Origin of the sequence: Streptomyces sp. NBC_00090 (assembly GCF_045160815.1) — a bacterium.
Classification (GTDB): domain Bacteria; phylum Actinomycetota; class Actinomycetes; order Streptomycetales; family Streptomycetaceae; genus Streptomyces.
Map to the genome: position 1 here is coordinate 7819637 of NZ_CP108224.1, position 57671 is coordinate 7877307.

A 57671-nucleotide genomic window follows, 5' to 3' on the forward strand; every position below is an offset into this window, starting at 1 on the left:
GACCTTCTCGATGCCGACGACCGAGATGAGGGTCTCAGGGAGGGTGAGGCACATGCGGCCGTTGCCCTCGGACTCGACGACGACGAGGGTGCCGGTCTCGGCGACCATGAAGTTCGCGCCGGAGATCCCGACCTTGGCGCGGAGGAACTTCTCCCGGAGATGCAGGCGGGCCGCCTCCGCCAGTTCGGCGGGGCTGTCGGTGAGGCCCTCGGGTGCCTCGCGGCCCCACTTGCCCATCTCCTCGCGGAAGATGTCGCGGATCTCGCCGCGGTTGCGGTGGATGGCGGGAACCAGGATGTGCGAGGGGCGGTCCTCGCCGAGCTGCACGATCAGCTCCGCCAGGTCTGTCTCGTAGGCGGCGATGCCTTCGGCCTCCAGGTGCTCGTTCAGGCCGATCTCCTGGGTGGCCATGGACTTGACCTTGACCACCTCGGTCTCCCCGGTGGTCTTGACGAGGTCGGCGACGATCCGGTTGGCCTCGGCCGCGTCCGCCGCCCAGTGCACGGTGCCGCCGGCGGCCGTGACTGACTCCTCCAGCTGGAGCAGGTAGTGGTCCAACCGTCTGAGGGTCTGGTCTTTGATGCGCTTTCCGGCCTCACGGAGCTCGGCCCAGTCCGCAAGCTCGGCCACGGCCCCCGCCCGCCTGTCGCGGATGGTGTGGGTGGCGTGACGCAGGTTCGCGCGCAGGGTGTCGTTGCGTACAGCTTCGTGCGCGGCCTTCGGGAAGGCCGGCATGCCGACGAATGTTCCGCTCATACCAGCGGCTCCTCTTCCGTGCTTGCGAGGATCTCGGCGATGTGCAGCGAGCGCTGCGGGGCGTCCTGGCGGCGCAGCATCCCGCCGAGATGCATCAGGCAGGAGTTGTCGGCGCCGCACAGGACCCCGGCCCCGGTGGACAGGGAGTTGCGGATCTTGTCGGCGCCCATGGCGGCCGACACGTCAGAGTTCTTCACGGCGAAGGTGCCGCCGAAGCCGCAGCACTCCTCTGCCCCGGGCAGCTCCACCAGCTTCAGGCCCTTCACTCCTTCCAGGAGGCGGCGGGGGCGGTCGCCCAAACCGAGCATGCGCAGGCCGTGGCAGGAGGGGTGGTAGGTGACCTCGTGGGGGAAGTACGCGCCGACGTCCGTCACGCCCAGGACGTCGACGAGGAACTCCGTCAGTTCGTACGTCCTCGGCACGAGGGAGTCGGCGACCTCGGCGAGCGTGTCGCCGCGTCCTTCGGCCTGGGCCTTGCGGCCGATCCGCGGGTAGTTGTCGCGGACCATGGCAACGCAGGACCCGGACGGGGTGACGACGTAGTCGTAGCCTTCGAAGGCGCGAGCCATGCGGTGGACCAGAGGTTCGGTCTCACGGCGGTAGCCGGTGTTGTACTGAGGCTGGCCGCAGCAGGTCTGAGCGGAGGGGAAGTCCACTGTGACGCCGAGGCGTTCGAGCACCCTCACGGTGGCGACGGCCGTGGAGGGGTAGACGGCGTCATTGACGCAGGTGGCGAAGAGACCGACGCGCATCAGGAGCTCCTCGGGACGGAGTCGAGTCGGGCGGCGGCCGTGTCCCAGGCGGAGCTGTCACCCTGGGGGGTGTAGTGCCGCAGGTGCTGGGTGGAGGCGATGAGGCGGCGCATGTCGGAGAGGTCGCCGACGAGGCCGGCGGCGCGGGCCTGGACGAGGATGTTGCCCAGCGCGGTGGCCTCGGTGGGGCCAGCGACGACTGGCAGGCCTGTGGCGTCGGCGGTGAGTTGACAGAGCAGGTCATTGCGCGAACCGCCCCCGACGAGGTGGACGCGGGTGATGTCGCGGCCGGCGAGTTCGGCGGCCTGACGCAGGGTGCGATGGTGGGCGAGCGCCAAACTCTCCAGAATGCAGCGGACGACGGCGCCCTGGCTGCCGGGGACGCGCTGGCCGGTGCGGCGGCAGAAGTCGCGGATGCGGGAAGGCATGTCCCCAGGCGCGAGGAACTCCGGGGCGTCCGGATCGACGATCGAGGCGAATGGCTCGGCTCGCGCGGCGTCGGCGAGCAGCGTGGGGATATGGGTGGTGAGGTTCTCCTTGTCCCAGGTGCGCCGGCACTCTTCCAGCAGCCACATGCCCATGATGTTGCGGAGGTAGCGGACGGTGCCGTCGATGCCGCGTTCGTTGGTGAAGTTCGCTGCCCGCGAGGCTTCACTGAGCACTGGTGCGTCGAGTTCGAGGCCGGCCAGCGACCAGGTACCGCACGAGATGTAGGCGAAGTCCGGCTCCATTGCGGGCACGGCGGCGATCGCGGAAGCGGTGTCGTGCGAGGCGACCGTCGTGACCGGGGTGCGGGGATCGAGGCCGGTGTAGGCGGCGACATGGGCCAGCAGGGTGCCCGCCGGGTCGCCGGGAGCACGCAGCGGCGGGAGCAGCGTGGGGTCGAGGGAGAGGCGCGTCAGGATGGTCTTGGACCAGGAGGCGGTGCGTGCGTCGAAGAGGCCGGTGGTGGAGGCGTTGGTCTCCTCGGCTCCGAGGCTCCCAGTCAGCCAGTGAATCAGCAGGTCGGGCATGAGGAGCAGAGTGCGGGCGGCATGGCGCTGGACGGTGCCCTCGCAGGCAGCCAGCTGGAAGACCGTGTTGAAGGGCAGGTGCTGCAGTCCCGTGATGCCGTAGAGCTCTTCGGGGCCGACCTTGGCCCACACACGGGCGGAAGCACCGTCGGTACGCGAGTCGCGGTAGTGGAACGGGTGCCCGAGGAGGGCGCCGTCGGAGTCGAGCAGGCCGTAGTCCACGGCCCACGTGTCGACGCCGATGGAGGCGACCCCGCCGGAGCGACTGGCCTCGCGCAGCCCGTCGAGGATGCCCTGGAACAGCGCCAGGACGTCCCAGCGCAGACCGTCGGGCAGCCGCACGGGAGTGTTGGGAAAGCGGTGGACCTCGGTGAGGTCAAGGTTCTCCGGGCCCACACGGCCGACGATCACCCGTCCGCTGGTGGCGCCGAGATCGACCGCGGCGAACGCGGATGCGAAGGCGGAGGACGGTGGAGTGGTGGTCACGGGGATACCTCTGAGGTGCGGGCGGCTCATGGGGAGGGCGGAGGAAGACGGACCGGCGGCGCTCCGCCGGGGCCCGGTGTCAGGGCCGGGCTGCTGGACGGCTCGTGCCGCCGGCCCGCGGTGTCCCCGGGACGGGTGCGTCAGTCACCTGCCCGGGGCGATCAAGGGGGAATCAGCGGAGAAAGGCCGCTGCGACGCCTGCGTCGACGGGGACGTGCAGGCCGGTCGTGTGGGTCAGGTCGCCGCCGGTGAGTGCGAAGACCGCGTTCGCGACGTGTTCGGGCAGGACCTCACGCTTCAAGAGGGTGCGCTGGGCGTAGAACTCGCCAAGGTTCTCCTCCTCGATGCCGTAGGTCGCGGCACGCTGCGCTCCCCACCCTGCGGCGAAGATGCCCGAGCCGCGGACCACGCCGTCGGGGTTCACCCCGTTGACTCGGATGCCGTGCTCGCCGAGCTCGGCGGCGAGGAGACGGACCTGGTGGGCCTGATCGGCCTTGGTGGCGGAGTAGGCGATGTTGTTCGGCCCGGCGAAGACGGCGTTCTTGGAGGCGATGTAGACGATGTCGCCGCCCAGACCCTGCTCGATCATGATTCCCGCGGCCTCGCGGGAGACGAGGAAGGACCCGCGGGCCATGATGTCGTGCTGAAGGTCCCAGTCCCGGGAGGTCGTCTCCAGTAGTGGCTTCGAGATGGAGATGCCGGCGTTGTTGACCACGAGGTCGACCCCGCCGAACGCGAGGACGGCCTCGCGGAACGCGGCGCTGATCTGCTCCTCGGAGGTGACGTCCACGGTGACCGCGACCGCCTTGTCGGGGCCGCCGAGTTCCTCGGCGACCGCCTCGGCGTTCTGCCCGTTCAGGTCGGCGACGACGACGCAGGCTCCCTCGGCAGCCAGCCGGTGGGCGATGGCCTTGCCGATACCGGAGCCCGCGCCCGTCACCAGCGCCACCCGCGTGGCGAGCGGCTTCGGCTTCGGCAGGCGTCGCAGCTTGGCCTCCTCCAGCTCCCAGTACTCGATGCGGAACTTCTCCGCCTCTTCGATGGGGGCGTACGTCGACACCGCCTCGGCGCCATGCATCACGTTGATCGCGTTGACGTAGAACTCGCCCGCCACCCGCGCGGTCTGCTTGTCCTTACCGAAGGAGAACATCCCGACGCCCGGGACCAGGACGATCGCGGGGTCCGCGCCGCGCATGGCCGGCGAGTCGACGGTGGCGTGCCGCGCGTAGTAGGCGGCGTACTCCTCCCGGTACTCCTCGTGCAGCTCCTTCAGTCGGGCGACGGCCTCGTCCAGCGGGGCCGTGGGCGGCAGGTCCAGGACGAGCGGGCGGACCTTGGTACGCAGGAAATGGTCCGGACACGACGTGCCCAGGGCGGCAAGGCGCGGGTGCTGGTCGTGGGCGAGGAAGTCGAGGACAACGCCGGCGTCCGTGAAATGACCGACCTGCGGGCGGTCCTGCGAGGCCAGCGAACGGATGACGGGGGCGAGCGCGGCGGCCCGGTCCCGGCGCTCCGTGCCGTCCAGCGCCGCGTAGCCGTCCAGCGGCGAGCCGAACGGCTGCGCCTCGCCGCGGTCCGCGAGGAAGGTCTCCGCGGTGCGGATCATCCACAGCGCGTTGGTCTCGCAGTCCTCCGCGCTCGCGCCCCACGCGGTGATGCCGTGGCCGCCGAGGACCACACCGACGGCCCTCGGGTTGGCCTCCTTGATCGCCGCGATGTCCAGGCCCAGCTGGAATCCCGGCCGCCGCCACGGCACCCAGGCCACCTTGCCGCCGTAGCACTCCTTCGTCAGGGCCTCGCCGTCCGCCGCGCAGGCGAGCGCGATACCGGAGTCCGGGTGGAGGTGGTCCACGTGCGCGGCGTCCACCAGGCCGTGCATGGCGGTGTCGATCGACGGAGCGGCGCCACCCTTACCGTGCAGGCAGTAGTCGAAGGCGCCGACCATCTCGTCCTCGCGGTCCATGCCCGGGTACACGCTCTTCAAGGCCCGCAGCCGGTCGAGCCGGAGGACGGCGAGGCCGTCCTCGGTGAGGGTGCCCAGGTCGCCGCCGGATCCCTTCACCCACATCAGCTCGGTGTCTGCCCCGGTGACGGGGTCGGTGACGGTGCCCTTGGCGGAGGCGTTGCCGCCGGCGTAGTTGGTGTTGCGGGGGTCGGAGCCCAGCCTGCGCGCCCGGTCGAGGAGGGCGGCGACTTCGGGGTGGGTGGACATGTGCGATCGGTCCTTCGGGTTCGAAGCTGTGGGTGAGGAGGAGTGGGGAGGAGGGATGTCGCCGGGCTCAGGCGCCCCAGCCGGCCTGCTCGCCACCGACGCGCTCGGCGGCGATCTGCTCCTGCCACCCGGAGGCGGCGTAGGCCGCGACGGGATCAGGGTTCAGGCCCTGCTCCTCGCGCACCTCCCGCAGCAGGGGGCGGACATCGGTGCTGTACGCGTCCATCAGGGCGGCGTTGGCGGCGAGGACGTCACCTGCGCGCTGGGCGGCGGTGAGCGCGTCGAGGTCGACGAGGAGGGCCTTGGCGGTGGCCTCCTGGACGTTCATCACGGAGCGGATCACGGCGGGGATCTTGGCCTCGATGTTGTGGCACTGGTCGAGCATGAAGGCCACGTTCGCGGAGGCGTCCAGCCCGCCGTTCTTGGCGACCTCGTGCATGATCCGGAAGAGCTGGAAGGGGTCTGCGGAGCCGACCATCAGGTCGTCGTCGGCGTAGAAGCGGGAGTTGAAGTCGAAGCCGCCGAGCTTCCCTTCGCGTAGGAGGAAGGCAACGATGAACTCGATGTTGGTGCCGGGGGCGTGGTGACCGGTGTCCACCACGACCTGCGCCTTCGGGCCGAGCTTGAGGCAGTGGGCGTACGAGGTGCCCCAGTCCGGGACGTCGGTGGTGTAGAAGGCCGGCTCGAAGAACTTGTACTCCAGCAGGATCCGCTGGTGCTCGCCGAGCCGCTCGTAGACCTCCGCGAGGGACTCGGCGAGACGGTCCTGTCGGCCGACGATGTCGTCCTGGCCGGGGTAGTTGGTGCCGTCGGCGAACCACAGCTTCAGGTCGGTCGACCCGGCGGCGTCCATGACGTCGACGCACTCCAGCAGGTGGTCGACGGCCTTGCGGCGGGTCTTCGGGTCAGGGTGGCAGACGCTGCCGAGACGGTAGTCGTCGTCCTGGAACGTGTTGGAGTTGATCGCGCCCAGTTCCAGGCCGCGGTCCTTGGCGTAGGAGGCGAGGACGGCGTAGTCGTCGGTCCGGTCCCACGGGATGTGCAGGGAGACCTTCGGCGCGGCGCCGGTCAACTCGTGGACCTTGGCGGCGTCGTCGAGCTTCTCCCACGGGGTCCTGGGGACGCCGGGCTGGGCGAACACCTTGAAGCGCGTGCCGGAGTTCCCGTAGCCCCAGGAGGGCGTTTCGATGCGCTGGGCCTTGAGCGCGGCCTTCACGGCGTCCCGTACGACAGTCATTGGGCAACCTCAGAACCTCAGCCGCGCTGATCGCGACGGCGCTTTAAATCGTTTCAACGACAAGGAATCATGTGTTTTAAGTGTTGGTCAAGAGGGTGGTGGCAAGTGAGTGGAACGATTCATTTACAGGCAAGGCAATGCGCCCTACGATGGCGACCACGCGGATCCAGGCGAACGGACGGTCGGCAGTGGTGGGCATCAAGGAGGTAGCGCGCCAGGCGGGCGTCTCCGTCGGCACGGTCTCCAACGTGCTGAACAGGCCAGATCGCGTCTCCGACGATGTCCGCGCGCGCGTGCACGCCGCCATCGACCGGCTGGGCTACGTCCGCAGCGAGTCGGCGCGCCAGCTGCGCGCCGGCCGGAGCCGCATGCTCGGGCTGCTGGTGTTGGACACCGGGAACCCGTTCTTCGCCGCCCTGGCCCGCGGTACCGAGACGGCGGCCGCCGAGGCGGGACTGGGCGTGATGGTGTGCAACAGCGCCGAGAGCGTCGAGGCCGAGCAGGCGTACCTGGCCCTCTTCGCCGAGCAGCGGCTGCGAGGAGTCCTGCTGGCGCCGGTCGCCTCGCGGGGCAGACCGTGGGACGCGCTGCTACGGTCGAGGATCCCCTTCGTCATCGTCGACCGCGCGGTGGCCCCGGAGGAAGCCTGCTCCGTAGCCGCTGACGACGTCCTGGGCGGCACGCTCGCCGGCCGCCACCTGCTTGCCGCCGGGCACCGCCGGATCGCCTACGTCCAAGGGCCGGACCATCTGCAGCAGGTCCGAGATCGGCGTGAAGGGCTCCTGCGTGCGGTGGAGGAAGCAGGACTGGGTGCCGACGCGATCACCGACATCCCGGCCGAGAGGCTCGACGTCCGGGCCGGGAGAGACGCGGGCGCGCGGCTCCTCGGTCTTCCGACGGGGCCGACGGCCGCCTTCTGCGCGAACGACCTGCTGGCCCTGGGAGTGATGCAGACGGCCTTCGACGCGGGCGTTCGCGTGCCCGAGGACCTCGCCGTCGTCGGTCACGACGACATCGAATTCGCGGAGGCGAGCCTCATTCCGCTGACCTCGGTCCGGCACCCGGCCGGCGAGATCGGCCGCCTTGCAGCCGAGCTGCTCCTGGAGGAGATCGATCCCGCGCAGCCGGACCAGCCCCACGTGCACACCGGCATCGCGCTGCAGCCGGAGCTCGTCGTTCGCCGCTCCAGCCTGCCCCGCCGCTGAGCCCGGACAGGCGCGGCTGCGCACCTGCCCCGGGCCCGACGGCCTATCGCTGGGAAATCTGTGCGAGGACCCGCAGCACGTCGTCCCTCTGCGCGCCGGGAAAGACGGCGAGCAACTGGTCGTTGATCCTCTCGGCAGCGGGTGCGAGCAAGGTGTGTAGCTCTCTGCCCTCCGCCGTCAGCGCCAGCAGGGTCCGCCGCCGGTCCGCGAGGTCGCGCGCGCGGCTGACGTAGTGCTGCGTGGTCAGCCGCCGCACGATGTGGTGCGCGGTTGACCTGTCCAGCGAGGTCAACCGCGCGACCGTCCTCTGGTCGATCCCCGGGCTCTTCCTCAAGGCGTTGAGCACGGCGAACTGCTGAGAGGTCACGGTCTCGGAGACGAACTTGCTCCAGAGCGACGTGTGGACCTGCTCGGCACGCCGGATCAGGTGACCGGCGTAGCGGTCCAGGTCGAGGGCTCCGGTCACGGTGACCTCCTGCTCGTGAAGTCTCGCGGGCCGGCCCCGGTCGCACCGGTTCCGGCCCGCGCGGAGGGGATCAGCCTCGGCGGTGACCGGGCCGTGACTCGTACGGGGTGGCCCGGGAGCCGTCCACCCCGACTTCGAGCCGGCCGATCTTCTCGATCTCGACGACGACGCGGTCCCCGTCGCTGAGCGGCCCGACTCCAGCCGGGGTGCCCGTCGCGATCACGTCACCGGGGTACAGGGTCATCACCGAGGAGGCGTATGCGACCAGCTCCCGCACGCCGAAGATGAGGTACTCGGTGTTGGTGCTCTGCCGGGTCTCGCCGGCCACGTCGCAGCGCAGGTCGAGCTGATCGGGGTCCTCGATCTCGTCGGCGGTGACGATCCAGGGGCCGATGGGGGTGAAGGTGTCGAAGGACTTGCGGGTGGACCGGTCCTCGCCGGAGCGGACGGTGATGTCCAGCAGGCAGGTGTAGCCGAAGACGTAGTCGAGGGCTTCGTCGGCGCTGACCTGCGACGCGGTCCGGCCGATGACGACGGCCAGTTCGCCTTCCTGGTCGGTTCGGACATCGGAGTAGGGCAGGACGATGTCCTGGTCCGGGCCGATCACGGACGAGTTGGCCTTCAGGAAGACGCCCAGGTCGGCGATGGAGGTGGGGTAGTCCATCTCGGCCTTGTGGTCGAGGTAGTTGACCGGAGCGCCGATGATCTTGCCGGGGCGGGGCAGTGGGGCCTCCAGCGACACGTCGGCGAGCGACACGCGGCGCCCGCTGGCCGGGTCGAGCACCGGGCCGGCGGTGTCGGACACCGTCTCGATGTATCGCTGGAGCGCGCCGGCCGGCCCGGCGGAAGAGCGGGCGACCTGATCGGTCACGTCGGTGATGGTGTCGCCGTCGACGACGCCGAGGCGTCCCTTGTCGAATAGAGCCAGGCGCATCATGGCCTCCTTGGTGGTGTGGAAGAAGCGGGGGAGCAATCAGGCGCCGGGGTCGGCGCTCTCGCTGCGGTAGAGGCCCAGGGACCGCATCACGGGCTCGTCGCTGTACGAGAACAGGACCGCGTCGGCGGACTTCGAGGTGTTCAGGTGCCGGTAAGAGGCCCAGCCCGGTATGGCGAAGGTGTCGTTCTCGGCCCAGTCGAGGCGCGTGCCATCCACGATGGTGGCGCCTTCGCCGCGGACGACGCTGAAGATGGTGGAGGCGGTGTGGCGGCGACCCGCCCCCTCGAAGCCCGGTCGCAGCCGCTGGATCCGGCAGCCGATGGTGGGCATGACGGGGCCACCCGTCCAGGGGTTGGTGTACTCCAGGACGATGCCGTCGACGTCGCTGCCCTCGGCGGTGTCGGCGATGGCCTCCAGTGCCCGGCTGGTCTCCTGCCAGGTGTAGCGGGTGACGGGCGAGTTCGGCCCGTCGGGCGTGATCCAGGCGGGGGTCAGGCGGCCGTGGAGGAACTGGCGGCTGCCGACGTCGTCGGGGCGGGTCACGGGCTGGAGCCGCTGGGGGTACCTCTCGTAGAAGCCCGCTTCCAGTGCGTTGACGAGGGGGTAGTCCAGTGCGTCGAGCCAGATCATCGGCGCGTCGCCCTCGTGGGTGTGGTCGTGCCAGTGCCAGCCGGGTGTGAGCAGCAGATCGCCAGGGGCCATGAAGACGCGCTCGCCGTTGACGGTCGTCCAGGCACCGTCGCCTTCCAGGATGAAGCGGAAGGCGTTGGAGGTGTGCCGGTGGGCCTGGGCGGTCTCGCCGGGCAGGATGATCTGCAGGCCGGCGTACAGGGTGTTGACCGTGGCGGGCGGGTCGGTGAGCCCGGGGTTGACGAGCATGAGGACCCGGCGTTCGGCCTCGTCCAGGGACAGGGTCTGGGAGAAGTGCAGCAGGTGCGGCCGCAGCTCCTTCCAGCTCCACCGGTAGGGGACGGCCCTGCTGCGGGGCTGGGCGGGGAACAGGTTGCCGTAGAACCGCCACAGCGGCGCTGCGCCGAGCTCGTCGAGGGCTTTGTAGGCGGGGTCGTCGGTCATGGTGTCTCCTCGCGGTGGTTGCTCACAGGGCGGTCGCGGGCTGGAGGTCGCCTGCCGGGGTCCAGACCCAGGCGACGTCGTCGAAGTCCTCGGGGGTGCGGTCGGACAGGAGCTGGTTGCGCAGGAAGGCACCCACGCCGTCCATGTGGCAGATCTCGCCGAACCGTCGCGCGTTGGTCTGGATCGATGCGGCCCGCTCGGTACGCAGGGCGGCATAGGACGCGAACGCGTCCTCCGGGCGGTTGTGATCGCGCAGAGCGTGGCCGAGGGCTACAGCGTCCTCCAGCGCCTGGCAGGCGCCCTGGGCCAGGTACTGCAGCATCGGGTGCGCGGCATCGCCCAGCAGCACGATGCGGCCGTGGACCCAGTCAGTGATCGGAAGACGGTCGAACAGCGGCCAGCGCCGGTCCCGGGCGACCAGAGGCAAGGCGTCGCGCACGGCGTCGCAGGCATCGACGAACCGTTCCTCCAGCTCGGCCTCGGTGCCCCAGTCGTCGGAGTCGGGGTCGTAGTGGTCGCTCTCGAAGACGGCGACCTGGTTGTAGAGCTCGCCGCGTCGCACGGGGTACTGCACGAGGTGCATGCGCGGTCCGGCCCAGACGATGACCGACTCCGTCGTGGCGTGCTGCGCCATCGACCCCGTCATGCTGGTGACGGGCAGGGCGCCGCGGTACGCGACGTACTTGGAGCAGACGGGGGCGCCGTCGTTCACGAGGATCTGTCGGAGTCGTGAGTGCAGGCCGTCGGCGGCCACCACAGCGTCCGCCGAGAGCCGTTCGGGCGCCTCGGCGAAGTGAAGGCGCACCTCGGCCTGCGTCTGGACCGCGTCGGTGACGGTCCGCCCGGTGCGCAGGGTGATCGACGGATGCTCCTCGCAGGCAGCCAGGAGAGCGCCGTGGAGATCGGTGCGGTGGGTGACCAGGTAGGGGTGCTTGAAACGGCTGCGGTAGGCGTCGCTGCGCAGGTCGAGAGCGGTGACCTGCTTGCCGGTGAGCGCGTCCATCATGACGAGCTGGGGCGGGGCGACGGCGGAGCGCTGCACGGCGTCGAGGACCCCCAGTTCTTCCAGCGCCAGCGAGGCGTTCGGAGCCAGCTGGAGGCCGGCTCCGATCTCGCCGAACCGGGCGGCGCGCTCCACCACGGTCACGCGGTGGCCGGAGCGGGCTATGGCGAGGGCGGCGGCCAGGCCGCCGATGCCGCCGCCGACGACGGCGATGTGCAGGGGCGAGGTCGTCACGGGCAGGTGCCTCCTTGAAGGACGGGGGTCGATCCGCCTCCCGACCTGGATCTTCTGCGTCGGGATCGTTGGTGTACGGACCATCGGGGCAGGAGTAGGAACTCTCGGTGCGGGTCCACGCCGGGCCCCGCAGGGGTGGGAGAGCGGTCAGCAGGCGGCGGCGGTGCTGTCGACGTGCACGAAGGCGCCCGTGCGGGCGCGGATGCCCTCGACGGTGACGCCGGGCGCGGTCTCCACCAGGGCGAGGCCGCGGGCTGTGACGTCGAGGACGCCGAGGTCGGTGATGATGCGGTCGACGCAAGTGCGGCCGGTGAGGGGGAGGGAACAGCCCTCGACGATCTTCGGGCTGCCGTCCTTGGCGGTGTGTTCCATCAGCACGATGACCCGGCGCGCTCCATGGACGAGGTCCATGGCCCCGCCCATGCCCTTGACCATCTTGCCGGGGATCATCCAGTTCGCCAGGTCGCCGGCCGCCGAGACCTGCATGGCGCCGAGGACAGCGGTGTCGATGTGGCCGCCGCGGATCATCCCGAACGACAGGGCGGAGTCGAAGAACGACGCCCCGGGCAGGACGGTGACGGTTTCCTTGCCGGCGTTGATGAGGTCGGGGTCGACCCTGTCCTCGGACGGGTAGGGGCCGGTGCCGAGGATGCCGTTCTCGGAGTGCAGCACCACATGCACGCCGGCCGGCACGTAGGCGGGGATGAGGGTAGGCAGGCCGATGCCGAGGTTCACGTACGAGCCATCGGCGAGTTCGGCGGCGGCCCGGGCTGCCATCTGGTTGCGGTTCCAGGCCATCAGGCGCGCACCGTCCTCTTCTCGATCTGCTTGTCGGCCGCCTGGGCGGGGGTGAGGGGCAGGAGGCGCTGGACGAACACGCCGGGCAGGTGGACCTGGTCGGGGTCGAGGGTGCCGGGTTCGACGAGTTCCTCGACCTCTGCGATGGTCATCCGGCCGGCCATGGCGGCGAGCGGGTTGAAGTTGGCGGAGGCGCGGCGGAAAACGAGGTTGCCGTGCCGGTCGCCCCGCCAGGCCCGGACGAGAGCGAAGTCGGTGGTGATGCCGCGCTCCAGAACGTGGGGGCGGCCGTCGTAGAGCCGGGTCTCCTTGGCGGGGGAGGGGAGAGCGACGGTGCCGTCGGGGGCATAGCGCCAGGGCAGACCGCCGTCGGCGACCTGGGTGCCGACTCCGGCCGGGGTGTAGAAGGCGGGGATGCCGCAGCCGCCGGCCCGCAGCCGCTCGGCGAGGGTGCCCTGCGGGACGAGCTCGACCTCCAGCTCTCCACTGAGGTACTGGCGGGCGAACTCCTTGTTCTCGCCGACATAGGAGCCGGTGACCCGGCTGATGCGACCGGCCGCCAGCAGGATCCCCAGGCCCCGGTCGTCGACGCCGCAGTTGTTGGAGACGACCTGGAGGGAGGAGGCGCCCTGGGCGTGCAAGGCACGGATCAGGGTCTCAGGGATGCCGTTGAGACCGAACCCGCCGACGGCGAGCGAGGCGCCGTCGGGGATGTCGGCGACGGCATCGGCAGGTTTCCGGATGACCTTGTCCACGGTTCCGGGTGTCCTTTCAGGTGAGGGGGCCCGGCAGCACGGCGGACCAGCCGCCGTCGACGACGAGATGAGCGCCGGAGACGTAGGAGGCATCCTCAGAGGCGAGGAAGGCCGCGACCCGGGCGACGTCCTGAGGGGTTCCGAGACGGCCGAGGGGGATGTGCCGGGCGGCGTCGCGCAGGGGATGGGCATCTGCAAGGAGGTTGTCGCGTGAGCCCTCTGTGTCGACCAGGCCCGGGCTGATGCAGTTGGCGCGGATACCGTGCGCGGAGCCCTCGGCGGCGAGCTGGCGCGTCAGTGCGATCACTCCTCCCTTCGCAGCGGAGTGAGCGGTGCGATGGTTGGACAGCGAGGCCCTGATCCCGGCCGTCGAACCGATGGTGACGATGCATCCGCGGCTGCGGGTCAGGTGAGGCCACGCGGCGCGGGCGGTGAGCCACACCGAATCCAGCTCGGAGCGCACGGTCATGTAGTCGGCATAGGGTTGCTCGGTCAGGGATCCGAACCGCACCGACCCGGCGTTGGTGAGGACGATGTCGACGCCGCCGAATGCCTCGGCCGCTTCCGCCACCCAGGCCTCGACGGATTCGGGCCGGGTGACGTCCAGGGGGCCCGGCGTAAGGGCGGTGCCGCCCTCGCGGCCGATCTGCCGCTGCGTCTCAACGGCTTCGTCGTGCAGGAGGTCGCCGCCGATGACCAGGGCGCCCTCGGCAGCGAAGTGGAGCGCCGCGGCCTTCCCCAGTCCGCGGGCGGTGCCCGAGATCAGGGCGACCTTGCCCTCGAGCCCCTTCATCGCGTCGTCCCGTCGAGCAGTGCGTCGGACACCGACTTCACCCCGCCGTGCGAGGTGAGGCCGCCGTCGACCGGTATCTCCGCGCCGGTGATGAACGACGAGTCGTCGCTAAGGAGGAAGACCACCAGCGGGGTCACCTCCTCGACTGTGCCCACCCGGCCCAGGGGCGTCTCGCGGATGTTCGACTGTCGGAAGGCGGGCGCGGCGGAGGCCGTCATCTCGGTCTCGATGAACCCGGGGTGGATGGTGTTCACCCGGATCCCCCGTGGGCCGAGTTCCAGGGCGGCTGTCTTCGACAGCCCGCGCAGGGCCCACTTGCTCGTCGTGTACGCCACCGGGTAGTGGGCGGTCAGCGCAGCAGACGAGCCGACGTTCACGACGGACGAGCCCGGCGGCATCAGCGGGGCGAGGTGCTGAATGCCCAGAAGCGGGCCGTTCACGTTGACGGCATGGACGCAGTTCATGTCCTTGGCGGTGACCTCGTCCAGCCGGGCCCGCCAGGTGATGCCGGCGTTGTTGACGAGGCCGTGGACGGCCCCGTAGGTGTCCCGGAGACAGTCGGCCAGGTCCGCCCAGTCGTCGGCCAGGGTGACATCGAGCCGGCGGACACCCTCCCTGCCGTTCACGTCCGTGGCGATGACCGTGGCACCTTCGCGTTCCAGGGCCGCGACCTCGGCGGCGCCCTGGCCGCGGGCGGCGCCCGTGACGACGACGACCTTCCCCGCCAGGCGGCCGCCGTTCACGGCCGTTCCCGGTTGCGGCGCCGGCCCTTGGGCAGCGCGACGGGCTCGGTGCCCGGGATCACGCGGGTGACGAGGGACCCGATGGCCTCCACGGTCAGGGTGACGGTGTCGCCGGGCTTGAGCGGCGGCGGGATCTGCTCGCCGGAGCGGCCCCACAGCTCGGCCAGGCAACCGCCGTTGCCGCAGGTCCCGGAGCCCAGGACGTCGCCGGAGACGACCCGGGTGCCACGCGAGGCGTAGGCGGTCATCTCCTCGAAGGTCCAGCTCATGTTGGACAGCAGGTCGCTGCCGACCTTCTCGCCGTTGACCTCGGCCGTCAGGGCCAGTCGCAGGAAGCCGTCGGCGTCGCGGTAGGGCTCCAGTTCATCGGCGGTCACCAGGTAGGGGCCGAGGGTGGTGGCGGTGTCCTTGCCCTTGCAGGGACCGAGCCCGACGCGCATCTCGGCGGACTGCAGGTCCCGTGCGGACCAGTCGTTGAACACGGTGTAGCCCACGATGTGGTCCCGCGCCTGTTCCGGGGTGAGGTCTCGGCCCTCACGACCGATGACCGCGGCCACTTCCAGCTCGAAGTCGAGCACGGACGAGCCCGGGGGCATGGGCACGTCGTCGTGGGGGCCGAAGACGGCGTGGGGGTTGGTGAAGTAGTAGGTGGGTGCCTCATACCACTGCTCGGGGACCCCGGATTCACCGCTCACGGATCGGCGTACGCCCTCGACGTGCTCCTCGAAGGTGACGAAGTCCCTGACGGAGGATGGCTGGAGGGGAGAGACGAGCCGGACCTGGGAGACGTGCGGTCCGGGCGGCACGTCCAGGGCCGCGGCTCCGGCTGCGAGAAGGCCCGGCAGGCCGTCTGTGTCGCGGATCAGATCCGTGAGCGAGGTGACTCCTGGCAGGGGGAACAGGGTGCCGTCCTCCTCGACGACGGCGACACGGTTCCGGTGCCGGTATTCGAAAGCGGCGAAGCGCATGATGCGGCTCCCAGGTGGAGAAACGGGGGACACGGGACCGGGGCGTCCGGGACGGAGAGATGGCCCGTTGCCGGCCTTCTTCGGACGGCCCGGTCCCGTGGACCAGGGCCGGGGACGCGGCGGTGGCAGTCAGGGCGGGACATGGTCCGCCGCGTCCCCGGGGATCGGGTGGCCGGAGGCTAGACCGGCGGGGCGAGGAAGCAGCCGCGGTCGGGGTCGTTGAACGACTCCTTGGCGACGAGCTCGTTCATCGCGTTGGCGGTGCCCCACTGGTCGGTGACCTCGGGCTGGGAGAAGTCGTAGACGTGAGGGTGCCAGGTGTCCTCGTCGAGGTTCTCCAGCTCGGTGGTGTACTCGACGGTGTTCCCGTGTGGGTCGAGGAAGTAGGTGAAGGTGTTGTCCCCGGCCATGTGCCGGCCCGGCCCCCAGATCTTCGTATGACCGGCCCGCAGGACCCGGCCCGAGCCGCGCATGTACTCGTCGATGCCGCGCATCTCGAAGGAGATGTGGTGCAGCGAGGTGTGCGGACCCTTCGCCAGCGCCATGGAGTGGTGCTGGGAGCTGATCCGCATGAAATGCATGACCTCGCCCATGTGCGGCGAGCTGAGTGTGTCGGACAGCTTGAAACCGAGGTGCTGCTCGTACCAGGCGCGGGTGCGCTCCAGGTCGGGGGAGTTGAGCACGACGTGCGACAGCTTGACCGGGATCGCCTCCTTCTCCTCGATCTTGCGGTGCCGGCGGACTGCGACGTCGGCGGAGACCTCGATGGTGCGGCCGTCGATGTCGAAGAACCGGAAGCCGTAGCCGCCGCCGGGGGTGCCGACGCCGCCGGGCTGCGAGATCAGCTGCACGCCGCCGGCAAGGAGACGCTCGGCGAGGGTGTCCACGTCCGCGGAGGTCGAGGCGCCGTAGGACACGAGGTCGAGGCGCTTCTCGGCGGCCTTGCGGAGCCGGACCACGTACTGCTCGGGGCTGCCCTCGGCGGCCAGGAAGGAGATCCCGGAGTCCTCGGCGACCTTGGTCAGGCCCCACACGCCGGAGTAGAAGTCGAGCTGCTTGTCGTAGTCGGGCACGGCGAGGTCGACATGCCGCAGATGGGTGAGCAGGCGGTTGTTCGTCACGGGGGTGCCTCCTCAGGCGGGGGAGAGGTCAAGCAGGGCAGCGGCGTTGGCGCCGCGGACGGCGTGGAAGTCCGACTCGGACAGGTCGGCGGCGCGGAGCGCGCCGACGGGGTCGTCGGCTCCCATGTCGAAGGGGAAGTCCGAGCCGAGCAGCACCCGGTCCGCGCCGGCCGCCTCGATCAGTGCCCGCAGGACTCGCGGGTCGTGCACGAGGGAGTCGAAGTACAGGCGCCGCAGGTAGCTGCTTGGCAGCTCGGCACAGCCCGCGGACGACGCGTCGGTCCGGGCCCGCCAGGCATGGTCGCTGCGCCCAATGTGAGTGGGCAGGTAGCCGCCTCCATGAGCCGCGACGATCTTCAGTCCGGGGTGCCGGTCCAGGACGCCGGAGAAGATCAGGTGCGAGAGGGCGACGGCGTTCTCGGTGGGCTGTCCCACGGTGTTGGACAGGTACCACTGGTCGAGGCGCTCATCCAGGGTGCAGCCGAAGGGGTGCAGGAAGACGACCGCCCCGGTCTCCTCCGCGCGTGCCCACAGCGGCTCATAGGCCGGGTCGGACAGCTCCCGGCCGGGCGCGTGACTGGAGATCTCCACTCCCACGAGCCCCTGCTCCAGCGCGTGGTCCAGGGCGGGCACGAGCAGGTCGGGGTGCTGCAGGGGAACGAGACCCAGGCCCCGGAGCCGGCCCGGGGCGGCCGCGCAGTGGGCCGCGGTCGCCTCGTTGGCTAGCCGGTAGACCTTCTCGGCCGTGTCCGCGTCCGCCCAGTAGTGGTAGTGCGACGGCGAGGGGCTCACGAGCTGCACGTCGACGCCCTGGGCGTCCATCCGGGCGAGCCGGACGGCGGGATCGGTCAGAGCCGGGATCCGGTCGCGGACCATGGGCCCGCTGACCGCGAGTGCGTCGGGCCCGTTGCGCCGGGCGTCGAGCGCCCTGGCCTCGGCGTGCCCGGGCAGACCAGCGACGAGCGCCTCGATCTGAGGCAGCAGGACATGGGCGTGGACATCCACGGTGGGCCCGGTCACGGCAGCTCCCTCAGCATGGTCATGGTGCGAGCCATCAGGCCCGGCACATCGGCGTCCCGGACACCGTCGAGCTGCCACTGGCCGATCTGCACGGACCCCTCCACCACCGGACGGACCCGGGCGATCCGGCGTTCGAAGTACGCCTGCAACAGCTCGTCGTCCCAGGTGTCCGCGGCGGTCAGCATCTGGGCCAGGACCCAGGCGTCCTCCAGGGACAGCGCCGCGCCCTGCGCCATCGTGGGCGGGCAGCAGTGTGCAGCGTCACCGACCAGTACGACCCGACCGCGGTGCCAGGCCCCTTCGACGAGCAGCCGGTCGAACCACGTGTAGTTCACCTTCGACGGGTCGGTGATCGTCGCCGTGATCTCCGGCCACGCGCCCCCATAGGCCGAGGCGAGACGCACCATCTCTTCGGCGTACGACTCGGGCGGTATGGAGGAGCGGTCGCGGTTCTTCTCGACGACGTACGCGTACAGCGTGGTGTCGCTGGTGGGGCAGTAGCCGGCGATGAACGCCGGGCCGCCGTAGGCGAGGTCGGTGTGCTGGACCCCGGCGGGCCGCGGGGCGGCGACGCGCCAGATGGCCATGCCGGTCGGTTCGGGCTTGTCGGTGATCCCGATCTGCGCCCGGGTGGCCGAGCCCAGGCCGTCGGCGGCGATCACCAGGTCGTAGCGGTGGACGCCGTCGTCGCCGAGGCGGACCGAGACGCCGGTGGCGTCCTGGTCCACGATCGTGGCGGTCGTGCCCAGACGGACGGTCGCGCCGCTGGCGCGGACGGCGTCGATCAGGATCTGCTGGAGCCGCGGCCGCTGCATGCCGAGGGTGGCGGGCAGGTCGTCGCCTCCGGTGCGCAGGTCGCGCTGGACGTGCAGGACGTTGCCGTCGGGCGCGGTGATGCCGACCGACCCGAATGGGAAGCCGGACGCCTTGACCTCCTCCCAGACGCCGAGCTCGCGCAGGACGCGCAGCGCGTTGCCCTGGAGGGTGATGCCGGAGCCGGCGGTGGCGTTCCAGTCGTCCTTCACCTCGACGAGGTCGACGTCGATCCCTGCGCGGCGCAGCAGGATCGTGGCGGCGTTTCCGGCCGCTCCGCCTCCGACGACCAGTACCTTGCGGGGTGTGCTCATGGGGAACTCCCTTGTTCCTCGGGCCGTGGGCCCCGGGACTACTTGACGGCGACGGGGTTGACGGGAGACCCGACGGCGCCGGTGATGGGCAGGGGGGCCGCGGTGAGCCAGAACTCGTACACGCCGTCGGCCGCGCAGTCCTCGGCCAGGGCCTCCAGGTCCCACATCTCGCCGATCAGCAGGCCGATGTGCGGGATGACGACCTGGTGCAGGGGCTGGAAGGCGTGGTCGAACTCGTTGGGCCGCACCTCGAAGCCCCAGGTGTCGGTCGCGATCGCGGCGATCTCGCTGCCGTGCAGCCAGGCCGCGGTGGTGAACGACAGGCCCGGGGCGGCCCCGCCGGCGTAGTCGCCCCAGCCGTCCCGGCGGACCCGGGCGAGCTGCCCGGTGCGCACGAGGACGATGTCGCCGCGCCCCACGATGACGCCGTGGGCCTCGGCAGCGGCCGTCAGGTGCTCTTCGGTGATCGCGAAGCCGTCCGGCAGCTCGCCGTCCTCGCCGACGGTGCGGCCGACGTCGAGGAGCACGGCGCGCCCGGCGATGTGGGGGGCCATGTGCTCGATGCCGGTGACCTGGTCGCCGTCGGAGGTGACGACCTGCTCTGCCGGCCGCCCGTTCCATGCCTTGCCGTGGTCGAAGATGTGCCCCAGGCCGTCCCACTGCGTGGAACACTGCAGCGGCATCGCGATCACGTCGTCGGCGCCACCGATGCCGTGGGGGAGACCCTGGTTGCCCAGGGCGGCGTCCGTGCCGGTGTCGAGCATCGTGTGGACTGGGTTGGTCCGGCGCCGCCAGCCCTTCTGCGGGCCGTTGATGTCGAAGCGCTGCGACAGCGAGAAGCTCACACCCCGCCTCACGAGCGCGGCACCCTCGCGGCGCTTGGTCTCGTCGAGGAAGTTGACGGTGCCCAGACGGTCGTCATCGCCCCATCGGCCCCAGTTCGAGCACTCCTTGGCGGCCTGCGCGATCGCGCCCTCGGGATCGGTGCGGTTCACGATTCCTCCGCGAGACAACGGGTGTGCTGCGTGCCCAGGCCGGTGATGGTGGACTCCATGACGTCGCCGTCGCGCAGAAGCCGGCCCCAGTGCATGCCGTTGCCCGCGGGGGAGCCGGTGAGGACGAGGTCCCCGGGCAGGAGCTGCGCCGTCTGGGAGGCGTACGCCACCATGCGGGCGACGTCGAAGATCATGTCCTTGGTGGACTCGTCTTGCATGACCTCGCCGTTGAGCTTCAGCGTCAGCTGCAGGTCACCGGTGTCGGTGACCGTCTCGGCCGGCACGATCCACGGACCCAGCGGGGTGAACCCGGGGGCGTTCTTGCTGCGCAGCCAGTCCGTGCCGATCTGCGGCATGTCCCGGCGGAACACCGTCGCCCGGTCGGTCAGGTCGTTGGCGATCGTGTAGCCCGCGACGTACTGAAGCGCCTCCTCGACGGGCACCTGGTACGCGGGGCGGCCGATCACCGCGGCGAGCTCCAGCTCCCAGTCAGGCTTCTCCACCCAGGCGGGCAGCGTCACGTCGTCGTACGGGCCGGTGACCGAGCTCGGGAGGCCGATGAACACGTACGGCAGGTCCTCGGCCGCCCGCCGGTCCATGATCTCGGCCGCCTCGGCGCGCCTCTCCTCCTCGGAGCGGTCGTCGTCCGGTGCCCGGTGCGCGACGTGCAGGTCGATGACGTGCTGCCGGTAGTTGGCACCCGACTGGAAGACCTGCCGCGGCACGACAGGAGCGAGCACCCGGAACTCCGACAGCGGACGCCGCTCGAGATCCGGCTCTGCGGTGAGTGCCCGCAGCCGGGGCAGAACGGCAGGCCACTGCTCCAGCAGGTCCCGCATCGTCAGCGCCGGGTCGGCCAATGCCGTCCGCAGGTCCAGAACCTGCTCTGCACTGTCGACAAGGGCGGGGAAGGCGCGGCCGTCATCGGCCGCGAGAGTGCCGAGAGCGAAAGGCCCGGCGAAGAGACCAGAAGCGGATTGAGGTTTCACCGACATGTCCTCCTGATTGCGATGGGACTAATCTGGACCCCCATCCCGCAATCAGGGAAATAGATTCTATGGATCATTGTCATCGGTGAGACAAATAGTGTGTTGCCGTGTCGGTGCGGAAGGGACTCTGCCTCGTGAACCTGGCCCGTCTTGATCTCAACCTTGTGGTCGCCCTCCGTGCCCTCCTCGAAGAACGCAACGTCACCAGGGCAGGACAGCGTGTGGGCCTGAGCCAGCCCGCGATGAGCGCCGCCCTCGCACGGCTGCGCCGACACTTCGACGACGAGCTCCTCTCCCGCGAGGGGAGTCAGTACGAACTCACCGCCCTCGGGCAGGTCCTCCTGGACCGCACCGCCACCGCCTACGACGTGCTCGAACGCCTCTTCACCAGCCAGGCGCACTTCGATCCGGCCACCGAGACCCGCGAGTTCCGCCTTGTCGCCTCCGACTACGCCGTCGACGTCTTCGGGGTCGAGCTCGCCCGCGTCGTGCACGAGGAGGCTCCGGGCATCCGCCTCCGGTTCACACGCACCCCCATCACCGTCGTCGACGACACCGCGAGCCTGCTGAGCGCCACCGACGGCCTCCTGATGCCCCACGGCGTCATCAGCGGCTTTCCCGCCACCGACCTCTACGACGACCGCTGGGTCTTCGTCGTCGCCGACGACCACCCCAGCGTCGAGGACCGCCTCACCCGCCAGGACCTCGCCCGCCTGCCCTGGGTCACCTACCAGCGCACCTACGACGCCCCCGCCGTGCGCCAGCTCGGCCTGCTCGGCATCGAACCCCGCGTCGAGGTCTCCGTCGACAGCTTCCACGCCCTGCCCGCGCTAGTCGCCGGCACCCGCCGTATCGCCCTCGTCCAGGCCCGTCTCGCCACCCTGCTCGCCCCCATCGCGGCCGTACGGGTGCTCGACCCGCCCTACGAGGCCGTCCCGCTCCGCGAGGCCCTGTGGTGGCACCCCGTGCAGACCCATGACGCAGCCCACATCTGGCTCAGGGAGACCGCGGCCAGGGTCGGCCGCCGCATCGCCGAAAGGCAGCCCTGATGTCCTCCCGCTCGTTGCTCATCGCAGGGGCAATTCGAGAAGCCGTATCGGACTCCTATCCATTCAATGGATAGGAGTCATCGTTAAACCGGATGATGGAAAGGGTGGGCAGCACGGCTACCGGCACGCATAGTCGAGGGCATTCCGCCCCGGTTCGGCACACCCCATCAGCCACCTCAACCGGGCGCCGTCCTCGTCTCCTCCTTGCACTGGAGCGCTGTGATGCCCGCTTCCGTCGTACCGCCGTCTCAGGACCATGCCCACGACACCGCCCCGGCCGGACGTCTTCCCGCCGTCGTGCTCATGGCCGGCAGCTGTCTGCCCGTCCTCGGGGCGGTGCTCCTCGCCCCCGTACTGCCCCGCATGCAGGACCACTTCGCCGGTGTCCCCGGGAGCGCGGCGCTGGTCCCCGTGGTCCTCACCGTCCCCGCGCTCGCTCTCGCGGTGCTGGCACCCTTCGCCGGGATGATCGTCGACCGTCTCGGCCGTAAACGCCTGCTCGTCGCCGCCACCATCCTCTACGCCCTCTTCGGTACGGCCCCGCTCTGGCTGGATTCCCTCCACGCAGTCCTCATCAGCCGCGTCCTGGTCGGTGTGACGGAAGCGGCGATCATGACCGCCTGCACCACCCTCATCGGCGACTACTACAGCGGCGAACTCCGCGACCGCTACCTCGCCCTCCAGACCATGTGCGCCTCCGCCTCGGCCACGGTCTTCTTCGTCCTCGGGGGAGCCCTCGGAGCCGCCGACTGGCGTGCCCCCTTCTGGCTCTACGCCGTCGGCCTGCTCATCGCGCCCGTCATGGCCCGCGTCCTGCCCACACCGCTCCCGTCGAAGCGCGACGACGCGGCCGCCGCGCGGATCCCGCGCAGCCCTTTCCCCGTGCGGCGCATGGCGGGCATCTGTCTCCTCACCGTCTTCGGCGCGGTCGTCTTCTACACCGTCCCCGTCGAGATGGCCTACCTCCTGGACGACCTGGGCACCGACTCCACCGGCACCATCGGCGCCGTCACCGCCGTGGCCAGCGCCGCCACCGTTCTCGGATCCGTCCTCTTCACCCGCTTCCCGCCCAACCGGCGGCCCCGGCTGCCCGCACTGTTCGCGCTGTGCGCCGCCGGCTTCCTGCTGATGGGCTTCGCCGACGGCCTCCCGCTCCTGATCGCCGGCGCCGTCGTCAACTGTGTCGGGACCGGCCTGCTGCTGCCGTCGCTGGTCACCCGCGCCATGTCCCTCCTGGAGTTCGCCGACCGGGGGCGCGGCATGGGCCTGTGGACCGCGGCCTTCTTCCTCGGCGAGTTCCTCTGCCCTCTGGTCCTGCTGGCGGGCAAGGGGCCGGCGGGCGGTCTCGCCCCCGCCGTCGCCCTTCTCGGAGTGGCCGCCGCCGGTCTTGCCGCCGCGCTCCTCCTGACCGCCCGCCGTCCCGCCCCCGCTGGCGCGCCCGAAAGTGCGCAGCAGTGAACTGGGCAAGGTGTTACGCGGGAATGCTCAGGGTGGAACGGCGCACAACCAGTTCGGGTGTCAGCACCTCGTGAACGTGTTCGTGAGCGTCCTGGGCCGTGTGCTCGATGAGCAGACGGCCCGCACGCATGCCCATGGTGTGAGCGGGCCGGCGAACCGAGGTCAGCGGCACCACCGAGGCTGCGGCAAAGGCGAGATCCTCATACCCCGCCACAGCGACATCGTGCGGCACACGTATGCCGGCCTCGTGCAAAGCCTGCATGAGGCCGAGAGTCAACAGGTCGTGGAAACAGAGGACCGCGGTCGGCCGGGGAACCACCCCGAGAAGTCGCTGCCCGGCATCCCGCCCTGCACCCACGCTGGTGCCCTCCGTGGCCAACTCCGTGACACGGACGGCCCCGTTGCGGGATTCCTTCAGGCACTCCATCGCTCCTCGGTACCTCTGGCGCATCATGGGGCCGGATCCCGGATCGCCTACGACGACGACGGATCGGTGGCCCTGGGCGATCAGATGCGCCGCTGCGACCCTGCCACCGGTGTGGTCGTCGACCGTGACGGAACACGTGTCGGCGGCTGCCAGGCCCTGACCGGCTACGACACAGGCCATTCCGCGTTCGGTACAGGCTGCCACCGTCCGCTCGGTTTCGGCGAACGTAGCGACGATGACGCCTCGCACCTGGTAGGAGGCGAGCAGCGCGACATCGTGGCGCATTCGCCCCGTCTCGCGGCCGCCACCGCACATCAGCACACCCAGTCCCGCGTCCTCGGCCGCCTGCTCCACCCCGGCGGCGAGGGACGCATCGCGCGGGTCCGTCACGTCCACCCCGTACAGCGCCAGCAGCTGCGAAGAGGCGTTGCCGCGCAGCTGCCGGGCCCCGGCGAGCCTGACGTAGCTGAGCGAGTCGACGACGGACATGACCAGGGACCGGGTGGGCGGGGAGACGACTTCAGGGTGGTTGAGGACGTTGGACACCGTTCCGATGGAGACCCCCGCTGTCCGGGCGACGTCCTTGATTCCGACACGTTGCGACGGACGCACTCCCGAAACCTGCGGCTACTGGACGCCTGGCGCGGCGCTGCTGCGCCGTACGACCAGTCGTGGGGTCATCGTGGTGCGCATGGCCCGGTCGCGCCGGCCCTCGACGCGTTCGATCAGCATGCGTGCGGCGGTCGCGCCCATGGTGTGCCCGGCCTGGTCCACGCTGGTGAGCTGGACAGGGGCGAGCGAGGCGATCGCGGTGTTGTTGTAGCCGACGAGCGAGAGGTCGCCAGGGATGGACAGGCCCAGATCGGCGGCCGCCCGGTAGATGCCCAGAGCCGCGATGTCGGCGCCGGTCAGGATCGCCGTGGGCCGGTCGTCGCCGGACAGCAGGGCGAGGCCGGCCGCGTGGCCGCCGTCGTCGGAGTAGGCGGCGTGGTGCACACGGGCGCGGTCCGGCAGGCCGTGGCGCTCCATGGCCTGGAGGTAGCCGTCGGCGAGGGCGATCTCCGGAGGGCGCTGCCAGCGGCCGGCCTTGTTCCCGGTCGCCGAGACCAGGGCGATGTCCCGGTGCCCGAGCGCGACCAGGTGGTCGACCACCAGGCCCGCGCCGATGTCGTCCGCGTCGACGACGGAATCGTGGACGTCAGAGACGTCGTGGTGGCCGATGACCACGGTGGGGGTGGCCTCGGCCGTGGCCAGCACCTCGGGGCGTGGCGTCCCGGGGGCGATGAGGATCAGGCCGTCCATCTGACGGTCGACCATCGCCCGCACGGTGCGCGCCTGTTCATCTGCGCCGAAGCCGGCCGCGCCGATGAGGACCGTGTACTCGCTGTCCTCCAGCTGTTCGTGGATACCGTCGAGGATGTCGGCGAAGAACGGGTTGCGGACGTTGTCGAGCAGGACGCCGATCGTGTACGTGCGGCCGCGCATCCCGCGTGCCGCAGCGTGGGGCCGGTAGCCGAGCTCAGCCATGGCTGTTCGGACACGGTCCTGCATGGCCGGGCTCACGCCGTAGGCGTTGCGCATGACCTTGGACACGGCGGCGGTGGACACACCGGCATGGCGCGCCACATCGGTGATCGTCACCCGTTTGGCGTTCCTGGACGAGCTGTCCGTAGCCATGAGAACCCCGATCTCCTCGCACTCGGTGCAACGTTCTACGCCCAGAGTTGTGGATGGATCCACGCATTCGACCAGGCAAACCTGATGTTACGCGTCTGTGTCTTGACGACGCCAGAGGGATGGCGTCATGGTGTTGCCAGTTCAGATGGAGAACGTTCTACATCACTCCGTCTCTTTGCGGCCGGTCTTCCCGTCGCCCTTGCGCCCGCTGAGCGCCCCTTCTTCTCTCACGATCCCTGGGAGTCTCCAGTGCCCCACCGCACGATCCGCGCCCGCCGTCTCACCATCGCCTCGGCCGGCTTCCTGTCCCTGGCCGCTCTCGTCACCGCCTGTGGTGGCGGCGGCGGTGGCACCTCCGCGGCGCCCAAGGACTTCGAGTACCTCAGCGTCACCGAGAACACGACCACGCGCACGGCGCTCACCACGCTCTCGACCACCACCTGTAAGGCCGAGAACAAGACCCTCCCGCTCAAGGTCGAGACCATCCCCCAGGCGCAGCTCGACCAGAAGCTCCAGCTGCTCGCCGGCCAGAACGCGCTGCCCTCGATGTTCGCCGCCGGCAACGCCCCCGCGCTGACCAAGCAGCTCGCCAAGGGCGGCAAGGTGGCAGACGTCGAGATGGAGCTGGAGCGCCTCGGAGTCCTCGACCAGCTGGAGCCGGCCGCAGTCTCCACGATCAAGGCCCTGTACGGCGGCAAGCTGATGGCCCTGCCGTACGAGTACAACATCGAGGGCTTCTTCTACAACAAGAAGCTCTTCCAGGAGAACGGCATCGCCGTCCCCGGCACCTGGGACGAGCTGATCGTGGCCGCGGACAAGCTCAACGCCAAGGGCATCCAGCCGTTCTCCGCCTCCGGCGCGCAGGGCTGGCCGCTCACCCGACTGATCAGCGGCTACCTCTACCGCAGCCTCGGCCCCGATGCCCTCGACAAGGTCGACGCAGGCACCACCAAGCTGACAGACCCGAACTACGTAAAGGCCGCCGAGGAAGTCGCCAACCTCGGCAAGAAGGGCTACTTCGGCAAGGGCGTCGGTTCCATCGACTACGACACCGCGATGAACCAGTTCCTCACCGGCAAGTCCGGCATGTTCTACATGGGCAGCTGGGCCCTCGCCAACATCGCCGACCCCAAGCAGAACAAGGTCGGCGCGGAGAACGTCGGCTTCATGCCCTTCCCCGCCGTCAAGGGCGGCGCCGGCTCCATCGACCAGTACCCCTCCAACATCGGCCTCGCTGTCACCCTCGGCTCGCAGAACCTCAACACCGAGACCGGCGCCTGGGTCAGCTGCATCGCCAAGAACTTCGGCAGCACCGCCCTGAAGGACCACGGCACCATCACCGGCTTCAAGGTGAACACCCCGGTCAAGGACGCCAACGAGGTGGCCGGCACCGTCCGCAAGACGATCAGCAGCTCGAAGCAGAACGTCCTGTGGTTCGAGGCGCTCTTCAGCACCAAGGCGACCACCATCAGCAACACCAACGCCCCCGGCCTGGTCAACGGCAGCGTCAGCCCCAAGCAGTTCATGGAGACCGTCCAGTCCGCGCTCGGCAGCCAGTAGCCCCGTGAGACGGGCGGCCCGCCAGCCCACGGCGCGCCGCCCGTCACCGTTTGGCCAGCCCTTCACAGAAACGAAGTGGACACCTCATGCACCGCGTACTCGGTGACCGCAGGGCGATCATGCTCCTGCTCGGTCCCGCACTCCTCGTCTACACCCTGATCATGCTCGTCCCGATGGTGTGGTCGCTCGGGTACTCCTTCACCAAGGGCAACTCCATCGAGGGCTTCACCGGCAACGGTCTGGCCAACTTCACCCGGCTCCTCGACGACCCAGCTGTCCACGACGCCCTGTGGTTCACCCTCAAGTACGCGGTCATCGTCACCGCCGGCCAGGTCATCGCCGGTTACCTCCTGGCCCTGCTCTACGTCTTCTTCCTCAAGAAGGCCTCCGCACTCATCCGAACGCTCGCCTTCTTCCCCGTCATCCTGCCCACTGTCGCCGTCGGCCTCCTCTTCCAGAAGCTCTTCCAGGTCGCGCCCCAGCCGGGCCCCATCAACTCCCTCCTCATCTCCTTCGGCCTTGAGCCCGTCGACTTCTTCGGCAACGCCGGCAGCGCCTTCTGGGTCCTGATCATCATGGACATCTGGCGCTCCATGGGCTTCTACGCCGTCCTGCTCTTCGCCGGCCTCGTCGACATCCCCGATGAGGTCCTCGAATCCGCCCGCCTCGACGGTGCCTCCGGCCTGCGCCTCATCCGCCACATCGTCCTGCCGCTCTCCCTGCCGGTCCTGATGTCGTCGCTCATCTTCAGCATCAACGGCACCCTCAAGGTCTTCGACTCCGTCGTCGCCCTCACCAACGGCGGACCCGGCAGCGGCACCACCCCGCTGACCCTGTACATGTTCCAGTCGTCGTTCACCTACAGCGAGTACGGCTACGGCAGCACCATCGCGCTGCTTCTCACCGCCGTCTGCCTCCTGGTGAGCCTGGCGGTCTACCGCGTCTCGCGGCGCGACAACACGGAGAGCTGAACGACATGGCCATCGACACCCTCCAGAAGACCACCAGCACCGGCCACAAGCGTCCCAAGCAGCCGCCACTCCGCGCCGCGCGCAAGGCCGGGGGCCGCCTGTGGATCCGGCTCGCCGTCGCCATCCTCCTGGTCATCGAGGTCTACCCGCTGATCTGGATGTTCCTGACCTCGCTGAAGTCCAACAGCGACTACCTCAACAACTCCACCTGGAGCCTTCCCTCCACCTGGGAGTGGGGCAATTACGCCGAGGCATGGACCACCGGCAACATCGGGCTCTACGTCAAGAACAGCCTCCTGGCCGTCGTCCCCGCGCTCGCCCTCATCCTCCTGCTAGGCACTGCAGCCGGCTTCGCCCTGCAGATCATGGTCTGGAAGGGCCGCAGCATCACCCTGCTGGTCTTCCTCGCCGGCATGATGATCCCCCCGCAGATGATCCTGCTGCCGCTGTTCACCATCTACTTCCAGACCGGCCTCTCCGGCACCCTGTGGCCGCTCATCCTCACCTACACAGGCACCGGCCTGCCCTTGACCGTCTTCATGATGGCCACCTACTACAGGACCGTCCCCCGCGAACTCTTCGAAGCGGCCACCCTCGACGGCGCCGGCATCCTGCGCGCCTTCTGGACCATCAGCGTCCCCATGGTCCGCAACGCACTGCTCACCGTCGGCCTGGTGCAGTTCTTCTTCATCTGGAACGACCTCCTCATCGCCCTCACGTTCACCAACAGCCAGGACCTGCGCACCATTCAGGTCGGCCTGCTGAACTTCACCGGCGACTTCGGCGCCACCCAGTACGGTCCGCTGTTCGCAGCCATCTGCATCAACGTTTTCGGCACCCTCGTGATCTACCTCTTCCTCAACCAGAAGGTCATGAAGGGCCTCACCTCGGGAGCGGTAAAGGGCTGACCAACCCTTCCCCCACCCCTCCCGAGTAAACGAAAGGCCCCTTCCTTGCAGCCCCTCCAGCCCTCCCCGGTGCGCTTCGAGCACCTGCCGGACGGTCTCGGCATCGGCATCGGCACCGGAACCCCCCGACTGTCGTGGAGCCCCGCCGCCGAAGCCGGCAACCAGCACGCCTACGAAGTCGAAGTCGAACGCCAGGGCCGCACCCACCGGACCGGCCGTATCGCCGGCGCCGACCACATCCTCGTCGCCTGGCCCGACACACCGCTCGCCTCCCGCGAACCCGCAGTCGTCCGCGTCCGGACCTGGTCGGCGAGCGACAACGAGCCGTCCGCGTGGAGTGATCTCAGCGCCGTCGAGGCCGGGCTGCTCGCCCCGGGGGACTGGTCCGCCGTCCCGGTCGGCGCAAGCTGGGACGAGGATCCCGCCGCGGAACGCCGCCCGGCCCGCGTGCGCAAGCACTTCCGGGCCGACGACAAGCCGATCGAGCGCGCCCGGCTCTACATCACCGCCCATGGCCTGTACGAAGCGGAGATCAACGGCACCCGTGTCGGCGACGAAGTCCTCGCCCCGGGCTGGACCGTCTACCCCCACCGGCTGCGCTACCGCACCCACGACGTCACCGCGCTCCTCACTCCCGGCGCCAACACCATCGGCGCCTGGCTGGGAGACGGCTGGTACCGCGGCAAGTACGGCTTCGACGGCGGCACCCGCAACATCTACGGCACCGACCAGTCCCTCCTCGCCCAGTTGGAGATCACCTACACGGACGGCACCACCACCGTGGTCGCCACCGACCGCACCTGGTACGCGGCCTTCGGCCCGATCCTGACCAGCGGCCTGTACGAGGGCGAGACCTTCGACGCCCGCCTCGACAACCCCCGTTGGGCCACTCCGACGGCATCGTCCGACGGCTGGACTCCCGTCCGCATCGGCACGAGGGATCCCCGGACGCTCGTCGCGCCCGAAGGCCCCCCGGTCCGCTGCACCGAGGAGATCGCGCCGGTCTCGGTGACCCGCATCGAGGACGGCCGCCACCTGCTCGACTTCGGGCAGAACCTCGTGGGCCGCCTCCGCATCACCGCCGACGGGCCCGAGGGCACCGTCCTCACCCTCCGGCACGCGGAGGTCCTGGAGGACGGAGAACTCGCCATCCGCCCCCTGCGAGAAGCGCACTCCACCGACACGCTCATCCTGCCCGGTACCGGGCCGTACACCTGGGAGCCCCGCTTCACCCTCCACGGCTTCCGTTACGCGGAGATCACCGGCTACCCCGGCGACCTCGACCCGCAGTCCGTCACCGCGTGCGTCCACCACACGGACATGCGCCGCACCGGCTGGTTCGAATGCAGCAACCCGATGGTCAACCGCCTCCACGACAACGTCCTGTGGAGCACGCGCGGCAACTTCGTCGACATCCCCACCGACTGCCCCCAGCGCGACGAACGCCTCGGCTGGACCGGCGACATACAAGTCTTCGCCCCCACCGCGAGCTTCCTCTACGACTGCGCCGGCATGCTCGACTCCTGGCTCGCCGACGTCGCACTCGAACAGCTCCCGGACGGCACCATCCCCTGGTACGTGCCCGTCATTCCCGGCGAGCCGATGTGGACACCCATCCAGCCCGGAGCCGCCTGGGGCGACGTCGCGACGCTCACCCCCTGGGCTCTCTACCAGCGCTTCGGGGACCTCGAACTCCTCCGCCGCCACTACCCCATGGGCAAGGCGTGGGTCGACCTCGTCGAGAAGCTCGCGGGCCCCTCCCGCCTCTGGGACACCGGCTTCCAACTCGGCGACTGGCTCGACCCCGCGGCCCCGCCGGACGACCCCGCCGCTGGCCGCACCGACCGCTACCTCGTCGCCACCGGCTACTTCGCCCACTCCGCCCGCCACCTCGCCCGCGCTGCCCACGAACTCGGCCACGCTGACGAAGCCACCGCCTACGGCACGCTCGCTGACGAGATCACCGCCGCCTTCTGCCGCCACTACGTCCGCCCCGACGGCCGCATGGAGAGCGACAGCCCAACCGCGTACGCCCTCGCAATCGCCTTCGACCTCCTGGACACGGGGCGTCGCCAGGCCGCCGGCGACCGCCTGGCCGAACTCGTCGAGCAGAACCGGGCCCGTATCGCCACCGGCTTCGTGGGCACCCCCCTCATCTGCGACGCGCTGACCGACACCGGGCACCTCGACACCGCATACCGACTCCTCCTGCAGACCGACTGCCCGTCCTGGCTCTACACCGTCTCCATGGGCGCCACGACGATCTGGGAGCGCTGGGACAGCCTCCGGCCCGACGGCACCCTCAATCCCGGCGGAATGACGTCGTTCAACCACTACGCCCTTGGAGCCGTCGCGGACTGGCTCCACAGGGTCGTCGGCGGCATCGCGGTCACGGAACCCGGCGCCACGGTCCTCGCTTTCCGGCCGCGCCCGGGAGGCGGCATCACCTGGGCCCGCACCCGCTACGAGACGCCCCACGGCACCGCCGCGCTCTTCTGGGAGACCACTGCAGACGGCATGAAAACCGAAATCACAGTGCCTCCCAATTGCACAGCTGTCGTCGAACTTCCCGGGTGTCAACCCGGCAGACTCGCTTCAGGCACACACATCCTCCACTCCGCCTACTCCCTCTGAAGAGTGGCCTGCGATACCTGAGACGGTCAAAGAGAGCCCGGCATGAATTTCTGTTCATGCCGGGCACGCGCATATCGATGAAGATGGACTACCTGAATCCATGAGGCAGATGGAGGTCATCGATTATCTGTATGGGGGCTTGAAGTCTCCATGCGGGATGGGTAGTCGAATTCTCCAGGGCGGTGGAGGGAAGGTTTATTGGTGCAGGTCGGGATGTCGGCGCTAAATTAATCGACCCCGACGGGTTGACCCGGAGCATTCAGGGCCATAGCTTTTCGGCTTGCGTGAGGCGCTGAGACCGAAGCGCCTGAAAATCCCCTGACGGCTCCCGCGGGACGCGGGAAGCCCTCAAGGGGGACGTTGAGCAATTCGGCAAAATCCCCTACTGCCGGATATGCAGCATCCGATTCTGCGGGCCCCGCCCGCTACCCCCACCGTCCGGAGAGTCGCCGTGAACCGACGCGCCTTCCTGTCTGCCGCCATCGTTACAGCAGCAGTCGCCACCATGACCCCTGGAGCCACCATTCAGGCCATCGCCGCCACCGATCCCCGCGTCTTCGAGCGCGTTGACGCCGTTCTCGCACGGATGACGCCCGCGGAGAAGGAGGCGCTCGTCCGCTGTGACTTCGGCGCCCTCGCCCACCTTGGCATCCCGGCCCTCTCCATGGTCGACGCCTCCGCCGGACTGCGGGGCGAACAGAACGTCACCGCCTTCCCTGTGCCGCTCGCGCAGGCCGCTGCCTTCGACGAGGACCTGGCCCGCCGCATCGGCGTCGCCATCGGCACCGAAGGGCGCGCCAAGGGGTACAACAACCTCCTCGGCCCCACGATCGACGTCACCCGCACCTGGCACTTCGGACGCCAGGCCGAAAGCCTCGGCGAGGACCCCCTGCTTGCCGGCCGTCTCGGAGCCGCACTCACCACCGGCATGCAGAGCCGCCAGGTCATCGCCACCGTGAAGCACTTCGCCGCCTATACCCAGGAGGTCAACCGCTTCTTCACGGACACCCTGGTGTCCGACCGCGCCCTGCACGAGACCTACCAGGCGCCCTTCCGCCGCGTCATCGCCGCCGCGCCCACGACCTCGGTGATGATGGCCTACCCGAAGATCAACGGCACCTTCGCCACCGAGAACCCCGCTCTCTTCGACGACGTCAAGAACCGCCTCGGTCTCCAGGGTTACACCGTCCCCGACTTCTGGGCCGGTGCCGACCAGGTCGCCGCCGCCAAGGCGGGCATGGACCTCGCCGGACTCGGCCCCGGTGGAGTCAAGCTGGCACCCGGCGCACTCACCGACGGCTCCATCCCGGCCGCCCGCCTCCACGACGCCGCCCGCCGCATCCTCATCACCATGTTCGCCAACGGCCTCGTCGACAACCCCCTTCCCACACCGGCCCAGGACGTCAGCACCTCCGAGCACAAGAGCCTCGCCCACGAAGCCGCCCTGGCCTCCACCGTCCTGCTCACCAACCGCTCCTCCGCCCTCCCCTTGCCCGTCACCCTGAAGAACCTCGCCGTCATCGGTCCCGCCGGAGCCGACGCCCTCACCGGCGTTGCCGGCTCCACATACGTCGACCCCGGTACCTGGACCACCCCCCTGCAGGCCATCAGGACCCGAGCCGGCAGTGGCCTCACCGTCACCCACTCCCAAGGCACCACCGGTGACATCCCCCTGGCCACCGTCCCCTCCACCGTCCTGAGCACCAGCGGCGGAGCCGCTGGCCTCACCGGCCGCTACTACGCCTCCGCACAGCCCACCGGCACCCCGGTCGCCACCCGCACCGACAGCACCATCGACTTCACCAGCACGCCGGTCGACTCGCTCCCCAAGGTCTGGTCCGCGACCTGGTCCGGCACCCTGACCCCGACCCACACGGGTTTGCACCGCTTCTCCCTCCTGCCCGCCGGCACCGCCACCCTCAAGATCAACGGCGTCACCGTCGTCTCCGGCTCCCGGGGCACCCGCCGCTTCTTCCTGGGCACCTACGACTACCCCCTCCAGGGCACCGTCGAGCTCACCGCGGGCCAGACCGTCACCGTCGAACTCACCTACAACAACGCCATCGCAGACCCGGACCCCATGGGCCAGAGCACCTGCGGACTCACCCTCGGCTGGCAGCCCGCCTCCCTCATCCAGGCCGCCGTCCAAGCCGCCCGCGCCGCTGACGCCGTCGTCGTCTTCGTCAACCGCATGGCGGGCGAGGCTATGGACCACGAGCAGCTCGGCCTCCCCGCGGACCAGAACCAGCTCATCGCGGCCGTCGCCGCCGTCAACCCCCGCACCATCGTCGTCCTGAACACCGACGGCCCGGTCGCGATGCCCTGGCTCAACGACGTCGAAGCCGTCGTCCAGACCTGGTACGGAGGCCGCGGCATGGGCACCGCGCTCGCCGCTGTCCTCTTCGGCGACAGCGACCCCTCCGGCCGGCTCCCCGTCACCTTCCCCGCAAGCACCACCCAGGGCCCCGGCACCACCACAGCGACCTACCCCGGCAAGAACGCCACCGTCTCCTACGACGAGGGCACCGCCATCGGCTACCGCTACTACGACGTCAAGGAACAGCAGCCCCTGTTCCCCTTCGGGCACGGCCTGTCGTACACCAACTTCGCCCACGGCTCCCTCGAAGCCGCGTACGACGCTGTCGCCAAGACGGCCACCCTCTCCGTCACCGTCACCAACAGCGGCAGCCGCCAAGGTGCCGACGTCGTTCAGGTCTACGCCACCCTCCCGGCCGCGGCGAACGCCGAACCGCGCCGCCTCGTTGGCTTCCGGAAGGTCACCCTCGCCCCCGGAGCCAGCCAGCGCATCACCTTCACTGTCCCCGCCGACGACCTCACCATCTGGAGCGCCGGCACCTGGACCCTCGTCCCCGGCCTCTACACTCTCGCCACCGCACGTAATGCCCGCGCCGTCACGGCCCAGCGGACGATCACCATCAACTGACCCCGTAACCGCGCCCGTCACCGGACACGTGGCGGGCGCGCCGGAGACCTGCAGAGGCGCCGTGCGGCTCTTGTGCGAACTGCCGGTGGGCTCCGCCCACGGACAGCCCCATCCTGCCGCTCGGCGCAGCGGCGGGCGAGGTGGACGCTCTCGCAATCGGACTCGACAGGGAGCCCGGGCCAGAGGAGGGCATCGAGGCCAAGCGTGATGCGACCATCGTTCTCACCACCGGCGATTACCCCCCACGCCGGCCATGCGGAAGAGGAAGCGCTGCAGAGCCCTGAGCCGCCCGGCTTCGCCGTGCCAATACACCTGTCAGAGGGTTGCCGCCTGCCTCACCCCCGGCGGGAGTCCGGTCCGTGACTGGTCCGGAGACGAACGCTGAGCGATCGAATCGACTCCTTGAGGTACTGGATTGGATTCGGACGGTGACTGATTCGGTGCTGGATATGGGTGAGCAATTTCCAGACAGGCGGACAGACCTGGCGTGCTACAAGAGCCCCAGTGCCTTCGGGGAATAGCTACGAAAGATGTTCTTCGTCGGCTGGTGGTACACGCCCTGAACCCCAGCTGAGCTGCAAGAATGTCAACCGTTGTGCCGAACGACGGGGTGCTGGTCCGTGCATGGACCGGATCTTGGTGCGGCTGAGGAACGCTTCAGCCGTCCGGCCCGGATCTGGGCGAGCGGGCGCAGTGGCGGTCACGCCCGGAGGCATTGTGTGGCGGCGTGGTGGGACCTTCGGTTCTCGCGGCCGTGACAGAGTCGGTGGGATCTTGAAGCGGCGGGGGAGAGGAGCCTCATGTCGCAGCACGTCCGACCCAGCGATTCGGGGTGGCGTCGTTTGGTACCTGGCACGCCTGGAATCGCCGTCCTCGCCCGCTACGAGCGCTCCTGGCTGCGTGGCGACCTGCTGGCGGGTGTGACCGTCGTGGCGTATCTCGTGCCGCAGGTCATGGCGTACGCGACCGTGGCGGGGCTGCCGCCCGTCGCCGGCCTGTGGGCGATCCTGCCCGCTCTGGTGCTGTACGCGCTGCTCGGCTCGTCGCGACTGCTGTCGGTCGGGCCGGAGTCGACGACCGCGCTGATGACCGCCACGGTGGTCGCGCCGATCGCCGCCGGGGACCCCGGGCGATATGCCGTACTGGCGGCCGCGCTGGCGGTCGCGGTCGGGCTGCTGTGCGTGGTGGCGTGGGCGGCCAGGCTCGGCTTCGTCGCCGATCTCCTCTCGCGGCCGGTCCTGGTCGGCTATCTCGCGGGTGTGGCGCTGATCATGATCGTGGATCAGCTGCCGAAGATGACGGGCGTGAGTACCACGGGGTCAGGCTTCTTTCCGCAGCTGGTGTCCTTCGCGCGGAACCTCTCCGCGGCCCAGCCCGCCACCCTCGCCGTCGCTGTCACCGCCCTCGTCCTCCTCTTCGTCCTTCCGCTCTTCCTGCACGCGGTGCCCGGGCCGCTGGTGGTGGTCGCGCTCGGCACCGTGGCGGTGGCGGCGTTCGGTCTGGAGGAGCACGGTGTCGCCGTGATCGGAGACGTGCCGGCGGGGCTGCCCCACCCGGCGCTGCCTGACTTCGACGAGCTGTCTCGGCTGATGGTTCCGGCGCTCGGCATCCTCCTCGTGGGCTACACGGATGTCATCCTCACCGCGCGTGCCTTCGCCACCGGCGACGAGGTCGGACGCCTGGACGCCAACCAGGAGTTGCTGGCCCTGGGCGCCGCGAACCTCGGAGCGGGCGTCCTGAGCGGGTTCCCGGTGAGCAGCAGTGCCAGCCGCACTGCCCTGGCGGACTCCACAGGCGCCCGAAGCCAGGTGTACTCGCTGACCGCCGGCGCGGCCGTTCTCGCCGTACTGCTTTTCCTCAGCCCGCTGCTGAGCCTCACCCCGGTTGCCGTGTTGGGCGCCCTCGTCATCTACGCCGCCGTCAAGATGATCGACCTGGCGGGCTTCCGGCGGCTGGCCTCCTTCCGACGCAGGGAACTCCTGCTGGCCGTCGGCTGCCTGTGCGGCGTGCTGTCCCTGGACATTCTGTACGGGGTGCTGGTGGCGGTCGGTCTGTCGGTGGCCGAGCTTCTGATGCGGGTCGCGCGCCCGCACGATGCCGTCCAGGGGCTGGTGCCCGGCGTGGCCGGCATGCACGACGTCGACGACTATCCGGAGGCCCGTACGATTCCTGGGCTGCTCGTCTACCGATACGACTCGCCGCTGTTCTTCGCCAACGCGGAGAACTTCCGGCGCCGTGCACTCGCAGCTGTCGTGGACCAGGATGGGCCCGTCCACTGGTTCGTGCTCAATACCGAGGCCAATGTAGAGGTGGACATCACCGCGCTGGACTCCGTCGACGAGCTGCGTCGCGAACTGGCCGGGCGGGGCATCGTGTTCGCGATGGCACGTGTGAAGCAGGACCTGCTCGACGATCTCGACGCGTACGGGCTGACCGAGTCGGTCGGTGCCGATCTGATCTTCCCCACACTGCCCACTGCGGTGACCGCGTACCGGGACTGGCACCGCGCCCGCGAAGACGGTTCTCCTGAGTAGGAGTCACCGGCCCTCAGCCACTACTGCGCAGCGCAGGGAGGCTCGTGGGGTTCTCCTCTATCACCTGGGGCAAGTAGAACCCGCCTCACTCGGACCTCAGCCGGCGAACCCGGGCGCTGAGTGCGCGCCAGCGCCGCTCGTTGTCGTGCACGAGCGTTGCCGATTCTGCGAGGAGGTCCGCCGCCCGATCGATCAGCTCGGACGCCGGGAAGAAGTGGGCAGGCGCGTTCCGCTCGGACCCGAGGTCGGCCCCGCAGCGCCGTCGGAGAGAACGTGACTCTCGGCCCAGCGAAGCAAGGGCGCGGTGCAGCAGCCTTGCGGCCGTGGCCACCAACCCCACCGACTGCCAGTCATCGGCGCTCGCCGACCTAGTCCGCGAGGGGTGCTCTTCATTCGGTGACGCGCACCGCGAGCGCCGGTCGGATGGCGGCCGCGCGTCGGGCCGGGCCGATCGTGGCCAGGAGCGACGCGGCGAAGGTGGCTGCGGCCAGGCCGCCGATGCTGGTCCATTCGACCGGGAAACCTCCCTCGAGGCCCTCGAACGCGGCGCTGTTGGCGTACATCAGCCAGGTGGTGAGCACGCCCAGGAAGGAGCCGAGCACGATTCCTTCCATCGCGATGAAGGTGCTCTCCCAGAGGAACGACCGTTGGACGGTCCGCGCCCGGAAGCCGAGGGCCCGCAGGATGCCGATGGTGCGGCGGCGTTCGCGTACGGATCGGACCATGACGACGCCGAGGCCGGTGATGCCCACGCCGAGGCCCAGGGCGAGGAAGCCCTGCATGAGGCGGAAGAAGGCGGTGCTGGAGTCGAACTGTTGGCGGATGTCCGACTCGATGGGTGTGGCGACCAGGCTGGACGAGAGTTGCTCGCCCTGCAGTTGGGTCGCCAGGGCGTCGGGGGAGATGCCGGGGGCGGTTCTCACCAGCGCGGAGGCGTTCTGGGCCTGGGCGCCGAAGAGCTCGCGCGTCGCCTGCTCGCTCGACACCACGGGGTAGGTGGTCGAACTGGCGCCGGTGCCCGGGTAGAAGACCAATCCGTTGCTGAGCACGCCGGCGATGACCTTCTGTTCGCTGCGGCCCGTGCGGGGGTCGGTCAGGGTGAGGGTGTCTCCGGGGTCGTAGTAGTCGCCGGCCGGGCCGCCGGTGCTGCCGAAGAAGCCGTCGAGCACGACGTAGCGGGGGTCGGAGGCGAGGGCCTGCCACACCGCGGGGTCGTTTTCCAGGCCGGGCAGGCGCTCACGGAAGGTGATGCCGGTGATCGCTCCGTCGGGCACGCCGACGACGGCGGTGTCCAGGGGCTGAGGGGTGCGGTGTCCTGGATCGGTGGCCCGCCCTGTGGCGTTGAGCAGCGGTGTCACGGCGGCGATCCCGGGGGCGGACGGGCCGCCGCGGAGATCGGCAAGGAGCCGGTCGCCGGCGACCTGGGGGTTGTAGTCCAGTCGCAGGGAGTATCCGGCGGTGGCATCGGCGACGACTCCGTCGACGCCGGCGCGGATGATGCCCGAGATCTCCGTCAGGAGGACGAGGACGAACACGATCAGGGTGTACATCACCAGCGTCGCGCCGGTCCTGAATCGCTTGGCCAGCGGGTACGCGATCGCGAGCCGCGCCGCCAGGCCGCCCTCCGTCGGGCGCTGGAGGAGTCGCCGTACGGGGCGTAGCAGGGTCTTCTGGTTGTCGCTGACGAGCACCACGGCGGAGAAGGCGGCCAGGGCGCCCTGGATGACGTATACGGACATCGAGGGTGTGTCGAAGATCCGGGGGCGGATGACGGGTGCCAGGAGCGTCCAGGCGAGGACGGCTCCGGCGACCAGGGTGGTGACCGTGTGGCGGGGGAGGACCCGCAGGAGTGCCGGGGTGGCGAAGGCGAGGGCGAGCGCCGGCATGAGGTACGTCGCGTCGGGCTGGCTGCGTGCCACGGCCGGGACGGCCGCGAACGCGCACAGGACGGCCAGGGTGCTGGAGACGGCGAGCAGACGGCGGCGTGGCCCCTGTCCGGGCGTCGTCGGGAGGTCGCGGATGGCGGCGATGATGTTGAACCGGCTGATGCGCACGCTGGTCGCGAGGATGGCGGCAAAAGCGATCAGCAGGCAGGCCCGGATACGGGCCGAACGGCCCATTCGCCGGGTCACCGGGAGGCCCGCATGAGCGGTCTCGCAGCCGCGGTCAGGCGTCCGCGGCCGCCCGGGCGCGTCGCCGGACAGCGGTGGCGGCCAGGGTTCCCGCGCCGGTCGCGGTGACGGCGAGGAGGACGAATCCCCACGTGTAGTCGTGCGCGACGCTGTCGACCGCTCCCATCACGAGGGGTGGGAAGAAGCCTCCGAGACCGCCCGCCGCCCCGACCACTCCCGTCACCGAGCCGACCCGCTCGGCCGGAACCAGACGAGCGACGAGAGCGAAGACAGCCCCTGACCCGGCGCCCAGGCCGGCGGCCATGCCGAAGAAGGCCGCCGTTCCCACGGGGACCAGGTCCGCCTCGAACGCCGCGATCAGGGCGCACACCGCAACGAGCCCGTACGAGACCGTCAGCACGGGTACGGGGTGGATACGGTCCGACAACCAGCCGCCCAGCGGCCGCATGGCCACCGCGAGGACGACGAATCCCGCGGTCCTCAGCGCCGCGTCGGAGCGGCCGAGCTCGTAGGCCCTGGTGAGGTAGGTCGGCAGGTAGACGCTGAACGCGACGAATCCACCGAATGAGACGGCGTACAGGAATGCCAGCTGCCAGGTGGCCGGTGTACGCATGGCCAGTGCTGTGCGCGAGAACAGCGACCCCGGCACCGTCGCGCGCCCCGGCCTGTCGCGGAGCAGGAACCAGGCCAACCCGGTGAACACGGCGAGGCAGGCGGCCACGAGATCGAAGGGGAAGGCCCGTCCGGCGGCGTCGGCGAGCTGGACGGTGGTGAACGCCGACAGGGCCGTACCGCCGGTGCCGATCCCGAAGATCCCGAGGGCGACGCCCCGCCGTGCGGGTGGATACCAGGCGTTGACGAAGGGGACGCCGACGGCGAAGGCCGTTCCGCCGAGCCCGAGGAGGAAGCCGCCTGCGAGTACCTCGGCGAACGAGTCGGCCACGTGACCCAGGTACAGCACGGGGATGATCGTCAGGGCCGCGACGAGGGGGAAGACCCGGCGTGCTCCCCAGCGGTCCGTCAGCGCCCCTGCCGGGATCCGGCCGAGCGCGCCGACCACCACGGGCACGGCGACCACCAGTGCCTGCTCGAAGGAACTGAGGCCCAGGTCGTCCCGCAGCCGTGGGCCGAGTGGGCCCAGCAGCGCCCACGCCCAGAAGCAGAGGGCGAACCCGACGGTGGCGAGGAACAGCATCTGCCACGGTCGCGGCGCATCCACGACGGGTGGGATCCCCGAGTTCCGGACCATGGTGGCCTCCCGGCGGTGATCCTCATGGGCCGCGTGAGCCCTGCTGTTCCCCACCCTCTGGCCGTCGGGATCCCGGCTCCAGAGGCCGTTTGTTCCCTTCCGTGCCCGTCCGGCCCCCTGCCAGGGACCGGACGGCCCTGTCGGGGCCTCCTGGGGCGGCGCACGGTGGTGGTGGACAGACCGGAGGCAGGTGCGTCGGTTCCTGCCGGCCCGGCCGTCGGGAGTGTGAGTGGCGATGATGTTCTGGTACGGCGACGGCATGAGCGGATGGGGATGGTTCGCCATGTCGGCCGGGATGGTGCTGTTCTGGGGCCTTCTCATCACCGTCGCGGTGATGCTCCTCCGCACCCTGGGACGCCCTGCGGAACGGCCGTCGGGGTCTCGGCCCGCGACGTCGGCCGAGCAGATCCTGGGCGAGCGACTGGCGCGTGGCGAGATCGACGAGGAGGAGTACCGTCGGCGCCTGACCGCCCTGCGCAGCGCGGAACCGTGAACCCCGTGACCGGCCGGGATGCGAGTGGGGGCGTGGCCGGTCACTCTGGGATCATGGCTGGTCGGATACCCGGGGAGCCGGGCGGACGCATGGACGCGCTCCGTGAGCTGACCGCACGGCACGGAGGGCGTGGGGGGCTGCTGCCGGCCGCGCTGGAGCGCGCCAGATCGGGTACCACCGAAGGGCCCGGGGCATGGGCGCCCCAAGTCGCGGAGGCAGCCGGACTGCCGGCCGCCGCAGGGCTCGGCCCCGCCACCTACTTCGCCGATCTCGCCGCCCCACGCGGCGAGCGGCACGTGCGGGTGTGCACCGCGACGGCGTGCTTCGCCGCGCGGGGCGGGGAGCATCTGGCGGAGGTCGAGCGGTCTCTCGGTGTGGCGGCGGGCACCGTCGACCAGGCGAGTTCGACCTCGCTGCAGACCGTGCACTGCCTCGGCTACTGCTACGCGGGCCCCGCCGCCCTCGACGGCACCCTGCCCCGCACGGGCCCGGACCTGGCCGACCAACTCGACGGGCGGACCGAACCGCGCGCGCCGGGCATCCCCGCGGCCGACACCACCGGGGCGCCCGTCCTGCTCGCCGGGATCGTGGGAGGGCACTCCGCCTGGGACGTGTGGCGCGAGGCGGTGGCCGGGCTGCGTCCCGAGGACATACGGGAGGAGACCGCCGTCTCAGGACTGCGCGGGCGCGGCGGCGCCGGATTCCCGGTGGCCGACAAGTGGGCCGCGGCGGCGGGAAAGCCGGGCGTGGTCGTCGTCGCCAACGGGGACGAGGGCGACCCGGGCTCGTACGCCGACCGGCTGCTCATGGAGGAGGACCCCGAGCGCGTCCTCACGGGACTCGCCCTGGCCTGCTTCGCCTGCGGCGCCCGGCGCGGGATCGTCCTGGTGCGCTCCGAGTACCCGAAAGCCATGGCCCGGCTCCGGCAGGAGGTGGAGCGCGCGACGGAGGCGGGGGACCTGGCTCCCTCGGCCGAGACAGCCGGTCCGCGGCCGTTCGTCGAGATCGTCGAAGGAGCCGGCTCCTATGTGGCCGGCGAGGAGACCGCCCTCATCGCCCGTCTCGAAGGCGCTCGCGGCTGTGCACGCCCCCGGCCCCCCTACCCCACGGACCACGGCCTGTGGGACTCACCGACGGTGGTCAACAACGTGGAGACGCTGGCGGCCGTGCCCTGGATCGTCGCCCACGGCGGAGCGCCGTACGCCCGGTTCGGCGTGCCGGACGAGACCGGTACCAAGCTGGTGTGCCTGTCCGAACGCTTCGTCCGGCCCGGGGCCTACGAGGTCGAACTCGGTACTCCCGTGGACGAGATCGTCACCCGGTTCGGCGGTGGTCTCAAGGGCGCGGGTGAGCTCGTCGCCCTCCAGATCGGCGGGCCCCTTGGCGGCTTCCTCGCTGGGACGGCGCTCGACGCCCCGCTCACCACCGCAGCGCTCGCCGAGCGCGGTGCCGCCCTCGGGCACGCCGGCATGGTCGCCTTCGACGCCGCCGTCGACCCGTACGAACTCCTCCGGCACATCTGGGAGTTCGCCGCCGACGAGAGCTGCGGAGCCTGCTCGCCGTGCAGGATCGGCACCCGGCGAGGGCTCGCACTCGCGCAGCGCCGGGCCGGGCCGGGGGAGTCCTACGAGCAACTGGCACGGCTGATGGGCGAGGCGAGCCTCTGCGCCTTCGGCCGTCGCGTTCCCGCCGCCGTCCGCAGCTTGGCACGCGCTTACGGGCCGCCCCTGGAGGGATGGGACCGATGACCCGGCTCACGGTCGACGGCGTACCGGTCGAACTGCCCACCGGGGCCTCACTGCTCGACGCGGTACGTGCCGCAGGAACCGACCTGCCCTCCCTCTGCCACGACGACCGGCTCCGGCCGGCCGGCTCCTGCCGGACCTGCCTGGTGCGCGCCGACGGGCGGACCGTCGCCGCCTGCGTCACGCCCGCCACGTCGGGCCTCACCGTCGACACTGCCGACGAGGGCGTGCGCAACCTGCGCCGGGACGCCGTCGCCCTCATCGCCTCGGCGCTCCCACCGCAAGCGCTCGCCGACAGCGCGCACAGTGAACTGGCCCAAGCGTGCCGGACCTTGGGGATCCCCGCGGACACGGCGGCCGGTGACCCCGTGCGCGGGCGGGACGAGAGCCACCCGTACGTCCATCTCGACCGGGACCTGTGCATCGCGTGCGGGCGCTGCGTACGGATGTGCTCCGATGTCCAGGGCACCTTCGCGCTCACCCTCACCGGACGCGGTGCCGACACGGTCGTCGCCCCGGGAACCGGCAGCCCCTGGGCCGCCTCCGACTGCGTGTCCTGCGGCGGCTGCGTCGACACCTGCCCCACAGGGGCGATCACTCAGCCCGGACCCGGTCAGGGCCTCACCTCGCGGCATTCCCCCACGGACCGCGTGCGTACCACCTGCGGCTACTGCGGAGTCGGCTGCGCGCTCGACGTCGTCGTCCGCGAGGACCGTGTCGCCGCCGTGCTTCCCGCCCGGGACGGGCCCGTGAACCGGGGCCACGCCTGCGTCAAGGGCCGCTTCGCGTACGGGTATCTCAGCTCCGCCGAACGTCTCACCGAGCCCCTCGTCCGCGAGAGCGGCGAACTACGACCGGCGACCTGGGAGGAGGCGGTGACCCGGATCGCCGACGGCCTGCGCGCGGCCGTCCTCGACGGCGGACCCGACTCGGTCGCCGCGATCTCCTCCGCCCGTGCCACCAATGAGGAGAACTACCTCGTCCAGAAGTTCCTGCGGACCGTCATCGGAACCAACAACGTCGACAACTGCTCCCGCCTCTGCCACGCCCCCTCCGCCGCAGGACTCACCGCCTCCTTCGGACGCGCCGGCGGCACCGACCCCTTCGACGACGTCGAGACCGCCGACTGCCTCCTGGTCGTCGGCGCCAATCCCGTCGAAGCCCACCCCGTCGTCGGCGCCCGCCTTCTCCAGCGGACACTCGCAGGCGCCTCCCTGATCGTGGCCGACCCCCGTACCGTGGGCCTCGCGCACCATGCCGACGTGCACCTGCGTCCTCGCCCCGGTACGAACGTCGCCCTCTTCCACGGCCTCGCCCACGTCCTCGTCGACGAAGGCATGACCGACCCGGGATTCCTCCACGACCGAGCCACCGGACTGGACGAACTCACCGACCTGCTGGCCGACTATCCGCCCGAACGGGTCGCCGGGATCACCGGAGTCCCGGCCGAGGACATCAGGAGAGCCGCACGACTCTACGGCTGTGCCGAACGTCCGGCCGTCCTGTACGGGCTCGGCGTCACCGAGCACCTGCACGGCACCGACGGCGTACGCACCCTGGCGAACCTCCCCATCCTGTGCGGAGCCGTCGGAGGCACCGGCCGCGGCTTCGGCATCAGCCCCCTGCGCGGCCAGAACAACGTGCAAGGCGCCTCCGACATGGGCGCCCTGCCCGACCTGCTCCCCGGCTACGGCCGGGTCACCGACCCGGAGGCCCGCGCCCGCGCCGAGGCGGTGTGGGGCCGACCGGTCCCACCAGCACCAGGGCTGCGCATCCCCGAGATGTTCGCAGCGGCCCGGGAAGGCCGCCTACGGGCGCTGTGGGTCATCGGCGAGGACGTGTGCGCGACCGACCCCGACAGCCGGCGCGTCGCCGAGGCCCTCGACGCCTGCCCGCTCGTCGTCGTCAACGAGCTCTTCCTCGGCGAGACGGCGCGCCACGCCGACGTGGTCCTGCCCGTGGCCTCCTGGCTGGAGAAGGACGGGACCTTCGTGAACTTCGACCGGCGCTTCCAGCGCGTACGGCAGGCGGTGAAACCGCCGGGCACGGCACGCTCCGACTTCGAGGTCGTGCACGCCGTCGCCGATGCCCTCGGTGCCGACCTGGGCTGCTCCACCCCAGCGGCGGCCCTGGCCGAGTGTGGACGTGTGACACCTCTCTTCGCGGGCCTCTCACACGAGCGGCTCGACCGGGAGGCGGCCGTGCCCTGGCCCTGCCCCGAGCCGGACCGGCCAGGCGAAGGAACGCTGTACGCTGACGAGTTCGCCACTTCTGACGGGCGCGCCCACCTGTCGGCGACCCCCTATCTGCCGCCCGGCGAAGAACCGGACCAGGACTATCCTCTGGTGCTCGTCACCGGGCGCCGATGGGCCCACTACAACTCCGGGAGCATGACCCGGCGAGGCGGCAACCTGCTTCTCGACGCGTACGACCGTCTGGACCTGCATCCGGAGGACGCCGCGCGGTTCGGTGTCCGGGACGGTACCCCGGTCACCGTACAGAGCCGTCACGGACAGGCGCGACTGGTCGCCCGCGTCGGGATGGAACTCGCTCCCGGGCAGGTCTTCTGCGCGTTCCACTTCCCGGCCAGCGGCGTGAACTCCCTCACCTCGGAGCACGCCGACACCGTGACCTCGTGTCCGGAGTACAAGGTCACGGCGGTACGGCTGCGGCCGACGGTGCCCGACGACTGACCGGCACCGATCAGTCGTGGGGAACGAGGGCCACGGGCACCGGGCTGTGGTGCAGGACGGCGTGGGCCACACTGCCGATGCGCGCGCCGAGCGTCGAATGGCGGGTACGCCGGCCCACCACCACGAGGGAGGCCTCCCGGGCGGCCGCCACCAGTTCGAGTCCGGCCGATCCGACCGCCACGCGGGCGACCGCCTCGACGTCGGGATGCTTCGCCCGCCAGGGTTCCAGCATGACCTCCACCGAACGCTTGATCTCCGGCACCATGGCAAGTCTGAAGTCCGGGACCATCGCGGGCCCCACTCCCGCATGCAGCGGGAGCTGCTGTACGTACACGACGAGGACCTGGGTGTGCCGTCGCGCGGCTTCCTCGAAGGCGAAGCCCAGCGGGGAGTCCACGGGCTGCCGCACGTCGGCCCCGACCACGACGGGGCCCCGTGGAGTGCTTGCCGCGCTGACGGCCCGTACGAGCACGACGGGACACGCCACGACACCGGCGACCGTCAGGCCAACCGAGCCGAGGAGATAGCCGGCCACGCTGCCGAGCGCCCGGGAGCCGAGGACCAGCAGCTCGCCTTCCTCGGCCGCGGCGACGAGACCCGGCACGGGGCCCGAGGGAAGCACCCGGGAGGTCACCGACAGGCCGGGATGGCGCTCGCGCAGCTCACCGGCGGTGCGTGCCATCATCTCCCTGGCCCACGGCTCCTCGGACTCCCACTCCACGAGCGACAGAGCGGCCTCCGGTACTGGTTCCTTCGCGTGCACCAGATGCACGTCTGTGCCGCGCAGCAGCGCCTCCTCGGCGGCCCACTCCGCAGCGGCGTTGGCCTGCTCCGTGCCGTCCAGGCCGACCACGATGCTCCGAGTCATGATCGTCCACCTCCTCGTTCGGTGTCGTCGACGTCGTACGTGAGACGGGTGGAGGAGACCGAGACCACGCCGTCGACGGTCGCGCACATGCGCTCGATCGCCGGGACCATGCCCCGGAAGGGCAGCCTGCCGCTGAGCTCCACCCGGCCGTCACGCACCTCGACGGCGAGGGCGGTCGGTTCGAGACGCAGCGTTTCACCGAGGACGTCCTCGACGATCTCCCTGCGGATGTCGTCGTCCTCGCGGAGGTAGACGGCCAACAGGTCGCGACGGCTCACGATGCCCAGCAGGTGGTCGTCGCCGTCGACGACGACGAGCCGCTTGACTCTCTGGACCTCCATGAGCCGTGCCGCCTCGGCCACGGTCCACTCCGGGCGGGCGCACACCGCGGGGGCGGACATCAGCTCCTCGGCCCGTGTTCCCTCGGCCTTCGCCCGTTCCCACGTCTCCAGGTCCGGAACGGCCGGCAGGCCACTCGGTGCGGCGGCCTGGTCGGCGGCCTTGCGCAGCAGATCGCCCTCCGACACCACCCCGACGACCCGGCCGTCGCCGTCCACCACGGGTACAGCGGTCACCTGGTGCTGCGAGAGCGTGCGGGTGACCTCCTTGAACGGGGCGTCGCCGCGGACGCTCACCACATCACGGGTCATCAGCTGGTCGATCCTGCGGTGACGCATCATCCGCTCCTTCCTTGTGCGGACGCACCGGCCTCGGCCACCAGGCGAGCGGCGCAGCCGTCCCAGGTGTCGAGGGCCGGATAGTCGTCCTCGGTGAGTTCCGTTCCGCCGAGTTCGGCGAGGGCTTCGACGAACTCGAGGAAGTCCAGCGAATCCATCTCGAACGTGTCTCGCAGGGACACGCCGGGATCGAGCCCGGTGAAGTCGGCGTCGGGGACGACACGCTGCACGGCTTGCCGGACGAACGCCTTCGCCTGGTCGTGGTTCACAGTTCCTCCGGTTGTTGCAGGAGCTTGTCCATGGTGGTGAGGAGGCGCGTGCCGGTGGCGCCGTCGGCGGCTCGGTGGTCGGCGGACAGCGTTGCCGTCACCACGGGACGTACTCCGAGCAGGCCGTTCACAGCCACCGGCCGCTCGACGATCCGGCCGAGGCCGACGAGCGCGACCTGCGGTGGGTAGACGACCCCGAACACGGCCTCGACGCCCTGGTCGCCTAGGTTCGTGACGGTGAGACTGGGGTCGGCGGTCTCGGACGCCCGGAGCCGTCCGCCCCGTGCCCGTGCTACCAGGTCCTTGAGCGCGGCCATCACCTCGGCCACGGTGAGCGCGTCGGCGTGGGCGAGGGCCGGGGCGGCAAGGCCACCGCCCCGCAGAGAGACGGCGACGCCCAGCCGTACGTCCTCCGCCGGGACGAAACCGTTGTCGACCCAGTGCCCGTTGAGCTCGGGCACCTTCCGCGCCGCCAGCGCGACGGCCTTGAACATGAGTGCGGCGGGCACCAGACGGGAGGACAAAGGCAGTTCGCGGTTGCGGGCGCGCATCCACTCCAGGGCCGCTGCCATGTCCACGGTCGTGGAGAGGTAGAAGTGCGGGATCTCCCGCTTGGACCGGGTCATGAGCCGGGCGGTCGCCGCCCGTGCCACCCCAGGGACGGCCGGCCGCAGTGCGCCCTCGGCGGGTGCGGCGGAACGGACGTCCTCCGCCCGGACGGTGCCGCCCCGCCCCGTGCCGGTCACCTCGGCGAGGTCGACGCCGAGCTCCGTGGCCAGCCGCCGCGCGAGCGGTGAGGACCTCACGCGCTGCGGAGCCTGACGCTCCCTGGTCGAGTCGTCGCTGCGCACCGGCCTCGGCGGCCGTGTCGTCGGCGCGGTCTTCGCCTCGGGCCGGGAATCGCTCCGCTTCCGTCGCACCGGCTCCGTGACCGACTGCCGCCCGGTCGCGGTGCGAGTGGACTCTGCCGGGCCGGAGGTCTTGCCGTGTTCCGGTGTTCGTGCAGGTTCCGGTTTCGCATGCTCCACGTCCGCGCGTGTGATCCTGCCTCCCGGGCCCGAACCATGGACGTCGGCGAGGTCGACGTGCCGGTCCTGGGCGAGTCGGCGGACCAGGGGCGTCGACGGGGGCCGGTCCACGGTGGGCTTGCTTTCGGCGGACGTGCCGATACGGGCCAGCGGAGTGCCCACCGGCACGGTGGTGCCCTCGTCGACGAGGAGGGCGTCGACCGTACCGCTGTGGAAGCACTCCACCTCGATCGCGGACTTGGCGGTCTCGACCACCGCGACGACGTCGCCCCGTGCCACCTGGTCGCCGGGGTGCACCAGCCACTGGGAGAGCGTGCCTTCGTCCATGTCGGCGCCGAGGGAGGGCATGGTGAACTCGGCCATGTCAGCTCACCACCCGGCGCGCCGCCGCCGCGATTCCTGCCGGCTGGGGGAGTGCCGCCTCCTCCAGACGGCGGGCGTAGGGGATGGGGACCTCCGCGCTGCACACCCGTTCGACGGGCGCGTCGAGTTCGAAGAACGCCTGCTCGCAGATGCGCGACTCGATCTCGGCGGACAGACTGCCGCTGCGCCAGCCCTCGTCGACCACGACGGCCCGGTGGGTCCGCCGGACCGAGCCGACGAACGTGACGTCGTCCAGGGGCCGCAGCGTGCGCAGGTCGACGACCTCCGCGCTGATCCCCTCGCCCGCCAGTTCCTCCGCGGCTTCGAGGGCCTTGGACACGCAACCGCCGTACGCGACGACCGTGACGTCGGTGCCCTCGCGGCGAACGGCCGCGCGGTCCAGGTCGACGTGATGGACCGCCGGGTCGAGCCTTCCGGCCGCGTTGTAGAGGCTGCCGTGCTCGAAGAACATCACCGGATCAGGGTCGGCCAACGCGGCGGACAGCATGTGGCGGGCGTCGTCGACCGTGGCCGGCGCCAGGACACGGAGGCCGGGGATGTGCGCGTACCAGCCTTCGAGGCTGTGGGAGTGCTGGGCGGCCAGCTGCCGTCCCGCGCCCGTCGTCATGCGGATCACCAGCGGCACGCCGAGCTGTCCGCCGGACATGTGGCGCAGGGTGGCGGCGTTGTTGAGGATCTGGTCGAGGGCCAGCAGGCTGAAGTTGACCGTCATGATCTCCACGATCGGCCGCATGCCGGCCAGGGCGGCGCCGATACCGGCTCCGACGAACGCGGACTCCGACAGTGGCGTGTCCCGGACACGATCGGGGCCGAACTCCTCCAGGAGACCGAGGCTCACCCCGAAGCATCCGCCGTAGCGGCCCACGTCCTCGCCCATCAGGAAGACCCGGTCGTCCGCGGTCAGGGCCTCGCGCAGTCCCTCGCGCAGGGCCTCCCTGTATGTGGTGGTGTCGTCGACGGGATGCGCTCGCGGTCGCGTACGCGTGCTCATGCCTGAGCCTCCTCGTGTCGGCTTGTGACATGCAGCAGCAGATCCTCGGCCGGTTCCTCGGGGGCCTGTTCGGCCGCCCGGAGGGCGTCGTCGATCTCCTCGGCGACCTGGTGCTCCAAGTCCTTCAGCGCGGCGGCGTCGAGGAGTCCAGCCGTACGCATGCCGTCGGCGAGGCCGGTGACGGGGTCGTGCCGCTTCCACTCCTCGACCTCGTCCTTCGGCCGATACCGGTCGGGGTCGTACATCGAGTGCGCGCGGAACCGGTATGTCCGCATCTCCAGGAAGTGCGGTCCGCTGCCGGCGCGGATGGACTCGACCGCCCCGCGCGCGGCTTTCTCCAGCGTGCACGTCCATGCCGTCGACGGCCCAGGCCGCCATGCCGTACGACGCCGCCCGCATCGCCAGGTCGGTCTGGGCGTGTTCGCGGGCGAGGGCCGTTCCCATCGCGTACAGGTTGTTCTCGCAGACGAAGAGCACGGGCAGTCCCCAGAGCGCCGCCAGATTGGCGGTCTCGTGGAACTCGCCCTCGGCGAAGGCCCCGTCACCGAAGAAGCAGCAGGTCACCCGGGGCTCGCCGCGCAACCGGTCGGCGAGCGACAGGCCCGCTGCGAGCGGCAGTCCGCCGCCCACGATCGCGTTACCGCCGTAGAAGCGGCGATCGGCGTCGAAGAGGTGCATGGACCCGCCGCGGCCGTGGCTGCACCCGGTGGTCTTCCCGTACATCTCCGCCATCACGGCCTCGGGCGGTATCCCACGGGCCAGGGCGTGGCCGTGTTCGCGGTACGTGGAGACGACCGCGTCCCGCTCGTCGAGAGCCTGGTGGACGCCGACCGCCACCGCCTCCTCGCCGATGTAGAGGTGGACGAAGCCCCGGATCGCCGCCGCGCTGTACAGCTCGACGCACCGTTCCTCGAACCGCCGGATGAGCAGCATCCGCCGCAGCAGGTCCAGGTCGTGGGCCGCCGCAGGTGTGCGGGAGGGCGTCGCGGGCCCATGTGCGCGACGGGGGCGCTTCGTCTTCGGTGCTCCGGCGGACGTACCGCCGTGTGCGGTGGCCATCACGGCTCCTTCCCGGAGAACTCGGCCTTCCCGGCCGGTTCGGGTGTCTCCAGGGTCGACACGTCGCCCTCGGGCAGGCCCAGTTCGCGGGCCCGCAGCAGGCGGCGCATCACCTTTCCGCTGCGGGTGTGGGGGAGGTCGTCGACGAACTCGATCTCCCGGGGGGCGACAGCCGGTCCGAGGCGTCGGCGGGCGAACGCCAGGACGTCGCGGCGTAGTTCGGGGTCGGGCGGATACTCGGGACGCGGCAGCACGAACGCCTTGACGATCGCCCCGGCCAGCGGGTCAGGGCGTCCGATGACACCGGCCTCGGCGACGGCCGGATGCTCCATGAGCGCGCTCTCCACCTCGAACGGTCCGATGAGGTGCCCCGCGGACTTGATGACGTCGTCGGCGCGGCCCACGAACCAGTACCAGCCGTCGGTGTCGCGGCTGACGAGGTCGCCGGTCAGGTACCAGCCGTCGGCGAAGCACGCCTCGTAACGGTGCGGCTCGTGCAGGTAGGCCCGGAACATCGACGGCCAGCCCGCCCGCAGGGCGAGCTCGCCCTGGGCGCCCGGCTCCCTGAGGACGTGGACCCGCCCGCCGGTGATCGCGGCCCGGCCGTCCTCGCCGCATGCCAGTACGGTGGCCTCGACGCCGGGAATCGGTCGGCCCATCGAACCGGGCCGCACGGGATCGGCCGGGAAGTTGGCGATCATGATGGCACCGGTCTCGGTCTGCCACCAGGTGTCGTGGACCGGAAGCCCGAGAGCCTCCCGGCCCCAGTGCACGGCCTCGGGGTTGAGAGGCTCTCCGACGCTCGCGACGAACCGGAGCGACGAGAGGTCGTGCCGCGCGGCGGGCGTCGGCTCGCCGCCGCGTGGTGCGGCTCGCATGAGCATGCGGAGCGCGGTGGGCGCGGTGTACCAGACGGTGACGTGCTGGTCGGCGAGTATCCGGTACCAGCGAGCGGGGGAGAAGTCCCCTTCGTCGACGACGGTCGTCACGCCGTGGGTGAGCGGGGCGATGATGCCGTACGACATGCCGGTGACCCAGCCGGGGTCGGCGGTGCACCAGAAGACGTCGCCCTCGTGCAGGTCCAGGGCGTAGGCGGCGGTGACGTGATGGGCGAGGACCGCCTCGTGCACGTGTACCGCGCCCTTGGGGGTGCCTGTCGTGCCGCTGGTGAAGTGCAACAGCGCCGGCTCCGCCGGATCGGTCGGGTCCACTGTGTACGCGTCCGGCGCGGCGGTCGTGAGAGCGGGGAAGGAGAGGGTGTCCGGGGGCGGGTCGGCCCCGGGGTCGAGAAGCAGGACGTGCCGCAGGTGCGGAAGGCGGGAGCGCACAGGGGCCACCTTGCGCTCGTACAGCTCCCGGGTCGTGACGAGCGCCCGGGCGTTGCCCAGCTCCATGCGCAGTGCGACGGGTTCGGGTCCGAAGGCGGTGAAGAGCGGGCACAGGACGCGGCCGGCGCGCAGCGTTCCGAGGACGGTGCTGTACAGCTCGAACCGGCGGCCGAGTAGCGTGAACACGCGCTCGCCGCGTTCCACGCCCAGCATTTCCAGTACGTGCGCGAAGCGGGAGCTCTCGGCCGCGAGCCGGGCGAAGGTGACCGACTGGACGGTTCCGTCGCGGGTGATGCAGCGCAACGCGACCCGTTCGCCGTGGCCCTCGCGCAGGTGCCGGTCGACCGCCTCGTACCCGATGCTGATGCCGCCGTCCGGCAGCCCGGCGAGCCGGGACCGCTCGCGTCGCCAGGAGAAGGTGGCCCGGGCGCTGTCGTAGTCGGGCATGACCGGTGCCACCCACAAAGCGTTCATCGCGGTGGCTCCACATCGAGCGCGAGGTTGTCGTAGGCGTACTCGATCGATTCGTGCAGGGCGACGACTCCGTCGACCGAGCGGCAGAGCCGCACGATCACGCGGATGTCGGCCCGCTCGTCGACCCGCCCCGTCAGCCTGACGACTCCGTCGTCGACGGTCACACGGATCATGTCGGGGGCGAGGCGCAGAGTGTCGGCCAGGACGTCGTGCTCGATCTCGTCACGGATCGCGGTGTCACTGCGCAGGAAGGGCCGCAGCAGGTCACTGCGGCTGATGATCCCGACGAGCCGACCGGTCTCGTCGGTCACGGGCAGTCTCTTCACCCCTTTGCGCTGCATCGTCCGGGCCGTCTCGACGAGATTCCAATTCGCCTGTGCCGTGACGGCCGGCGAGGTCATCAGCTGGGTGGCCGTCTCCGCATCGGGCAGCCCTCGCTCCTGGGACAGCAGCCGGACGCCCGCCCAACGGCCCTCCAGGTCGGGGAGCTCAGCCGTGGCCCGCAGCAGGTCGGCCTCGGAGACCACACCGAGCAGGCGTCGGTCGGCGTCGACGACCGGGACCGCCGAGACGTCGTGGTCGGCGAAGAGCCGGGCAATCTCCTTGAACGGGGTCTCTGGGGCTGCGGTGACCACGTCGTGGGTCATCACCTCGAAAACCGTGCGGTGCTGCATGACGGTCCTCCTTCACGGGACGCGGCCGCCCCAGATCTCACTCTGCTGCGCGAGGCCCACCCGGGGCAGTGCCGAATGGTCCCCTTCCGGGACTGTTGGCCCCTATGGCGGTCGGCCGGCCGGGACGCACGGTGGAGAAGGCGAGAGAGCCCGTCTCGGGAGGACCGCGGCCGGGTGCTCGTGCCGGGAGGCGACAACCATGACTGCGACCGGAGAACGGCAAGGCCAGGAGAAGCCCCGCGTCGGGTTGTGGGCTCGCGTCGGCGACCGGCTCATCGTCGCCGGTGCCACGGTCGGGGACGAGGGACGTGACGGTGAGATCGTCGGGGTGCACCATCCGGACGGCACTCCGCCCTTCGACGTCCGATGGTCGGACACGGGCCGGGTCACTCTGGTGTTCCCGGGCCCCGACGCGCGGGTCCACCACTTTCCGCCGCACGGCACGACAGCGGCCGGACCCGTGAAGGCCGCTACGCGGTCGTGAATTCCGCCGTCGCGGCCACCACACCGGGCACCGCCCGTGTCAGGCGCAGGGCCAGAACCGCCGGAACGGACTGTGGCAGGCGTCCGGCGAGCGTCACCGCGCCGTTCTCGACCCGTACGGTCAGTGCCGCGTCACCTTCGGGGATCAGGTGCGTGAGGAGCTCGTGGCGCACGTCCTCGGCGAGTTCGGCGTCGGAGCGAAGGTAGACCTTGAGCAGGTCGCCCCGGCTGACGACACCCACCGGGCGGCCGTCCTCGTCCACCACGGGAAGCCGCTTGAGGTGGCCCTGCGCCATCAGCCGCGCGGCCCCGGCGATCGTGGCATCGCGCGGAACGGTGACGGGCGGAGTCGACATCAGGCTGCCCGCTGTCACCGATCCCGCGTCGTCCCGGGCCTCTCCTGGAACCTTGCCGAGTACGTCCGCCTCGGACACCACGCCGACCACTCGTCCCTCGGCCGACAGCACGGGGACTGCGCTCACGCCCCAGCGCCGCATGGACCGGACGATCTCCTTGACCGGCGCGTCGAGCCTGGCGGAGACCACCGCATGGGTCATCACGTCGTCGACGGTATGCGGGTGCTTCATGACCAGCCTCCGGTGCTCCGGCCCCCCCCGAGTCCTGTTGCTGCGAGAGTGTCGCCTTCGGGCGGTTGACGACAAGGGCCGAAAGGGGCACGTCGAACCCGGGCAGCACTGGCACGGACCGACTGCCGATGCTTTCCTGAAAGTGAGGAGGGGGCCTGCCAGAGGGACGCGGGGAAGCGGCTTCGAGCCGCGCACCGCACGATCGGGATCCGCGAGAAGCGGATGGGCCCCTCCTCCTGTCGTGTCTCCGCGTCGCCACCACACCTGGTCCGGGCGGGCCGCGCCCGGGACCGACCGGCCCTATTCGGTCACTTCCGCCCGGTGCGAGCGTGGCAGCAGGCCACCTCACGACCCGGAAAGGCGGTGGGCACGATGGAATCGCCCCTGGTGGTAGGAGTCGACGGGTCCGACGCCAGTCTCACGGCCGTGGACTGGGCCGTCGACGAAGCGGTACGGCACGGGCTTCCCCTGCGCATCGTCCATGCCTCCCTGTGGGAACGCTACGAAGGAGTCGTGCCGGCCTGGACCACGGACCGGCCCTCGGGCCAGGTCCTCGCAGAGAACATCGTCGGCACCGCGGCCGAACGCGCCCGGCGCCGGGCACCCGATCTCCCCCTCACTACGGACGTCCTCGCCGAGGACGCGTCCAGTGCGCTGCTCAGTGAGGGGCGGGAGGGCACGATCCTCGTCGTCGGGGCACGCGGGCGCGGCGAGTTCGCCGACCTTCTGCTCGGATCCGTCGGCCTCATCGTGGCAGCCCGAGCCCACTGCCCGGTCGTCGTCGTCCGTGGGGACCGGCAGGCCCTGGAAGCACGCCACGGGCGCGTTCTGCTCGGCGTAGGTGAACACGACCTGGACTCGCCGGCCGTGCGGTTCGCCTTCCGTGAGGCGGCCGTCCGGGACGCGGAGCTCGACGTCGTCCGCACCTGGCGACGGCAGGCCCATGAACCGGCCGACCACCTGCTGATGAGGCGCGCAGGGGCGGCCTACTTCACGGAAGGGGCTTCCGAACTGCTCGGCGAGGCCCTTGAGGCCGCGGCGTCCGAACATCCCCAGGTGCGCCTGCGCAGGAGCACGGTCGAGGGCTCCGCCCACAAGGTACTGACCGAGCGCTCCGCAGCCGCCGACCTGCTGGTCGTCGGTGCCAGGCGCCGGGAAGGGCTCGTCGGCCTGGAGCTCGGCAGAGTCGCCCACCGCGCCCTGCACCACGCCTCGTGTCCGGTCGCCGTCGTACCCCAGCGGCGTCCCGAGACCGCGGAAGGAGACCTGTGATGAACACGGCCGGTGACCCGCGTGCCTCGCACGCCACGAGCGACCTCGGCCGCCGCGTCGCGTCCAGGCGGACCCGACTCGGCCTGTCCTGGGAGGACGTGGCCGAACGGGCCGGCTCGACGCCCGGCTTCATCGCCTATGTGGAGGAGCAGGTGGCCACCCCGGGGATCGAGTTCCTGGTTCGGCTCGCGAACGCTCTGGAGACCACTGTCCAGGATCTCACCGGGTACACGGCGGACCTCGCGCCAGGAGGAGCCCGCGCCGGGTACCGGGCACGGATGGAGGAGATCGGCGAGGCCGAGTGCTGGGAGCTGCTCGACGGCCACGGCGTCGGCCGGGTCGCCGTCGAAGGACGGGATGGGCTGATGGTGTTCCCCGTGAACTACCAGGTCGCCGACGGGGACATCGTCTTCATGACTGCCGCGGACTCGACCCTCGCGCGCGCCTCGGTGTCCGGCGTGGAGGTCGCCTTCGAGCAGGACCACCTGGACGAAGCCTTCAGTCAGGGCTGGAGCGTCCTTCTTGTCGGTCAGGCACGCACGGTGTCGGAGGAGGGCGAGGTGCGGAGGATCAAGGACGTTGTCCACTCGGCGCCGTGGGCTGGGGACGGGCGAGACACCGTGGTGACCCTCTCACCGCGCCGAGTGACCGGACGGCGCATCCAGGTGCCAGGCGCGCCCGGCGCGCCGTCCGGGTCCGCTGACTAGACGGTTCCTCTTGGGGCATCGGATCGTTGCGCCGGGCGTGCCGACGACCGATGCCCAACTGGGCAGCGGGGGCCGAGCTGTCGTTGCTGGACCGGGCACCGGAGCAGGGTGGCCGCTGGGGCATCACAGGCAGGCGGTCGATGCGATCGCTCGAAGGTACCGGACCGGCTCGCCGCCAGTGGACCGGCGACGAACGCGTCGTCCGACCGATGCCACATACCTCGACTGGGTCACCCGTTCGAGCCGGATAAGGATTAGAGCCGGACAGGAACAGCCGGCTCGATCTGGACCGGACCACGCGAGCGGCGACGGTGCCCGGCCGGCGTCCAAGCGACGACCACGCCGAGCATGCGTAAACCGCTCGGCTGGTGGCCCCGGTCAGGGGCGGCTGTGGCGTCAGTGCTTGCTGGTGGTGATGTAGATGCCGTGCCAGGTGTGGTCCCACACAACGCCGGTGGAGGCGTTGACCGACAGCATGCCGCTGATCTCGCCCGAGCGCAGGGTGTGCAGGGTGTAGTAGCCGGGGAACGCCTCGGCCTCGCCGACGGTCAGGTCGCTGCCCCGGTCATGCAGCCACTTCTGGGCGCGCTCCTGCGCCTCGTCGGGGGAGATCCGGGTCTCGGTCCGGCCACGCTGGTGCATGCCGTAGTCGGTGTTCCACATCATCGCCGGCCCGTACTCGATCCCGGTGTCGCCATCGGACGGATCAACGAGGATCTCAGTCGCCAGCTGCCCGTCAAGGGTCTGCAGTTCGGCGTAGAAGTTCTTCGAGAACTGCATGACTTCACCGACACGCAGGTTGAGCCGGTCGGCGAAGGTGTCGGCCCGCTGGCGGGCCTGGTCCAGAGTCTCGACCGGAGTACCGTCGCCACGCTGCCAGTAGCCCCCGCCCATCATGCCGGGACCCCACGCGCAGTCATCCCGGCCTGTCATTCCTGGCCTCATGCCGGGCCCCCACGAGTCCCAGTCGTCCCAGTCGTCGCCGGACATGCCCGGCTTCCAGCAATCGCCGCCGGAAGGGCCGGGTTGGGCGGCGGCTGCGCTCAGAGGCCTGCCGCCGGCGGTGCTGTTTCCGGCCGCGCATCCAGCGGCCAGAGCGAGGGCCGCCAGCGCGGCCGCGGTCCACCTGCTCATGCTGGACATGATCATCACCCTTCCCGGGCCGTTCCCTGTCCCTACCGACCGACCCGGGTACGTTTCCTCCAGTCTCTCCCCGGACGCAAGGACCGCCGAGGGCCGTCCGGACCCGGCCGTTGCACCGGTCGGCCCGTGCGTGAGACGACCCGGGATGCCCTCGAGGTCAGCGGTCACCGTCCAGGGTGAGCTGGGCCCGGAGGAAGCCAAAGTGCTGCATCGGGTGGCGCGCCGGCGACGGCGATGACCACGACGACGGAGATCAGGCCTTGCCCGGCTGAGGTGGCCGACGTGAATGCTGTGCGAGAGGCTGGAACAGCAGGGCGCGCGAGGAGGCGAGTGGCCATGCCTGTCGCGGACGTGATCGTCGTCGTGGTTGCCGTCGGCCTCATCGCCGTGCTGGGCTGGTATTTCTTCGGCCCGCGCAAGGCCGGCACGGTTCGCGTGGAGGGAGGCGTGCAGCGGGTCGACGTGACCGTGCGGGGCGGCTACAGCCCGAGCCTGATCAAGGTCCGCCAGGGCACACCGGTCGAGCTCGTCTTCGACCGGCAGGAGGCCGGCGAATGCACCTCCCGCGT

49 protein-coding genes and 1 pseudogene (2 of these 50 running past the window's edge) are annotated in these 57671 nt (G+C 70.5%); 16 read left to right on the forward strand and 34 right to left on the reverse strand.

Going from position 1 to position 57671, the window contains the following annotated elements; genetic code table 11:
• From OG361_RS34810 to rhaI, 5 genes are all read right to left on the reverse strand, one after another.
• Positions 1–756: the 5' portion of a LutB/LldF family L-lactate oxidation iron-sulfur protein gene (locus OG361_RS34810; protein WP_405859980.1), read on the reverse strand. Its footprint begins 687 nt before the window's first position; 756 of the gene's 1443 nt are visible here — the first part of the coding sequence; it begins with the start codon at positions 754–756; its stop codon lies off the left edge, out of view.
• Positions 753–1508: a (Fe-S)-binding protein gene (locus OG361_RS34815; RefSeq protein ID WP_405859982.1), complete on the reverse strand. Its 756-nt coding sequence runs from the start codon at positions 1506–1508 to the stop codon at positions 753–755. The genes OG361_RS34810 and OG361_RS34815 overlap by 4 nt, the downstream gene beginning before the upstream one ends.
• Positions 1508–3037, reverse strand: a complete 1530-nt coding sequence (locus OG361_RS34820; RefSeq protein WP_405859984.1) for a rhamnulokinase family protein — start codon at positions 3035–3037, stop codon at positions 1508–1510. Before OG361_RS34820 ends, OG361_RS34815 begins: the two co-directional genes overlap by 1 nt.
• A gap of 142 nt (positions 3038–3179) precedes the next feature.
• Positions 3180–5219 carry a bifunctional aldolase/short-chain dehydrogenase gene (locus OG361_RS34825; RefSeq protein ID WP_405859986.1) on the reverse strand — a complete coding sequence of 680 codons (2040 nt, stop codon included), beginning with the start codon at positions 5217–5219 and terminating at the stop codon, positions 3180–3182.
• Between the two features lie 67 nt (positions 5220–5286).
• Positions 5287–6456 carry an L-rhamnose isomerase gene (gene rhaI, locus OG361_RS34830; protein ID WP_405859988.1) on the reverse strand — a complete coding sequence of 390 codons (1170 nt, stop codon included), beginning with the start codon at positions 6454–6456 and terminating at the stop codon, positions 5287–5289.
• 149 nt (positions 6457–6605) lie between these two features.
• Here rhaI and OG361_RS34835 point away from each other — a divergent pair, with 149 nt between their 5' ends.
• Complete coding sequence (locus OG361_RS34835; protein WP_405859990.1) at positions 6606–7661, forward strand: LacI family DNA-binding transcriptional regulator; 1056 nt, start codon at positions 6606–6608, stop codon at positions 7659–7661.
• Positions 7662–7704: 43 nt separating this feature from the next.
• On the opposite strand, the gene OG361_RS34840 is transcribed toward OG361_RS34835, so the two are convergent.
• From OG361_RS34840 to OG361_RS34905, 14 genes are all read right to left on the reverse strand, one after another.
• Complete coding sequence (locus tag OG361_RS34840; protein WP_405859992.1) at positions 7705–8127, reverse strand: MarR family winged helix-turn-helix transcriptional regulator; 423 nt, start codon at positions 8125–8127, stop codon at positions 7705–7707.
• 70 nt (positions 8128–8197) lie between these two features.
• Positions 8198–9100 (reverse strand): fumarylacetoacetate hydrolase family protein, encoded by a 903-nt coding sequence (locus tag OG361_RS34845; protein WP_405859994.1) that lies wholly within the window; start codon positions 9098–9100, stop codon positions 8198–8200.
• Entirely contained in the window at positions 9101–10138 is a 1038-nt protein-coding gene (locus OG361_RS34850) for a cupin domain-containing protein (protein ID WP_405859996.1), read from the reverse strand.
• Positions 10139–10160: 22 nt separating this feature from the next.
• Complete coding sequence (locus OG361_RS34855; RefSeq protein ID WP_405859998.1) at positions 10161–11459, reverse strand: FAD-dependent monooxygenase; 1299 nt, start codon at positions 11457–11459, stop codon at positions 10161–10163.
• 63 nt (positions 11460–11522) lie between these two features.
• Positions 11523–12173, reverse strand: coding sequence for a 3-oxoacid CoA-transferase subunit B (locus OG361_RS34860; protein ID WP_405860000.1), 651 nt, complete (start codon positions 12171–12173; stop codon positions 11523–11525).
• Positions 12173–12928 (reverse strand): CoA transferase subunit A, encoded by a 756-nt coding sequence (locus OG361_RS34865; RefSeq protein ID WP_405860002.1) that lies wholly within the window; start codon positions 12926–12928, stop codon positions 12173–12175. Before OG361_RS34865 ends, OG361_RS34860 begins: the two co-directional genes overlap by 1 nt.
• Positions 12929–12944: 16 nt before the next feature.
• Positions 12945–13721 (reverse strand): SDR family NAD(P)-dependent oxidoreductase, encoded by a 777-nt coding sequence (locus OG361_RS34870; RefSeq protein ID WP_405860004.1) that lies wholly within the window; start codon positions 13719–13721, stop codon positions 12945–12947.
• The gene (locus OG361_RS34875; RefSeq protein ID WP_405860006.1) at positions 13718–14464 is read right to left on the reverse strand and encodes an SDR family NAD(P)-dependent oxidoreductase; all 747 of its coding nucleotides are present in this window, start codon (positions 14462–14464) and stop codon (positions 13718–13720) included. The genes OG361_RS34870 and OG361_RS34875 overlap by 4 nt, the downstream gene beginning before the upstream one ends.
• Positions 14461–15432 carry a fumarylacetoacetate hydrolase family protein gene (locus OG361_RS34880; RefSeq protein WP_405860008.1) on the reverse strand — a complete coding sequence of 324 codons (972 nt, stop codon included), beginning with the start codon at positions 15430–15432 and terminating at the stop codon, positions 14461–14463. Before OG361_RS34880 ends, OG361_RS34875 begins: the two co-directional genes overlap by 4 nt.
• A 179-nt stretch (positions 15433–15611) precedes the next feature.
• Complete coding sequence (locus OG361_RS34885) at positions 15612–16553, reverse strand: VOC family protein (RefSeq protein WP_405860010.1); 942 nt, start codon at positions 16551–16553, stop codon at positions 15612–15614.
• 12 nt (positions 16554–16565) lie between these two features.
• Positions 16566–17573, reverse strand: coding sequence for an amidohydrolase family protein (locus tag OG361_RS34890; RefSeq protein ID WP_405860012.1), 1008 nt, complete (start codon positions 17571–17573; stop codon positions 16566–16568).
• Positions 17570–18700: an FAD-dependent oxidoreductase gene (locus OG361_RS34895; RefSeq protein ID WP_405860014.1), complete on the reverse strand. Its 1131-nt coding sequence runs from the start codon at positions 18698–18700 to the stop codon at positions 17570–17572. Before OG361_RS34895 ends, OG361_RS34890 begins: the two co-directional genes overlap by 4 nt.
• A gap of 38 nt (positions 18701–18738) precedes the next feature.
• Positions 18739–19695 carry a cyclase family protein gene (locus OG361_RS34900; RefSeq protein ID WP_405860016.1) on the reverse strand — a complete coding sequence of 319 codons (957 nt, stop codon included), beginning with the start codon at positions 19693–19695 and terminating at the stop codon, positions 18739–18741.
• Complete coding sequence (locus tag OG361_RS34905; protein ID WP_405860018.1) at positions 19692–20690, reverse strand: fumarylacetoacetate hydrolase family protein; 999 nt, start codon at positions 20688–20690, stop codon at positions 19692–19694. Before OG361_RS34905 ends, OG361_RS34900 begins: the two co-directional genes overlap by 4 nt.
• Before the next feature lie 128 nt (positions 20691–20818).
• Between OG361_RS34905 and OG361_RS34910 the strand changes: the two genes are divergently transcribed.
• Together OG361_RS34910 and OG361_RS34915 are read left to right on the forward strand one after the other, a co-directional pair.
• Positions 20819–21733 (forward strand): LysR family transcriptional regulator, encoded by a 915-nt coding sequence (locus tag OG361_RS34910; RefSeq protein ID WP_405862606.1) that lies wholly within the window; start codon positions 20819–20821, stop codon positions 21731–21733.
• Between the two features lie 222 nt (positions 21734–21955).
• The gene (locus tag OG361_RS34915) at positions 21956–23191 is read left to right on the forward strand and encodes an MFS transporter (protein WP_405860020.1); all 1236 of its coding nucleotides are present in this window, start codon (positions 21956–21958) and stop codon (positions 23189–23191) included.
• A gap of 13 nt (positions 23192–23204) precedes the next feature.
• On the opposite strand, the gene OG361_RS34920 is transcribed toward OG361_RS34915, so the two are convergent.
• Together OG361_RS34920 and OG361_RS34925 are read right to left on the reverse strand one after the other, a co-directional pair.
• Complete coding sequence (locus OG361_RS34920; protein ID WP_405860022.1) at positions 23205–24230, reverse strand: LacI family DNA-binding transcriptional regulator; 1026 nt, start codon at positions 24228–24230, stop codon at positions 23205–23207.
• A 15-nt stretch (positions 24231–24245) separates the two neighbouring features.
• Positions 24246–25295: a LacI family DNA-binding transcriptional regulator gene (locus OG361_RS34925; protein ID WP_405860024.1), complete on the reverse strand. Its 1050-nt coding sequence runs from the start codon at positions 25293–25295 to the stop codon at positions 24246–24248.
• Between the two features lie 249 nt (positions 25296–25544).
• Between OG361_RS34925 and OG361_RS34930 the strand changes: the two genes are divergently transcribed.
• The 6 genes from OG361_RS34930 to OG361_RS34955 all read left to right on the forward strand — a co-directional run bounded on the left by OG361_RS34930 (position 25545) and on the right by OG361_RS34955 (position 36846).
• Positions 25545–26855, forward strand: coding sequence for an ABC transporter substrate-binding protein (locus OG361_RS34930; protein WP_405860026.1), 1311 nt, complete (start codon positions 25545–25547; stop codon positions 26853–26855).
• Positions 26856–26941: 86 nt separating this feature from the next.
• Entirely contained in the window at positions 26942–27826 is an 885-nt protein-coding gene (locus OG361_RS34935) for a sugar ABC transporter permease (protein WP_356682611.1), read from the forward strand.
• Positions 27827–27831: 5 nt separating this feature from the next.
• Positions 27832–28734 carry a carbohydrate ABC transporter permease gene (locus tag OG361_RS34940; protein WP_405860029.1) on the forward strand — a complete coding sequence of 301 codons (903 nt, stop codon included), beginning with the start codon at positions 27832–27834 and terminating at the stop codon, positions 28732–28734.
• A gap of 45 nt (positions 28735–28779) precedes the next feature.
• Positions 28780–31368, forward strand: a complete 2589-nt coding sequence (locus OG361_RS34945; RefSeq protein WP_405860031.1) for a family 78 glycoside hydrolase catalytic domain — start codon at positions 28780–28782, stop codon at positions 31366–31368.
• A gap of 505 nt (positions 31369–31873) precedes the next feature.
• Entirely contained in the window at positions 31874–34312 is a 2439-nt protein-coding gene (locus OG361_RS34950) for a glycoside hydrolase family 3 protein (protein ID WP_405860033.1), read from the forward strand.
• A gap of 800 nt (positions 34313–35112) precedes the next feature.
• The gene (locus tag OG361_RS34955) at positions 35113–36846 is read left to right on the forward strand and encodes a SulP family inorganic anion transporter (RefSeq protein WP_405860035.1); all 1734 of its coding nucleotides are present in this window, start codon (positions 35113–35115) and stop codon (positions 36844–36846) included.
• A 389-nt stretch (positions 36847–37235) separates the two neighbouring features.
• On the opposite strand, the gene OG361_RS34960 is transcribed toward OG361_RS34955, so the two are convergent.
• Together OG361_RS34960 and OG361_RS34965 are read right to left on the reverse strand one after the other, a co-directional pair.
• Positions 37236–38900: an ABC transporter permease gene (locus OG361_RS34960; protein ID WP_405860037.1), complete on the reverse strand. Its 1665-nt coding sequence runs from the start codon at positions 38898–38900 to the stop codon at positions 37236–37238.
• Positions 38901–39012: 112 nt separating this feature from the next.
• On the reverse strand, positions 39013–40173 hold the full coding sequence (locus OG361_RS34965) for a nitrate/nitrite transporter (RefSeq protein ID WP_405862608.1): 1161 nt from the start codon (positions 40171–40173) through the stop codon (positions 39013–39015).
• Positions 40174–40462: 289 nt separating this feature from the next.
• Here OG361_RS34965 and OG361_RS34970 point away from each other — a divergent pair, with 289 nt between their 5' ends.
• The 3 genes from OG361_RS34970 to fdhF are packed head-to-tail and all read left to right on the forward strand — an operon-like array spanning position 40463 to position 45158.
• Positions 40463–40720: an SHOCT domain-containing protein gene (locus OG361_RS34970; protein WP_405862610.1), complete on the forward strand. Its 258-nt coding sequence runs from the start codon at positions 40463–40465 to the stop codon at positions 40718–40720.
• 53 nt (positions 40721–40773) lie between these two features.
• Positions 40774–42468 (forward strand): NADH-ubiquinone oxidoreductase-F iron-sulfur binding region domain-containing protein, encoded by a 1695-nt coding sequence (locus OG361_RS34975; RefSeq protein WP_405860039.1) that lies wholly within the window; start codon positions 40774–40776, stop codon positions 42466–42468.
• Entirely contained in the window at positions 42465–45158 is a 2694-nt protein-coding gene (fdhF, locus tag OG361_RS34980; protein WP_405860041.1) for a formate dehydrogenase subunit alpha, read from the forward strand. Before OG361_RS34975 ends, fdhF begins: the two co-directional genes overlap by 4 nt.
• 10 nt (positions 45159–45168) lie before the next feature.
• Here fdhF and OG361_RS34985 read toward each other — a convergent pair whose 3' ends face one another.
• The 9 genes and pseudogenes from OG361_RS34985 to OG361_RS35025 all read right to left on the reverse strand — a co-directional run bounded on the left by OG361_RS34985 (position 45169) and on the right by OG361_RS35025 (position 52910).
• On the reverse strand, positions 45169–46026 hold the full coding sequence (locus OG361_RS34985) for a universal stress protein (RefSeq protein WP_405860043.1): 858 nt from the start codon (positions 46024–46026) through the stop codon (positions 45169–45171).
• Positions 46023–46703 (reverse strand): CBS domain-containing protein, encoded by a 681-nt coding sequence (locus tag OG361_RS34990; RefSeq protein WP_405862612.1) that lies wholly within the window; start codon positions 46701–46703, stop codon positions 46023–46025. Before OG361_RS34990 ends, OG361_RS34985 begins: the two co-directional genes overlap by 4 nt.
• Complete coding sequence (locus OG361_RS34995) at positions 46703–46972, reverse strand: phosphopantetheine-binding protein (RefSeq protein ID WP_405860045.1); 270 nt, start codon at positions 46970–46972, stop codon at positions 46703–46705. The genes OG361_RS34990 and OG361_RS34995 overlap by 1 nt, the downstream gene beginning before the upstream one ends.
• Complete coding sequence (locus OG361_RS35000; RefSeq protein WP_405860047.1) at positions 46969–48363, reverse strand: 2-oxo acid dehydrogenase subunit E2; 1395 nt, start codon at positions 48361–48363, stop codon at positions 46969–46971. The genes OG361_RS34995 and OG361_RS35000 overlap by 4 nt, the downstream gene beginning before the upstream one ends.
• Before the next feature lies 1 nt (position 48364).
• On the reverse strand, positions 48365–49375 hold the full coding sequence (locus OG361_RS35005; protein WP_405862614.1) for an alpha-ketoacid dehydrogenase subunit beta: 1011 nt from the start codon (positions 49373–49375) through the stop codon (positions 48365–48367).
• A complete protein-coding gene (locus OG361_RS35010; protein WP_405862616.1) occupies positions 49372–49878 on the reverse strand; it encodes a thiamine pyrophosphate-dependent enzyme in 507 nt (168 codons plus the stop codon). Before OG361_RS35010 ends, OG361_RS35005 begins: the two co-directional genes overlap by 4 nt.
• Positions 49775–50434, reverse strand: a pseudogene (locus tag OG361_RS35015) (thiamine pyrophosphate-dependent enzyme); the annotation flags it as partial. The pseudogene OG361_RS35015 and the gene OG361_RS35010, both read right to left, overlap by 104 nt.
• Complete coding sequence (gene acsA, locus OG361_RS35020) at positions 50434–52236, reverse strand: acetate--CoA ligase (RefSeq protein ID WP_405860049.1); 1803 nt, start codon at positions 52234–52236, stop codon at positions 50434–50436. The gene acsA and the pseudogene OG361_RS35015, both read right to left, overlap by 1 nt.
• Positions 52233–52910: a CBS domain-containing protein gene (locus OG361_RS35025; RefSeq protein ID WP_405860051.1), complete on the reverse strand. Its 678-nt coding sequence runs from the start codon at positions 52908–52910 to the stop codon at positions 52233–52235. The genes acsA and OG361_RS35025 overlap by 4 nt, the downstream gene beginning before the upstream one ends.
• A gap of 199 nt (positions 52911–53109) precedes the next feature.
• Between OG361_RS35025 and OG361_RS35030 the strand changes: the two genes are divergently transcribed.
• Positions 53110–53394: a DUF1918 domain-containing protein gene (locus tag OG361_RS35030; protein WP_405860053.1), complete on the forward strand. Its 285-nt coding sequence runs from the start codon at positions 53110–53112 to the stop codon at positions 53392–53394.
• On the opposite strand, the gene OG361_RS35035 is transcribed toward OG361_RS35030, so the two are convergent.
• Complete coding sequence (locus OG361_RS35035; RefSeq protein WP_405860055.1) at positions 53381–53980, reverse strand: CBS domain-containing protein; 600 nt, start codon at positions 53978–53980, stop codon at positions 53381–53383. The genes OG361_RS35030 and OG361_RS35035 overlap by 14 nt on opposite strands.
• A gap of 372 nt (positions 53981–54352) precedes the next feature.
• On the opposite strand from OG361_RS35035, the gene OG361_RS35040 reads away from it, so the two are divergent.
• Complete coding sequence (locus OG361_RS35040) at positions 54353–55252, forward strand: universal stress protein (protein ID WP_405860057.1); 900 nt, start codon at positions 54353–54355, stop codon at positions 55250–55252.
• Positions 55252–55959 carry a helix-turn-helix domain-containing protein gene (locus OG361_RS35045; protein ID WP_405860059.1) on the forward strand — a complete coding sequence of 236 codons (708 nt, stop codon included), beginning with the start codon at positions 55252–55254 and terminating at the stop codon, positions 55957–55959. Before OG361_RS35040 ends, OG361_RS35045 begins: the two co-directional genes overlap by 1 nt.
• Before the next feature lie 396 nt (positions 55960–56355).
• On the opposite strand, the gene OG361_RS35050 is transcribed toward OG361_RS35045, so the two are convergent.
• Positions 56356–57093, reverse strand: coding sequence for a hypothetical protein (locus OG361_RS35050; RefSeq protein ID WP_405860060.1), 738 nt, complete (start codon positions 57091–57093; stop codon positions 56356–56358).
• A 345-nt stretch (positions 57094–57438) separates the two neighbouring features.
• Between OG361_RS35050 and OG361_RS35055 the strand changes: the two genes are divergently transcribed.
• Positions 57439–57671: the 5' end (the start) of a heavy metal translocating P-type ATPase gene (locus OG361_RS35055; RefSeq protein ID WP_405860062.1), read on the forward strand. 2482 nt of this gene lie beyond the right edge of the window; only the first 233 of its 2715 coding nucleotides appear in the window; the start codon lies at positions 57439–57441; its stop codon lies off the right edge, out of view.

What these genes read in the sequence shown, in the direction of transcription:
- OG361_RS34815 (WP_405859982.1), bottom strand. Translation starts at nt 1,508, where the DNA reads ATGCGCGTCGGTCTCTTCGCCACCTGCGTCAATGACGCCGTCTACCCC.
- OG361_RS34820 (WP_405859984.1), bottom strand. Translation starts at nt 3,037, where the DNA reads ATGAGCCGCCCGCACCTCAGAGGTATCCCCGTGACCACCACTCCACCG.
- OG361_RS34825 (WP_405859986.1), bottom strand. Translation starts at nt 5,219, where the DNA reads ATGTCCACCCACCCCGAAGTCGCCGCCCTCCTCGACCGGGCGCGCAGG.
- rhaI (WP_405859988.1), bottom strand. Translation starts at nt 6,456, where the DNA reads ATGACTGTCGTACGGGACGCCGTGAAGGCCGCGCTCAAGGCCCAGCGC.
- OG361_RS34835 (WP_405859990.1), top strand. Translation starts at nt 6,606, where the DNA reads ATGGCGACCACGCGGATCCAGGCGAACGGACGGTCGGCAGTGGTGGGC.
- OG361_RS34850 (WP_405859996.1), bottom strand. Translation starts at nt 10,138, where the DNA reads ATGACCGACGACCCCGCCTACAAAGCCCTCGACGAGCTCGGCGCAGCG.
- OG361_RS34855 (WP_405859998.1), bottom strand. Translation starts at nt 11,459, where the DNA reads ATGGTCCGTACACCAACGATCCCGACGCAGAAGATCCAGGTCGGGAGG.
- OG361_RS34860 (WP_405860000.1), bottom strand. Translation starts at nt 12,173, where the DNA reads ATGGCCTGGAACCGCAACCAGATGGCAGCCCGGGCCGCCGCCGAACTC.
- OG361_RS34870 (WP_405860004.1), bottom strand. Translation starts at nt 13,721, where the DNA reads ATGAAGGGGCTCGAGGGCAAGGTCGCCCTGATCTCGGGCACCGCCCGC.
- OG361_RS34880 (WP_405860008.1), bottom strand. Translation starts at nt 15,432, where the DNA reads ATGCGCTTCGCCGCTTTCGAATACCGGCACCGGAACCGTGTCGCCGTC.
- OG361_RS34895 (WP_405860014.1), bottom strand. Translation starts at nt 18,700, where the DNA reads ATGAGCACACCCCGCAAGGTACTGGTCGTCGGAGGCGGAGCGGCCGGA.
- OG361_RS34905 (WP_405860018.1), bottom strand. Translation starts at nt 20,690, where the DNA reads ATGTCGGTGAAACCTCAATCCGCTTCTGGTCTCTTCGCCGGGCCTTTC.
- OG361_RS34915 (WP_405860020.1), top strand. Translation starts at nt 21,956, where the DNA reads ATGCCCGCTTCCGTCGTACCGCCGTCTCAGGACCATGCCCACGACACC.
- OG361_RS34925 (WP_405860024.1), bottom strand. Translation starts at nt 25,295, where the DNA reads ATGGCTACGGACAGCTCGTCCAGGAACGCCAAACGGGTGACGATCACC.
- OG361_RS34935 (WP_356682611.1), top strand. Translation starts at nt 26,942, where the DNA reads ATGCACCGCGTACTCGGTGACCGCAGGGCGATCATGCTCCTGCTCGGT.
- OG361_RS34940 (WP_405860029.1), top strand. Translation starts at nt 27,832, where the DNA reads ATGGCCATCGACACCCTCCAGAAGACCACCAGCACCGGCCACAAGCGT.
- OG361_RS34950 (WP_405860033.1), top strand. Translation starts at nt 31,874, where the DNA reads ATGACCCCTGGAGCCACCATTCAGGCCATCGCCGCCACCGATCCCCGC.
- OG361_RS34955 (WP_405860035.1), top strand. Translation starts at nt 35,113, where the DNA reads ATGTCGCAGCACGTCCGACCCAGCGATTCGGGGTGGCGTCGTTTGGTA.
- OG361_RS34965 (WP_405862608.1), bottom strand. Translation starts at nt 40,173, where the DNA reads ATGCTGTTCCTCGCCACCGTCGGGTTCGCCCTCTGCTTCTGGGCGTGG.
- OG361_RS34970 (WP_405862610.1), top strand. Translation starts at nt 40,463, where the DNA reads ATGATGTTCTGGTACGGCGACGGCATGAGCGGATGGGGATGGTTCGCC.
- OG361_RS34975 (WP_405860039.1), top strand. Translation starts at nt 40,774, where the DNA reads ATGGCTGGTCGGATACCCGGGGAGCCGGGCGGACGCATGGACGCGCTC.
- fdhF (WP_405860041.1), top strand. Translation starts at nt 42,465, where the DNA reads ATGACCCGGCTCACGGTCGACGGCGTACCGGTCGAACTGCCCACCGGG.
- OG361_RS34985 (WP_405860043.1), bottom strand. Translation starts at nt 46,026, where the DNA reads ATGACTCGGAGCATCGTGGTCGGCCTGGACGGCACGGAGCAGGCCAAC.
- OG361_RS34990 (WP_405862612.1), bottom strand. Translation starts at nt 46,703, where the DNA reads ATGCGTCACCGCAGGATCGACCAGCTGATGACCCGTGATGTGGTGAGC.
- OG361_RS35000 (WP_405860047.1), bottom strand. Translation starts at nt 48,363, where the DNA reads ATGGCCGAGTTCACCATGCCCTCCCTCGGCGCCGACATGGACGAAGGC.
- OG361_RS35005 (WP_405862614.1), bottom strand. Translation starts at nt 49,375, where the DNA reads ATGAGCACGCGTACGCGACCGCGAGCGCATCCCGTCGACGACACCACC.
- acsA (WP_405860049.1), bottom strand. Translation starts at nt 52,236, where the DNA reads ATGAACGCTTTGTGGGTGGCACCGGTCATGCCCGACTACGACAGCGCC.
- OG361_RS35025 (WP_405860051.1), bottom strand. Translation starts at nt 52,910, where the DNA reads ATGCAGCACCGCACGGTTTTCGAGGTGATGACCCACGACGTGGTCACC.
- OG361_RS35030 (WP_405860053.1), top strand. Translation starts at nt 53,110, where the DNA reads ATGACTGCGACCGGAGAACGGCAAGGCCAGGAGAAGCCCCGCGTCGGG.
- OG361_RS35035 (WP_405860055.1), bottom strand. Translation starts at nt 53,980, where the DNA reads ATGAAGCACCCGCATACCGTCGACGACGTGATGACCCATGCGGTGGTC.
- OG361_RS35040 (WP_405860057.1), top strand. Translation starts at nt 54,353, where the DNA reads ATGGAATCGCCCCTGGTGGTAGGAGTCGACGGGTCCGACGCCAGTCTC.
- OG361_RS35045 (WP_405860059.1), top strand. Translation starts at nt 55,252, where the DNA reads ATGAACACGGCCGGTGACCCGCGTGCCTCGCACGCCACGAGCGACCTC.
- OG361_RS35050 (WP_405860060.1), bottom strand. Translation starts at nt 57,093, where the DNA reads ATGAGCAGGTGGACCGCGGCCGCGCTGGCGGCCCTCGCTCTGGCCGCT.